General features: G+C 67.6%; 43 protein-coding genes (1 of these 43 running past the window's edge). 16 read left to right on the top strand and 27 right to left on the bottom strand.

The window, feature by feature from the left end:
- The 3 genes from AAEX57_RS14600 to AAEX57_RS14590 form a co-directional block, all read left to right on the top strand.
- Positions 1-1,372, top strand: partial view of an NAD-binding protein gene (locus tag AAEX57_RS14600; RefSeq protein WP_342093084.1) — the 3' portion only. The gene continues 356 nt to the left of window position 1, outside the view; 1,372 of the gene's 1,728 nt are visible here — the last part of the coding sequence; its start codon lies beyond the left edge, outside the window; its stop codon occupies positions 1,370-1,372.
- Between the two features lie 54 nt (positions 1,373-1,426).
- Positions 1,427-1,948: a hemerythrin domain-containing protein gene (locus AAEX57_RS14595; RefSeq protein ID WP_342093083.1), complete on the top strand. Its 522-nt coding sequence runs from the start codon at positions 1,427-1,429 to the stop codon at positions 1,946-1,948.
- Between the two features lie 120 nt (positions 1,949-2,068).
- Complete coding sequence (locus tag AAEX57_RS14590) at positions 2,069-3,553, top strand: DUF1846 domain-containing protein (protein WP_342093082.1); 1,485 nt, start codon at positions 2,069-2,071, stop codon at positions 3,551-3,553.
- A 184-nt stretch (positions 3,554-3,737) separates the two neighbouring features.
- Here the strand turns inward: AAEX57_RS14590 and AAEX57_RS14585 are convergent, their stop codons facing one another.
- The 9 genes from AAEX57_RS14585 to AAEX57_RS14545 form a co-directional block, all read right to left on the bottom strand.
- Entirely contained in the window at positions 3,738-5,615 is a 1,878-nt protein-coding gene (locus tag AAEX57_RS14585; RefSeq protein ID WP_342093081.1) for a hypothetical protein, read from the bottom strand.
- Between the two features lie 169 nt (positions 5,616-5,784).
- Positions 5,785-6,381: a DUF1349 domain-containing protein gene (locus AAEX57_RS14580; protein WP_342093080.1), complete on the bottom strand. Its 597-nt coding sequence runs from the start codon at positions 6,379-6,381 to the stop codon at positions 5,785-5,787.
- Positions 6,382-6,558: 177 nt separating this feature from the next.
- On the bottom strand, positions 6,559-7,248 hold the full coding sequence (locus AAEX57_RS14575) for an N-acetylmannosamine-6-phosphate 2-epimerase (RefSeq protein ID WP_342093079.1): 690 nt from the start codon (positions 7,246-7,248) through the stop codon (positions 6,559-6,561).
- Complete coding sequence (locus tag AAEX57_RS14570) at positions 7,245-8,177, bottom strand: ROK family protein (RefSeq protein ID WP_342093078.1); 933 nt, start codon at positions 8,175-8,177, stop codon at positions 7,245-7,247. Before AAEX57_RS14570 ends, AAEX57_RS14575 begins: the two co-directional genes overlap by 4 nt.
- Positions 8,174-9,085: a dihydrodipicolinate synthase family protein gene (locus AAEX57_RS14565; protein WP_342093077.1), complete on the bottom strand. Its 912-nt coding sequence runs from the start codon at positions 9,083-9,085 to the stop codon at positions 8,174-8,176. The genes AAEX57_RS14570 and AAEX57_RS14565 overlap by 4 nt, the downstream gene beginning before the upstream one ends.
- Positions 9,086-9,099: 14 nt before the next feature.
- Complete coding sequence (locus AAEX57_RS14560; RefSeq protein ID WP_342093076.1) at positions 9,100-9,909, bottom strand: ATP-binding cassette domain-containing protein; 810 nt, start codon at positions 9,907-9,909, stop codon at positions 9,100-9,102.
- Positions 9,906-11,924, bottom strand: a complete 2,019-nt coding sequence (locus AAEX57_RS14555) for a dipeptide/oligopeptide/nickel ABC transporter permease/ATP-binding protein (protein ID WP_342093075.1) — start codon at positions 11,922-11,924, stop codon at positions 9,906-9,908. The genes AAEX57_RS14560 and AAEX57_RS14555 overlap by 4 nt, the downstream gene beginning before the upstream one ends.
- Before the next feature lies 1 nt (position 11,925).
- Positions 11,926-12,891: an ABC transporter permease gene (locus AAEX57_RS14550; RefSeq protein WP_342093074.1), complete on the bottom strand. Its 966-nt coding sequence runs from the start codon at positions 12,889-12,891 to the stop codon at positions 11,926-11,928.
- A 60-nt stretch (positions 12,892-12,951) separates the two neighbouring features.
- Complete coding sequence (locus AAEX57_RS14545) at positions 12,952-14,568, bottom strand: ABC transporter substrate-binding protein (RefSeq protein WP_342093073.1); 1,617 nt, start codon at positions 14,566-14,568, stop codon at positions 12,952-12,954.
- An 82-nt stretch (positions 14,569-14,650) separates the two neighbouring features.
- Between AAEX57_RS14545 and AAEX57_RS14540 the strand changes: the two genes are divergently transcribed.
- Positions 14,651-15,352: a FadR/GntR family transcriptional regulator gene (locus tag AAEX57_RS14540; protein WP_342093072.1), complete on the top strand. Its 702-nt coding sequence runs from the start codon at positions 14,651-14,653 to the stop codon at positions 15,350-15,352.
- 3 nt (positions 15,353-15,355) lie between these two features.
- Here the strand turns inward: AAEX57_RS14540 and AAEX57_RS14535 are convergent, their stop codons facing one another.
- The gene (locus tag AAEX57_RS14535) at positions 15,356-17,224 is read right to left on the bottom strand and encodes an exo-alpha-sialidase (protein WP_342093071.1); all 1,869 of its coding nucleotides are present in this window, start codon (positions 17,222-17,224) and stop codon (positions 15,356-15,358) included.
- A gap of 199 nt (positions 17,225-17,423) precedes the next feature.
- Here AAEX57_RS14535 and AAEX57_RS14530 point away from each other — a divergent pair, with 199 nt between their 5' ends.
- Both AAEX57_RS14530 and AAEX57_RS14525 read left to right on the top strand, forming a co-directional pair.
- Positions 17,424-18,665 carry a sensor histidine kinase gene (locus AAEX57_RS14530; protein ID WP_342093070.1) on the top strand — a complete coding sequence of 414 codons (1,242 nt, stop codon included), beginning with the start codon at positions 17,424-17,426 and terminating at the stop codon, positions 18,663-18,665.
- The gene (locus AAEX57_RS14525; RefSeq protein WP_342093069.1) at positions 18,662-19,324 is read left to right on the top strand and encodes a response regulator transcription factor; all 663 of its coding nucleotides are present in this window, start codon (positions 18,662-18,664) and stop codon (positions 19,322-19,324) included. The genes AAEX57_RS14530 and AAEX57_RS14525 overlap by 4 nt, the downstream gene beginning before the upstream one ends.
- Positions 19,325-19,327: 3 nt before the next feature.
- Here AAEX57_RS14525 and AAEX57_RS14520 read toward each other — a convergent pair whose 3' ends face one another.
- The 8 genes from AAEX57_RS14520 to AAEX57_RS14485 all read right to left on the bottom strand — a co-directional run bounded on the left by AAEX57_RS14520 (position 19,328) and on the right by AAEX57_RS14485 (position 32,833).
- Positions 19,328-20,224 carry a carbohydrate ABC transporter permease gene (locus AAEX57_RS14520; protein ID WP_342093068.1) on the bottom strand — a complete coding sequence of 299 codons (897 nt, stop codon included), beginning with the start codon at positions 20,222-20,224 and terminating at the stop codon, positions 19,328-19,330.
- Positions 20,224-21,168 carry a carbohydrate ABC transporter permease gene (locus AAEX57_RS14515; protein ID WP_342093067.1) on the bottom strand — a complete coding sequence of 315 codons (945 nt, stop codon included), beginning with the start codon at positions 21,166-21,168 and terminating at the stop codon, positions 20,224-20,226. Before AAEX57_RS14515 ends, AAEX57_RS14520 begins: the two co-directional genes overlap by 1 nt.
- 37 nt (positions 21,169-21,205) lie before the next feature.
- On the bottom strand, positions 21,206-22,534 hold the full coding sequence (locus AAEX57_RS14510; RefSeq protein WP_342093066.1) for an ABC transporter substrate-binding protein: 1,329 nt from the start codon (positions 22,532-22,534) through the stop codon (positions 21,206-21,208).
- A gap of 58 nt (positions 22,535-22,592) precedes the next feature.
- The gene (gnpA, locus tag AAEX57_RS14505) at positions 22,593-24,794 is read right to left on the bottom strand and encodes a 1,3-beta-galactosyl-N-acetylhexosamine phosphorylase (protein ID WP_342093065.1); all 2,202 of its coding nucleotides are present in this window, start codon (positions 24,792-24,794) and stop codon (positions 22,593-22,595) included.
- A 458-nt stretch (positions 24,795-25,252) separates the two neighbouring features.
- Positions 25,253-29,131 carry an endo-alpha-N-acetylgalactosaminidase family protein gene (locus AAEX57_RS14500; protein ID WP_342093064.1) on the bottom strand — a complete coding sequence of 1,293 codons (3,879 nt, stop codon included), beginning with the start codon at positions 29,129-29,131 and terminating at the stop codon, positions 25,253-25,255.
- 249 nt (positions 29,132-29,380) lie between these two features.
- Positions 29,381-30,571, bottom strand: a complete 1,191-nt coding sequence (locus tag AAEX57_RS14495) for an ROK family transcriptional regulator (RefSeq protein WP_342093063.1) — start codon at positions 30,569-30,571, stop codon at positions 29,381-29,383.
- Between the two features lie 181 nt (positions 30,572-30,752).
- Entirely contained in the window at positions 30,753-31,991 is a 1,239-nt protein-coding gene (locus AAEX57_RS14490) for a GHMP family kinase ATP-binding protein (protein WP_342093062.1), read from the bottom strand.
- Positions 31,988-32,833, bottom strand: a complete 846-nt coding sequence (locus tag AAEX57_RS14485; protein ID WP_342093061.1) for a nucleotidyltransferase family protein — start codon at positions 32,831-32,833, stop codon at positions 31,988-31,990. Before AAEX57_RS14485 ends, AAEX57_RS14490 begins: the two co-directional genes overlap by 4 nt.
- Positions 32,834-32,955: 122 nt before the next feature.
- Here AAEX57_RS14485 and AAEX57_RS14480 point away from each other — a divergent pair, with 122 nt between their 5' ends.
- Complete coding sequence (locus tag AAEX57_RS14480) at positions 32,956-34,371, top strand: phosphoglucomutase/phosphomannomutase family protein (RefSeq protein ID WP_342093060.1); 1,416 nt, start codon at positions 32,956-32,958, stop codon at positions 34,369-34,371.
- Positions 34,372-34,478: 107 nt separating this feature from the next.
- Complete coding sequence (gene galE, locus AAEX57_RS14475; RefSeq protein WP_342093059.1) at positions 34,479-35,495, top strand: UDP-glucose 4-epimerase GalE; 1,017 nt, start codon at positions 34,479-34,481, stop codon at positions 35,493-35,495.
- Between the two features lie 155 nt (positions 35,496-35,650).
- On the opposite strand, the gene AAEX57_RS14470 is transcribed toward galE, so the two are convergent.
- The 4 genes from AAEX57_RS14470 to AAEX57_RS14455 form a co-directional block, all read right to left on the bottom strand.
- The gene (locus AAEX57_RS14470; RefSeq protein ID WP_342093058.1) at positions 35,651-36,514 is read right to left on the bottom strand and encodes a carbohydrate ABC transporter permease; all 864 of its coding nucleotides are present in this window, start codon (positions 36,512-36,514) and stop codon (positions 35,651-35,653) included.
- Entirely contained in the window at positions 36,511-37,671 is a 1,161-nt protein-coding gene (locus AAEX57_RS14465) for a carbohydrate ABC transporter permease (protein WP_342093057.1), read from the bottom strand. The genes AAEX57_RS14470 and AAEX57_RS14465 overlap by 4 nt, the downstream gene beginning before the upstream one ends.
- Positions 37,672-37,703: 32 nt before the next feature.
- Positions 37,704-38,972 carry a sugar ABC transporter substrate-binding protein gene (locus AAEX57_RS14460; RefSeq protein ID WP_342093056.1) on the bottom strand — a complete coding sequence of 423 codons (1,269 nt, stop codon included), beginning with the start codon at positions 38,970-38,972 and terminating at the stop codon, positions 37,704-37,706.
- A gap of 101 nt (positions 38,973-39,073) precedes the next feature.
- Positions 39,074-40,105, bottom strand: a complete 1,032-nt coding sequence (locus tag AAEX57_RS14455; protein ID WP_342093055.1) for a LacI family DNA-binding transcriptional regulator — start codon at positions 40,103-40,105, stop codon at positions 39,074-39,076.
- A gap of 178 nt (positions 40,106-40,283) precedes the next feature.
- Between AAEX57_RS14455 and AAEX57_RS14450 the strand changes: the two genes are divergently transcribed.
- From AAEX57_RS14450 to AAEX57_RS14435, 5 genes are all read left to right on the top strand, one after another.
- Positions 40,284-42,212: a glycogen debranching N-terminal domain-containing protein gene (locus tag AAEX57_RS14450; protein WP_342093054.1), complete on the top strand. Its 1,929-nt coding sequence runs from the start codon at positions 40,284-40,286 to the stop codon at positions 42,210-42,212.
- 524 nt (positions 42,213-42,736) lie between these two features.
- Positions 42,737-43,531, top strand: a complete 795-nt coding sequence (locus AAEX57_RS14445) for an ABC transporter ATP-binding protein (RefSeq protein ID WP_342093053.1) — start codon at positions 42,737-42,739, stop codon at positions 43,529-43,531.
- On the top strand, positions 43,531-46,053 hold the full coding sequence (locus AAEX57_RS14440) for an ABC transporter permease (protein ID WP_342093052.1): 2,523 nt from the start codon (positions 43,531-43,533) through the stop codon (positions 46,051-46,053). Before AAEX57_RS14445 ends, AAEX57_RS14440 begins: the two co-directional genes overlap by 1 nt.
- A gap of 239 nt (positions 46,054-46,292) precedes the next feature.
- The gene (locus AAEX57_RS16275) at positions 46,293-46,847 is read left to right on the top strand and encodes a sigma factor-like helix-turn-helix DNA-binding protein (protein ID WP_446721176.1); all 555 of its coding nucleotides are present in this window, start codon (positions 46,293-46,295) and stop codon (positions 46,845-46,847) included.
- A gap of 247 nt (positions 46,848-47,094) precedes the next feature.
- The gene (locus AAEX57_RS14435; protein WP_342093051.1) at positions 47,095-47,496 is read left to right on the top strand and encodes a hypothetical protein; all 402 of its coding nucleotides are present in this window, start codon (positions 47,095-47,097) and stop codon (positions 47,494-47,496) included.
- Between the two features lie 66 nt (positions 47,497-47,562).
- Here AAEX57_RS14435 and AAEX57_RS14430 read toward each other — a convergent pair whose 3' ends face one another.
- The gene (locus AAEX57_RS14430; protein WP_342093050.1) at positions 47,563-48,663 is read right to left on the bottom strand and encodes an NADH:flavin oxidoreductase/NADH oxidase; all 1,101 of its coding nucleotides are present in this window, start codon (positions 48,661-48,663) and stop codon (positions 47,563-47,565) included.
- A gap of 213 nt (positions 48,664-48,876) precedes the next feature.
- On the opposite strand from AAEX57_RS14430, the gene AAEX57_RS14425 reads away from it, so the two are divergent.
- Positions 48,877-50,196: an MFS transporter gene (locus tag AAEX57_RS14425; RefSeq protein ID WP_342093049.1), complete on the top strand. Its 1,320-nt coding sequence runs from the start codon at positions 48,877-48,879 to the stop codon at positions 50,194-50,196.
- Between the two features lie 105 nt (positions 50,197-50,301).
- On the opposite strand, the gene lipA is transcribed toward AAEX57_RS14425, so the two are convergent.
- Entirely contained in the window at positions 50,302-51,225 is a 924-nt protein-coding gene (gene lipA / locus AAEX57_RS14420; RefSeq protein WP_342093048.1) for a lipoyl synthase, read from the bottom strand.
- Positions 51,222-52,049 carry a lipoyl(octanoyl) transferase LipB gene (lipB, locus tag AAEX57_RS14415; protein ID WP_342093047.1) on the bottom strand — a complete coding sequence of 276 codons (828 nt, stop codon included), beginning with the start codon at positions 52,047-52,049 and terminating at the stop codon, positions 51,222-51,224. The genes lipA and lipB overlap by 4 nt, the downstream gene beginning before the upstream one ends.
- A gap of 254 nt (positions 52,050-52,303) precedes the next feature.
- On the opposite strand from lipB, the gene putP reads away from it, so the two are divergent.
- Together putP and AAEX57_RS14405 are read left to right on the top strand one after the other, a co-directional pair.
- On the top strand, positions 52,304-53,821 hold the full coding sequence (gene putP / locus AAEX57_RS14410) for a sodium/proline symporter PutP (protein ID WP_342093046.1): 1,518 nt from the start codon (positions 52,304-52,306) through the stop codon (positions 53,819-53,821).
- Between the two features lie 115 nt (positions 53,822-53,936).
- The gene (locus AAEX57_RS14405) at positions 53,937-54,287 is read left to right on the top strand and encodes a NifB/NifX family molybdenum-iron cluster-binding protein (RefSeq protein WP_342093045.1); all 351 of its coding nucleotides are present in this window, start codon (positions 53,937-53,939) and stop codon (positions 54,285-54,287) included.
- A gap of 330 nt (positions 54,288-54,617) precedes the next feature.
- On the opposite strand, the gene AAEX57_RS14400 is transcribed toward AAEX57_RS14405, so the two are convergent.
- Entirely contained in the window at positions 54,618-56,129 is a 1,512-nt protein-coding gene (locus tag AAEX57_RS14400) for an APC family permease (RefSeq protein WP_342093044.1), read from the bottom strand.
- Between the two features lie 91 nt (positions 56,130-56,220).
- Entirely contained in the window at positions 56,221-57,396 is a 1,176-nt protein-coding gene (gene argE, locus AAEX57_RS14395; RefSeq protein WP_342093043.1) for an acetylornithine deacetylase, read from the bottom strand.
- Positions 57,397-57,671 lie beyond the last annotated feature (275 nt).

Raw genomic sequence — 57,671 nt, 5'->3', positions numbered from 1 at the left:
CTATGTCTTCGGCTCGCTGTTCGCGCTGCTGCAGGAGCCCGCCTTCCGCAGTGCGGTGAACATGCAGCGCTTCCGCAGCAAGGTGAAGGGCATCCACGAGCCCTTCCTGCTCCTGGTGGGCTACGGCCAGGCGGGCCGCACACTGGCCAATGCGCTGGACCACTCCGGCCGTCGGTTGGTCGTGATCGACGAGGATCCGGAACGGATCGACATCCTCACCACCGACCAGCTGGCCAGCGACGTGCCCGCCATCCAGGGCGATCCACGCAATCCCTCACAGCTGGGGCTGGCGGGCCTGGGGCATCCGATGTGCGAGGGCGTCATCGCGATGACCGACAAGGACGAGATGAACCTGGCCGTGGTGATGGCCGCGGATCTGCTGCGCCCTGAGGTTCCGGTGATCACCCGCTGCTCCGAGCGCGCCAACCTGGCCCGGATGGAGGACTTCACGCCGCAGGCCGTCATCAACCCCTATGACCGTTACGGCACCTACCTGGTGATGCAGCTCAACCGTCCGGCCACCCACCAGATGAGCTCCTGGCTGATGAGTGAGCCCGGCACCGAGATGCCACCCCTGCACGACCAGCTGTCGCGGGGCCGGTGGATGGTCAGTGCCGACGGCCGCTTCGGCCGCGAGGTGGCCCTGGACCTGCGCAATGCCGGGCTGGAGGTGATCGAGGTCTCACCGGAGGACGGCATGCCGGACTTCACCGACATCGTGGGCTTCGTCGCCGGCGTCGAGAGCGACACCACCAACCTGTCGATGGCCGCCCATGCGCGGCTGGTGAACCCGGAGATCTACCTCTCGGTGCGGCAGAAGTCGATCCACACCACCAGCCTGCTGCGCGCCTTCGAGCCGGACAGCGTGTTCATCGCGACGGATCTGGTGGCCTTCGAAACCCTTGCCCGGCTGGAGTCCCCGCTCTACTGGGGGTTCGTGGAGCATGTCCAGCAGATGAGCAATGACGAGGCCATGGCGCTGCGGGAGCGGATCACCGATCGGCTGGAGGAGTGGTGCCCGATCCCCCGTCGGGTCGTCCTGATCCCCCACCAGGCACCGGCCGTCTGCCGCTGGCTGGAGCGCGGCCACAAGGTGACCCTCCATGACCTGCTGCGCGACCCCGACGACCGCAATGAGCACATCCAGGCGATCGCCTACATGCACAAGCGTGGCGAGTGGATCAACTACCTGCCCGACGACGACGTCGAGCTGGAGATCGGCGACGAGATCGGCCTGCTCTGCCGCAATCGGGGAATCACCCAGCTGAACGACACCCTGTTCAGCGATGCCTCGGTGGAATACCTGTGCACGGCCCACGAGGTGCCCAGCACCTGGGTCTGGCGGATGCTGAAGGGCCGCCACTCCCACTGATCCAGCCCAATCTTTCACACGGAGGACGCCGTGCAATAGGCGTATGCTGGCCCCATGTGTGAGTACTGCGGCTGCCGTTCCATCGATCTCATCGGGCGATTCTCCGAGGAGCACTACAGCGTCGTCGACCGGCTGGGTGACTTCGGCCGCGCCGTCGCGACGGGTGATCTGGACAAGATCGGCCACGCCGGCACCGATCTGGCCAACCTGCTGTGGCCGCACACCAAGGCCGAGGAGGCCGGGCTATTCCACGAGATGCGCAAGGACCCCGACTTCGCGCCCACCATCGACTCGCTGTGCGACGAACACGCCAGCCTGGACGAGCAACTCGAGCGGATCATCGACGGTGGCCTGGCCGAGTACCCCGCCTTCGAGAAGGCGCTGCGCAACCACATCGACCACGAGGAGAACGGCCTGTTCCCCGCCGCGGCGGTGAGCATCGACGGCCCCACCTGGGAGACGATCAACCAGCTCACCCACGACTTCGACCACGAGGCGGGAATCGACCACAGCCACGACGGCCAGCACGGCGAGGGCCTCGGGGAGCGGGCGCACCCCACACCCCACCACCACTGACGTCGCCCCTGCCCGCCCCACGACCAGGCTGCCCCGGGCCACAGCCCCCCGAAACACTCCCGACACATCCGGGGGCTAGGCTCTTCGCGTTCACCGCACAATCCCTGGCAGGAGATCCACATGCACAAGATCGGTTTTGACCGCGACCGCTACCTGGAACTCCAGTCCCAGCACATCGACGAGCGTCGCAAGCAGTTCGGCGGCAAGCTCTACCTGGAATTTGGCGGCAAGCTCTTCGACGACATGCACGCCTCCCGGGTGCTGCCCGGCTTCACGCCGGACAACAAGATCGAAATGCTCAAGACCATGGCCGACGACGCCGAGGTGGTGATGGTGGTCTCCGCCAAGGATCTGGCCAAGGTGCGGGCCGATCTGGGGATCACCTACGAGGACGACGTCCTGCGCCTGATCGATGCCTTCCGCAGTTATGACCTGCTGGTCTCCAGCGTCGTGATGAGCCATTGGAGCGACGACAACCGCGGCGCCAAGGCTTTCAAGCGCAAGCTGGAGCGGCTCGGCCTCAAGGTCTACCGCCACCACCTGATCAAGGGCTACCCCAATGACGTCGCGCACGTGGTGAGCGACCAGGGCTATGGCAAGAACGAATATGTCGAGACCGAGCGGGATCTGGTGGTGGTCACCGCGCCGGGCCCGGGCAGCGGCAAGATGGCCACCTGCCTCAGCCAGCTCTTCCACGACCACAAGCGCGGCATCCCGTCGGGCTATGCCAAGTACGAGACCTTCCCGATCTGGAACCTGCCGCTGGACCACCCGGTCAACGTCGCCTACGAGGCCGCGACGGTGGACCTGGACGACGTCAACATGATCGACCCCTTCCATCTGGCCGCCTACGGCGAGCAGACGGTCAACTACAACCGCGACGTCGAGGTCTTCCCCGTCCTCAACCGGCTGTTCGAGCAGCTGCTGGGGCAGTCGCCGTACAAGTCCCCCACGGACATGGGCGTCAACATGGCCGGCAAGGCGATCAGCGACGACGAGGCCTGCCGCGAGGCCTCCAAGCAGGAGGTGATCCGACGCTGGTACAAGGCCCTGGTGCAGGAACGCCGGGACGAGCTGGATTCCACCCTCAGCGACCGGGTGGCGCTGCTGATGAGCCAGCTGGGGATCGAGGGCACCGACCGGCCCGTCGTGAAGCCCGCGCTCGAGCTGGCCAGGAAGACCAAGGCCCCCGCGGCCGCCGTCGAGCTGCCCGACGGCCGGATCATCACCGGCAAGACCTCACCGCTGTTGGGCGCCTGCTCCGCCATGCTGCTCGATGCGCTCAAGGCCCTGGCCGGGATCGACCCCGAGGTGAAGCTGTTGGCCACCGAGACGATCGAGCCCATCCAGACCCTGAAGACCCAGCACCTGGGCAGCAAGAACCCCCGGCTGCACACCGACGAGGTGCTGATCGCGCTCAGCGTCAGTGCCAATTCCGACGAGAATGCCCGTCGCGCCCTGGCCGAGCTCAGCCAGCTGCGCGGTTGTGATGTGCACACCACCACCATCCTGGGCAGCGTCGACGAGGGAATCTTCCGCAATCTGGGCGTGCACGTGACCAGCGAGCCGGTCTTCCAGAGCAAAGGGTTGTACCGGAAGCGCTGATCGGGCCTGGGTCGGTCTTGGGGTGCTGTGGTGGGGGTTCCAGCGTCCCCTCACTCTTCTGCCCTTCGGTGCAGTCCCTGCCTGATTGGGTTTCAAGCATCCCAGCGCTTTCACCCCCACCACAGCACCCCAAGACCTCCGCAGCAGCACCGCTCTGCCTCGTCGCGCCGGGAGTCCCGCGTCCTTATGTGGTCGGGACGCCGGGGCCCTGGGTGCGGCTGCAGAGTTTCCAGTCGAGCACCAGGGTGCCGGTGCGGCCGGTGACCTCGATCACCGACGGCTTGCGGCCGATCGCCGTCCAGTCGCTCCGCAGCCGGGCGTAGTCGGTCTCCAGCGCGACCCCGTCGACCACGAAGGGGCCACCCCAGGTAAGCCGGTGGTCGTGGTTGGGAGTTGTCCAGACCAGGGTGTCACGGGTGTGCTCCAGGGTGCAGCGCTTGAGGTAGTCGACGAAGTGATGCAGGGATCCGAAGTCGGAGCGGTCGGCCACCATCACCGCCCAACCGGTGACCAGGCCGCGCTGCACCAACTCCGACTCAGTGGTCATCTCGATCCGGTTCAGCGCCATCGCCCCGAAGTAGGAATCCTCCCGGCGGCCGGCGACGATCTTCTCGCTCAGCTTGGTCTCGTCGAACCTGGCGGCGGGGAAGTACAGGTGGCTCAGCTCGTGCCGCTGACCCTCCAGATAACCGCGTCGGGCGCGCAGGTCGTACAGCGCCACCAGCACATTGCGCATTTGCGCCACGTCGGGGCGGATGCCATTGCCCACCCAGCCCGACGGGGTGGCCGGGCGCGCGTCGGTGCCCAGCATGGTGGAGCCGGGGTGGGTGGAGAAGACGTGGATCTGGCCGGGCAGCGCCGCCACCCAGACGTTCTCCTGGTCACCGAAGCTGCCGGGCTGGTAGTGCTGCGCGCTGCTGAGCAGGTAGTGCGGCGTGCGGTAGGTCTGCACGTCGGCCCGGTTCAGCGCCGTGCCCTGGGTGACCGGGTTGAGCGACCTGACCAGGGCAGAGAGCACCCGTCGCGACGGCACCTTGCGGAAGGGTGCCAGCGGCGCCAGGTAGCTGTTGCCGTCCAGGTGCAGCCGGTCCAACGCCTCCATCGTGATCCCGATCGACTCCGACGTGGTGAAGGCCTCCATCCCCCAGTACAGGTTCAGCAGGGCGTCGCGCCGGTAGCTGGCCCCCGACGGTGTGTGGTGCGCCACCTCGAAGCGCGCCTCGTGCACATTCAGGCCATGCGAGCTGGTGATCAGGTGATCGGCCTGGGCGAAGGCGATCTCCCGCACCACCTGCGGGATCCGGTAGCGCCGCCGGGCCAGGAAGATCGACGTGTACAGGCTGGGCTCGAAGCTGGGGCGGTTGCGAGAGAAGGCGCTGGCGGCGATCGGTTCGATCTCGGAGCGCTCCGGGAAGGCCTTCGACAGGGCCTCGACCCGGCCGGACGACGCGACGAAATTCCCCTCGAAGCGGTGCAGCGCCACGTCGAGCAGCAACAGGTCCAACAGCATCGACGCGCGGGTGGTGAGCTCCTGGTCCTGGCAGTGCTCCACCAGCAGGGTCAGCGCCGAGATCTTGATGGCGTGGAAGGTAGGCGAGAGCCATTCGCTGAAGCCGTGCCGGAAGCGGTTTGCCAGCCACTCCACCAGCCGGCGACGCGCACGTTCGGCCTTCTGCTGGCCGGTGCGGCCGTCATTGCGGAAGGTGCGCTCCGCGAAGTGCTGCCCGGCCAGGTATTCACAGACGGAGAAGACCACCTGGTGGCTCTCGCTCCAGTGACACATCGAGTCGTCGCCGCGCTCGTCCATCCAGTAACGGAAACCCAGTACCCGGTACTCGATCCCTTCGCGCAGCACGTCGGGCAGGGCGTCGCCGCCGTCCAGCAGCAGCGCCAGCACCACCATCAACCGGTGGTCGGCCAGGTCGACCCGTTCGTCAATCTGGTTGAGGTATTCCTCCAACCACTCCGCGTCGTGGATGCCGTCGGCAATGGCGTGCGCGACGGCGGCATATCCGGTGGCATGCTCGCCGCTGGATGGACCGACCACCGGTGGCAGGCTCATTGCACTCCTCGTCGACTCCATCGGCAACCGGTCCGCGACCCTTGGTCCGCAAGCGTTGCCAAGTTGAGATTTTCCACCAACAACGGGTCAGGCCACATCCCCCTGGAGTGGGATCTGGACGGCTCCTCGGCTGACGCCAGCCTAGTTGCTCGTGGTGACGCCGACACCCTCAAGGATGCAGGCTGGAATCCGCCGCGCCCTGCCACCAGCCGGTGAAGCGCACCACCAGCCCGGCCCGGGTCGGGGCGCAGACCATGGGCCCGGCGGCCAGATCGACGTCGCTGGGGATCGGCACCACCCGGACCAGGCGGAAGTCCTCCCCTTCCACCCGCGCCCGAATGGTCACGGCGTCGCCACTGCGCGAGGCACGGACGGTGACCTCACGGCCGATCCAGTCGGGCACCGCCGCCACCGACCAGTCGGAATGGGGATTGGTCACCACCGCGCCGAGCTGCGGGGTCCCGTCGGCGAACTCCACCCCGGCCTTCACCCACAGGTCATCGGCGCCGGTGAGGAAGATGCCGGCCTGGTCGAACTGTTCCTCGAACTCCGCGAGGAAGCGCACCTCCACCGCGCCCGGATTGGCCATCGGCACCACCAGGGCGTGCTCCGTATCGTGCACGAAGCCGTAGGAGGTGACCCGCCAGACGTCGGAGCCCTCGACCGCCTCGACGCACAGGTCCGTGCCCTCGGGGTGGACGTTGACGGGCGGGTGGGTCCACTGCCCCTGGTCCCAGCCGATGGTGTTCATGCTGCTGTCTGCCATGGCCCCACGTTATCGACCCAGCCCCCAACGCCCTGCCCCACCGGCGATTCCGAGAATCGACCAGCAGAATCACCCCGCTGACCGGCCTCCCGCGGGAGGCCGTCGGAATCCGGAAATCTGGTGGTCACTTTTCGGAAATGGACACGTGATTCAGATGCGGCGTGGTGACCAAGCGGGTCAGCCGGCGGCCACGGCCTGGGCGAACCACCCGGTGATGGTGGTCGGGTGGGTGATGGCGGTGCCCACCACCACGCAGTGCGCCCCGTGACGGATGGCCTGCGCGGCATCGGCCGGGCTGTGGATCCGCCCCTCCACCACCACGGGGCGCTCGGCCACGGCCAGGATCCGGTCGATCTCCTCCCAGTCCGGCCCCGGGGTCTTCTCCCGCTCACCGGAATAGCCCACCAAGGTGGTGCCGATCAGATCCGCCCCGGCCTGCTGCGCGATCAGGGCATCATCGGCGGAACCACAGTCGGCCATCACCAGCACGTCGGGATGGCTCTGGCGCAGCCCAGCCACCGTCTCGGCAAAGCTCAGGCCATCCGGCCGGGGGCGGCGGGTGCCGTCCAGCGCCACCACCTCACAGCCCTGGTCCGCCACCTGGCGGCAACTGGCCAGCGTGGGGGTGATGTAGACGCCGGTGGCTCCCTCCTTCACCAGCCCGATGATCGGCACCTGCAGCACGGCGCGCATGGCGCGCAGGTCCTCCAGCCCCTTGCCGCGAATGGCGGCCGCCCCGCCGGCGACGGCGGCCTGCGCCACCTGGGCCATGGTGCGGGGGTCCAACATCGGCTCACCGGGATAGGCCTGGCAGGACACCACCAGGCGCCCCTTGATCTGTTCCAGCACGTCCATCGTGGTCCTCATCTCGGCTTGTGGTTCATGGTCATGGCGGCCCGGGCCGAGCCCAGGATCGCAGCCTGGGCGCCGAGCCGGGCCGGGAGCAGCTCGACGTCGGCCAGGGCGTCGATCACCTCGGCACGCAGGGTGGCCTCCATCCGCTCCCACCAGGGGCTGGACGGGTCGGCGAAGCCGCCGCCGATCACCACCCGCTCGGGGTCGAGCAGGGTGACCAGGCCGGCGATGGCCCGGCCCAGGGCATCGGCACCGTCCTGCACGGCGCGCAGCGCCAGTGGGTCCGAGGAGATCCGTGCGGCCACCTCGCGCCCGGAGTGGACCGTCGGGTCGCCACCGAGCGCCAGGTATCGGCGCCAGATCCCGGGCCCGGCGGCCAGCGCCTCGAGGTGCCCGTCACGGCCGCACGGGCAACGAAGCCCCTCGGCTCCGGGGACCGGAACGTGAGCGACCTCTCCCGCAACGTGGTGCGCCCCCACCAGGAGCTGGCCGCCCAGGACGGCGGCGCCGCCCACGCCGGTGCCCACGGCCAGCATCAGGAAGGAGTCCACCCCCACCCCGGCGCCGCGCCAGTACTCGCCCAAGGCGTGCGCGTCGACGTCATTGTGCACGGCCAGCGGCACGCCGTCGGCCAGGCCCAGCCGGGAGCGCAGACCGGCCCGCACGTCGGTTCCCTTCCATTCCCGCAGGGTCTCGGTGGCGGAGACCACGATGCCCGCGGCGGCATCCACCGCCCCGGCTGTGCCCACTCCCAGACCGGCGATCGGTTGCCCGTCGGCGGCCCGCAGCGCCGTCTGGGCGATGGCGTCCAGCAGGGCCTCCCGGCCGGCGGACCCGGGCGTGGGGCTGGTGTGCACGGCGCCCAGCGTCCCACCGACCCCAACCTGCGCGGCGGCAATCTTGGTTCCGCCGACGTCGACGCCCAGGAAGACCCTGTTCATGCCGTCAGCCCGACCTCCGCCAGGATCGCCTCGATGGCGGCGACGTCATCGGTGGACAGCTCGTGCAGCGGCCGCGGCATGGTGGCCGACGAGATGATCCCCAGACTGGCCATGGCCTGCTTGAAGGCGCCGATACCACCGGCGTCACCGGAGCGGCCCTGCGGCACGAAGGCGATCTGGAAGAGCTTGAGCAGCCGGTCCTGTTCCGTGCGGCAGGCGGCCCAGTCGCCGGCCTGGGCGGCCCGGTGCAGCCGGACATAGCCGTCGGGGTCCACATTGGCCAGGCCGGGGACGATTCCATCGGCACCCAACAGGTACATCCCGTCGCACATCACCTCATGGCCGCTGAACAGGTCCAGCTCGACGCCGGCGGTGTCGCGGGCGGCCACCAGCATCCGGAAGGCGACGTCGTCGCCGGAGGAGTCCTTGACCCCGGCAACCACTCCCTCCTGGGCCAGCTGCACCAGCAGCGGCGCGGTCAGTTTCGTGTGTACCCGCACCGGCACGTCGTAGGCCATCACGGGCAGTTTGGTGGCGGCCGCCACCATCCGGAAGTGCTCGGCGATCTCGTTGGCGTCGTTCAGCGCGTACAGCGGCGCGGTCACCACGACGGCATCCGCACCGGCGGCCTCGGCGCTGCGGCACTGCTCGATCACCCGGGGTGCGGTCAGGTCGGCGGTGCCGGCCAGCACGGGAACCCGGCCGGCGGCCCGGCCCACCACCCGGTCAATCACCTGCCGACGCTGGTCGTCGGTGAGATAGGCCACCTGCCCGGACGAGCCCAGCACGAACAGGCCGTCGACGCCCGCCGCGATCTGGGCCTCGACCAGCCGGTCGAGGCTGTCCAGGTCCAGCGAGCCGTCGGGCCGCAGCGGGGTGACGAGTGGGGGGATGATGCCGGTGAACATGTTCTACCTTCCAATCAGAGCAGCGCGGGTACGGCACCCAGCAGGGTGCGGGTGTAGTCGTGCTGCGGGTTGTTGAAGAGTTGGTCTGCCGGCCCGGTCTCGACGATTTGGCCGGCATTCATCACCGCCATCCGGTCGGACACGTAGCGCACCGTGGCGATGTCATGGCTGATGAAGACGATCCCGAGCCCGAGCGCCTGCTTCAGGTCGGTGAGCAGGTTCAGCACCTGGGCGCGGACCGAGACGTCGAGGGCGGAGGTCGGTTCGTCGGCGACGATCACGTCGGGGTCCAGGGCCAGGGCCCGGGCGATGGCGACGCGTTGCCGCTGACCGCCGGAGATCTGCCGGGGCAGCACGTCCAGCGCGGAGGTGGGCAGCCCCACCAGGGCGATCAGCTCGCGCACCTTGCGGTCGCGTTCCGCGGCGGAGCCGATGCCGTGCACCACCAGCGGGTCGAGCAGCTGCTCCCGGATCACCATCCGCGGGTTCAGCGCAGTGGCCGGGTCCTGGAAGACGACGGAGACCGCCCGCCCGAGGGTGCGCCGGGCGGCGGCACCATGCCGCAGCGGTTGCCCCCGGAAGAGCACCTCGCCGCTGGTGGGCGGCTGCAGCCCCACCAGCACCCGAGCCAGTGTGGACTTGCCGCAGCCGGACTCGCCGACGATCCCGACGGTCTCGGCGCGCGAGATCCGGAAGTCGACGTTGTTCACGGCATGCACCTGTCCGGGCCGGAAGAGCCCACCGGTGCGGGTGCGGTGGATGACATTGACGCCGCGCAACTCCAGGACCGGCGAGCCGGTACCGGACATCTCCTCGGTGCTCATCGGGTGGCCTCCTCAGCCATTGCTGCGTCCTGTTCCTCGGCGCGCGGGGCGACGACGGACGGCGGACTGTCCGGGCTGGCGTGGCTGGCCCAGGCGTGGTCGGTGCCCGGCACCGTGACCAGCACCGGCCGGCGGTCCCGGCCGATCTCGGGGTGGCTGGAGCGGGGCGAGAAGCGGTCGCCGGGAACGAACTCCCGAGGCGAGGGCACCACGCCGGGCACCTGGTGCAGCCGTCCCTGACCGGACTCGATCGACAGCACGGCGCCCAGCAGGCCTCGGGTGTACTCATGCCGCGGGTCCAGCAGGATCTCCCGGGTGGGGCCGCTCTCCACCACCTGACCGGCGTACATCACGGTGATCTTGTGCGATACCGACGAGACCAGCGCCAGGTCATGGGAGACGAAGACCATGGCGAAGCCGAGCTTCTCCCGCAGGTCGTTCAGCAGGTCGATCACCTGCTTCTGCACGGTCACGTCGAGGGCCGTGGTGGGCTCGTCGGCGATCACCAGCTTGGGATTGCGAGTCAGCGCCATGGCGATCAGAACTCGCTGCCGCTGGCCACCGGAGAGCTCGTGGGGGTAGCTGGCCAGGGTGCGCTGCGGGTCCAGGCCCACCAGTTCCAGCAGCTCCTCGGCGCTGCGCTGCCCGCCGCGGGAGGTGAGCTGCTTGAGCTGGGTGCGGATCAGCATCGACGGGTTGAGCGAGCTGAGCGCGTCCTGGTAGATCATCGCGATCTCGTGTCCGCGCAGGTCATTGTGCTGCTTGGGATTCAGCCCCAGCAGGTCAACCCCGTTGAAGATGATCTGGCCGCTGAGTTCCGCGGAGGCCGGCAGCAGGCCCATGATCGCCATCGAGGTGATCGACTTGCCGCAGCCGGACTCGCCCACCAGGCCCATCGTCTCGCCGGGACGGACGCTGAAGGAGACGTCGTCGACGACGTTGACCTCGCCGTGCGCCTCGGGGAAGCGGATGGACAGGTTGCGCACCTCCAGCAGCGGCGCGGCATTGCCGGTGTAGACCAGACGGTTGTCGCGGGAGCTCTCCAGGGTGGCCAAGGCAGCCAACCGGTCCTCCAGCGGGACGGCCTCGGTGGCCACCTGCGCCAGGGCGGGGGCGACGGCGGCCGTCGAGCCCTCCACCGGATCGTCCAGCCTAACCTTGCGCCGCAGGGTCGGGGAGACCATGGCGTCGGTCATCCCCTCGGAGAGGATGTTCAGCGCCAGCACGGTCAGCAGGATCGCCAGGCCGGGGAACATGGTGGCCCACCAACCGCCCATCTGCAGCAGTTGCTTGCCGTCGGCCAGCACATTGCCCCACGACGGGTTCGGCGGCTTCACGCCGGCATTGATGAAGCTGAGCGAGGCCTCGAAGACGATCGCGTCGGCCACCAGCACGGTGGCGAAGACCAGGATCGGGGCGATGCAGTTTCGGGCGACGTGCTTGAGCAGGATCCGGCTGGTGCCCGAGCCCATCACGCGAGAGGCGCTGACATAGTCCTCACCGAACTGGGCCATCACATTGGCGCGCACCACCCGGGTGAGCTGCGGGGTGTAGAGGAAGGCGATGGCCAGGACCAGCACCGGCAGGGAGCTGCCCCAGACCGCCACGAAGACGGCCGCCAGGGCGATGCCCGGGAAGCTCATGATCACGTCGAGCACGCGCATCAGCAGCTCGGAGACCCACTTGTTGGCGGTAGCGGCAATCGATCCCAGCACCGCGGCGGCGGCCAGGGCCACCAGGGTGGCGGACAGTCCGATCACCAGCGACGCCCGGGCGCCGTAGGCCACCCGGCTGAAGATGTCGCGGCCGATCGCATCGGTGCCGAACCAGTGGGTGCCGTCGGGAGCGCTGGCGGGGGTGTCGGAGGCCAGCGGGTCGAACTGGGCGATCACCGGGGCCAGCACCGCCAGCAGTGCAACCAGGGTGAGCAGGCCCAGGGCGATTCGGGAGCCCAGCGGCAGGGCGCGCAGCCGCAGCCCCGGTTCGCTCAGTTTCTGGGTGAGTTCTCGTCGCATCTCAGACCGTCCTGATTCGCGGGTTGACGAGCACGTAGAGCATGTCCACGAGGATGTTGATGATGATGAAGGCGATCGCCACCGTGAGGGTGACCCCCTGCACCAGGAAGACGTCATTGCGGGTGACGCCGTCCAGGATCAGTTGGCCCATCGCCTGGATGTTGAAGATGATCTCGATGATCACGGCGCCGCCCATTAGGTAGCCGACCCGCAGCCCCAGCACGGTGATCGGGGTGATCAGCGCATTGCGCAGCACATTGCGGGCAATCACCACGTGCTTGGGGATGCCGGCGCCGATCGCGGTGCGGACATAGTCGCGGTCCAGCTCCTCCACCATCGAGGTGCGCACGACGCGGGTCAGCGAACCCGCCACCGGAACGCCCAGAGCGAAGGCCGGCAGGGAGATGTTGTTCAGCCAGATGGCGGGATTCTCGGCGAAGGGCACCCACTGGGAGACCACCGCCGGATAGAGCCCCGCGCCGCCGGGCACGGTGGACAGCCACTGGATCAGCAGGATCGCCAGCCAGAAGGAGGGCGTCGCCAGGCAGGCGATGGAGACCACCCGGATCAACTGGTCCGGCCAGCGGTCCCGGAAGAGGGCGGCCAGTACGCCGAAGAGCAGGGCCAGCACGACGGCGATCACCAGCCCGAGAAGGGTGAGTTGCAGGGTGATCGGGAAGGCCTTGGCGACGAACTGGGTCACCGGGACATTGCCGGCGCTGATCCCCAGGTCACCGTGCAGCAGGTTGCCCAGGAAGTGCAGGTATCGCACCAGGAGGGGGTCGTCAAGGCCGTGCTCGGCGCGGTAGGAGGCCAGCGCCTCGGCCGAGGCGGACTCCCCCAGCGCCAGCCGGGCCGGGTCTGCGGGTGAGAAGGACATCACGAAGAAGACGAGGAAGGTCACGCCCAGCACCATCGCGGGCAGCGCCAGCAGTCGTCGGCCGATCAGTCTCAGCAGTGTGCTCATCAGGTCTTTCCTGCGGGTGGGCCGGGGGCGCCCGTCAGTGACGCCCCCGGCTGGGATGGACTACTTGGACGACGCGACGTCGATGAAGGACAGGCCGGTCAAGGCGATCGGCTTGAAGCCGGGCAGGCTGTCCGCATCGAAGGCGGTGGTCGACTTGCGGTGCATCAGCGGGTAGAGCGGCACCGTCTCGCTGAGCAGGTTGAACACCTTGCCCCAGGTGGCCTTCTGCTCCTCACCGGTCTGCTTGACTGCCTCGTCCAACAGCGCCTGCACCTTGGTGAAGCTCTCCTGACCCTTCCAGTGCATCCGGGAATCGGCCCAGGTGGGGTTGGAGTACCACCAGCGCATCAGCAGGTCCGGGTCCGCCCCGAAGACCGAGGGATCACCGGGAGCGATCACGGCATCGTAGGCGGCGGGCTTGTCGTCGATGGTGTTGTAGACGTCGGGCGACTTCTTCTCCGCGAAGTCGACGGAGATGCCCGCAGCCTCCAGGGCCTCCTTGATCAGCGGCGTGGCCTTCTTCACCCAGCCGTGGTCCGTGCACAGCAGCCGGATCTTCTTCAGCCCGGTCTCCGCGAACAGCTTCTTGGCCTTGTCGGCGTCGAAGGAGTAGACGGTGCTGGCCTTCTGGTAGGCGGGGTGCGCCTCGTCGAGGAAGCTGGTGGCCGGGGTGGCATTGCCCAGGTAGGCGGTCTTGATCACCTTGTCCATGTCGATGGCGTAGAGGAAGGCCTGCCGGTTGCGGACATCCTTGAAGGGCTCGGAGCCGCAGTTGAACATGGCGAAGAGCACGGCGAAGCCCTGCACGGACTCGACGGTGGCCGATCCCTTCAGGGTCTCGATGTTCAGGTCGGGCACCAGGTCCATTGCCTGCACGGCCTTGGAGCTCATCGCATTGGCGCGGGTGGCGTCGTCCGGCATCACCTTCCACACCATCTTGCTGGCCTTGGCCGGTCGGGGGCCGGTGTAGTCGGCGAAGCGCTCGAAGGCCAGTTCCTTGCTGGTGGCCGAGTTGTCGGTCATCTTCCACGGGCCGGTGCCAATCGGCTTCGCGTCGAAGGCCTTGGCGTCCTGGGTGGCTGCCTCGGGGACGATCTTGACCACGGCGAGCCGCTCGTTGACCAGCGAGAAGGCGTGCTTCAGCTTGATCGTGACGGTCTTGTCGTCCTTCTTGGTGACGCCGTCCAGGAAGCCCAGGAATTGCACGTACATGGACTTGTTGGCCGGGTCGAGCACCCGCTGGAAGCTGTGCACCACGTCGTCGACGGTGACGGGGCTGCCGTCATGGAACTTGGCGCCGTCCCGCAGGGTGGCTTCGTAGGTGGTCTCGTCCACCTTCTTGGGCAGTTCCTTGGCCAGGGCGGCGTAGACCTCGCGGGTACCGGTGGGCAGGATCTCGGTGAGGCCCTCCATGGTGTGCCAGTTGGCCGCCAGGGTGAGCGCCGCGGTGGTGGTCATCGGGTCGAAGCCATTGCTGCCCAGCTCGTAGCTGATGGCGGCGGTGATGGTGCCGTCCGCCTTGGCGGAGGCGGCACCCGAGGTGGTGCTCTTGGCGCGGTCAGCGGGCGAGGTTCCGCAGGCAGACAGGCTGCCGGCGAAGGCGATCGCCGCCCCCATGGCACCGGTGAGGCGGAAGAAGTCCCGGCGGGTTCCCGACGGCGAGAAGTCGTTCGTCATTGAAGTCTCCTTAGATATCGGACGTCTGATGTCCGACCTTGTGCCAGTATAGACCCACAGTCATGCCCGAAGGGAAGCACCCATGCCACGGCACAATCGCGACGACCGTTCCACCACCCGCGCGATCAAGAACCTCATCCTGGAGCGGGGCCTGCGGCCCGGCGATCCGATCCCCACGGAGGCCGAGCTGGTGGAGGAGATCGGCGTCTCCCGCTCCAGCATCCGCGAGGCAGTCCGCACGCTGGTGGCCCTCGACATCCTTCAGGTGCGGCACGGAACCGGCACCTTCGTCGGGGGCCTGTCACTGAGCCCCCTGGTGGAGGGCATGGTCTTTCGCGGTGTGCTGATGCCAGGCAAGAACCACCAGGCCCTGCGCGACGTCGTGGAACTGCGGCGCTGCCTGGACCTCGCCCTGGAGGAGCAGATCGTCGACGCACTGCACGGCAAGGATCCCAGCGACCTACGCACGGAGGTGGACGCCATGCTGGCCTGTGCACACCGCGGCGAGCCGATCACCGCCCATGACCGGCAGTTCCACCTGATGCTCTCCGAACGCGTGGACAACCAGTTCTATGCCCAGTTGGTGGCTGCCTTCTGGGACATCCACCAACTGGTGGCGCCCCAGCTGGGCGTGGCCTCCACCAGTGATCTGGAGGCCTCGGCCAAGGCCCATGCCGGTCTGCTGGAGGCGGCCGCCGCAGGGGACTCGCAGCGCTACCGCGAAGCGATCACGGCGCACTACGAGCCCATCCTACGAAGCCTGCAGGCCCACTCGCGAGCCTGAGGATCACCCCAGGGGCACGGCCTGCGCGCGGTGCTCCACCACCGTGGTGTCCCCACCCGAGACCGACGTCCAGGTGGTGATCGGAGTGAAGGACCCGCGGTCCAGGTCCTCCTGGGTCACGACGTGGTAGGCACTGCTGCAGGTGTACTGCGCACCCGCGGCGAGCCCGCGCCAGCGGCAGTTCTTGGCATCCACGGCCGGGTCGAGCCCGCGCAGGTTCCCCGTCGGGGAGACCGTCGTCGTGGCATCGGAGACATTCTTGACGGTGTAGCTGAAGCTCAACCGGTCCCCCACCCGGTAGCTGGCCTGGGGATTGGCCACGGTGGAACCGGTGACCTCGATTCGACCAGGGATCTCGCTGGGCAGTCGCGGCACGTTGACCACGATGGTGCCGGTGGCTCGACGCCCCGACGCATCGGTCACCACGACGGGCAACCGATAGCTGCCTCCCTTGGTCTCAGCCGGCACCTGGATTGCGAAGCGCAGCTCGGCTGAGGCGCCCGGCTTCAGCGTCCCCACGGTCTCGACGGCGCTCTGCCAACCGGCCGGGGCGTCGATCCGGACAGAGTGGATCGTCTGCACCGGCCCCAGCTGGTTCGTCAGCCGCAGGGTGCTGCTCGCGGACTGTCCGCGCTCGATGGTCAGCTCCCCGGCCGGAGTGATCCCGGTGCACATCCCCCGCAGCCAGGCCAGGTTGAACTTGGCGAAGATGATCCCATTGTGACCCGGCTCATAGGCCATGCCGATCCGCCCGTCGGGCAGCGTGGCCAGGGTGGAGTAGGCCATCGCTCCGGCGCGGAATTCCCGCGCAATCGGCCAGCTGGCCCCGTCGTCGCAACTGGCGCGGACCGTGCCATGAGCTCGATCCTTCTGGCTCGCGGCATTCGAGAAGAGCAGGACCTTCGCCTCTCGACTCCCGGCCGGGGCATCGGGGAAGGCACGGATGATCGATCCATTGTTCGCCGGATCCGGCAATTCCTCGTCCAGGCTGACCGGGCCATAACTGGCACCACCGTCGGTGGAGATCGCCACCTTGCGATACCCGGAGCGACCCGAGTCCCGCGAGTTGAGCATCACCCGGCCATCCGAAAGCTCCACCACCTTGTTCTCGTCCATCCGACTGCCAACGGGCTTGCCCGACTGCCAGGTCTGCCCATGGTCGTCGGAGAAGATGGTGACAGCCTGGAAGTCCCCGGATGCGGTGACGATGGTGAACTGCTGGAGCAGGCGCCCGGCGTACTGACCGTGACGAAGCTGGATCCCCTGACCGGAGGCCGCGAAACGTGACCTGACAGTCAGGTCGGGGGTGATGTCGGCGGTGATGGTGCGGTGCTGCCAGGTTCGGCCTTCGTCCGAGGAGGCGCTCACCTCGGCATGCAACACGCCACGGTCATCGGGGTCGACGCCAGGATGGGAGCCCACCAGGCCGACGTCGGCGGAGCGGACATGGAAGTTGAAGATGGTCCCCGTGGTGCGATCCACCACATAGCTCGGGTCCGAGAAGCCGCTGATCGGGGCACTGGCCTGACCGGAATGGATGGCCGTCTGGGGCTGCCAGGTGCGGCCGCCGTCGGTGGAGCGCCGTTGCAGGATCGAGTTGGGTCCAGGGGCATCAATACCCGTGGGGCGGCCGTCATAGGAACTCAACAGGTCCCCTCCGGGCGCGACGGCCAGGGCAGGGATGCGGTAGTTGGGGAAGACCCCGTCGCCACCCATGGCCAGCGTCTGCTCCGTGTAGCTGGGCTGACCCGCCCAGAAGGGGTCAACGAATCGATCGGTCGACGCCTGGGCTGGGGCACCGGCCGAGGCCAGGGCCGCGCCTGCCATCAGGGCCAGACTGCCCAACAGGGCCGCGGGCTTCATTGCACGCATGGGGTTTCGTCCTCTCTGCAGATCATCGGATGTCTGATGTCTTGACGTGAACGCTAGGGAATCGATGGGTAGCGGTCAACGCACCACCGGCGGAATGCTCAACGACAGTGAGCAACCTGCAGGATCAACGACTACGGGCCCTGCCCGCTCGACCCTGGTCGGACGCCGCAGACCCCGCCGGATGCCTAGGCTGGCTGCGATGAACACCCTGCGCAGCAGCTTCGACGAGCTCGGCCACGCCACCTGGTCCCTGGACCTGGCCGTGGCCGGGCTGCTCTTCGTCGGAACCGTGCTGCCCCTGCTGCTGTTCGGCTACCAGGACAACATCATCTTCGCGTTCCTGCTGGGCACGGCCATGTGTGCCGCCGTCGTGTTGCGCCGCCGCAACCCGATGCTCACCCTCGCACTGGTGGGCACCTTCTGCCTGTTGCACGTCATCGTGCTGCCCTACCCGACTCCCGCCATCGTCACCGTCCTGCTGGTGGCCTATTCGGTGGCCCGCTGGGTTCCCGGCCACCGCTCCCGCTGGGTCCTGGCCCTGGGTGCCGTGGGCTCCGTGCTCGGACCCATTCGCTGGTCCACGGGCTACTACTGGAACCTCGGCTCGCTGGCCGTCGGGGCGACGGTGATGTTGCTGGAGGTGAGCGTCTGCGCCGGCCTGGTGGTCACCTGTTATGCCATCGGCCGACGGGTCCGCGAGTCCGCGGAGGCGACGCGGGCCCGCACGTTGGCGGAGGCGGAACGCCGCGCCCTGGAGGTCTCCGAGCGCGAGCAGTCCGCACGGATGACCGAGGCCAATGTCCGTGCCCAGATTGCGCGCGAGCTGCATGACATCGTCGCCCACTCCCTGTCCGTGATGATCGTGCAGGCCGAGGGCGGTCGGGCGCTGGCCGCGAAGAAGCCCGAACGCGCGGTCGAGGCGCTGGACACGATTGCGGAGACCGGCCGCGAGGCGCTCACGGAGATGCGACGCATCGTCGGGGTACTGCGCGGCGCCGCAGAGCAGGAGGGTGCCGCCTACGCGCCCACCCCCGGCCTGCCGGACATCCCGGAGATGGTGGCCCGCAGCGACGAACGTGTCCACCTCTATGTGGAGGGCGAGGCCCCCGAGGTCCCGTCGACGCTGGGACTGACCGTCTTCCGCGTGGTGCAGGAGGCCGTCACCAACTTCCTCAAGCACGCCGGACCGCAGGCCAACTGCACCGTGACCCTCACCTACTCCCCGGCGCTGATCGTGGCCGAGATCAGCGACGACGGGCTGGGTGCCGCGTCCACCACATCCGACGGCACCGGCCATGGCCTGGAGGGGATGCGGGAACGCGTCGCCTCCATGCACGGTCAGTTGCTGGCCCAACCCAAGACCACCGGGGGATTCCTGGTGCGGGCCATCCTGCCGATCCCCCTCAAGACCGATTCCGTAGCCGTACAGGAGATCCGATGACCGAAACCCCCATTCGCGTGCTGCTGGCCGATGACCAGGCGCTGGTGCGCAGCGGCTTCCGCATGCTGATCGAGGCCGAGGACGACATGGACGTCGTCGGTGAGGCCAATGACGGACAGGAGGCACTCGCCTTCCTGAAGACCCGGCCGGTGGACGTGGTGTTGATGGACATCCGGATGCCCGTGATGGACGGCGTGGAGGCCACCCGGCGACTGGTCGCCGCCGGCGCCCCCACCAAGGTGCTGGTGCTGACCACCTTCGACCTGGACGAGTACGTCTTCGCCGCACTGAAGGCGGGGGCCTCCGGCTTCCTGTTGAAGGATGCCCGGCCCGGTGAGCTGCTCAATGCCATTCGCACCGTCGCGGCCGGCGACGGGGTGCTGGCCCCGTCGGCCACCCGACGGCTGCTGGAGCACGTCGCCCCCACCCTGCCGTCCGCCCCCGGCGGCACCGACCCGCGGCTGGAGATGCTGACGGACCGGGAGCGCGAGGTGCTGGTGGAGATTGCGCATGGCGCCACCAATTCCGAGATCGCGGCGACCCTGTACATGGCGGAGGGCACCGTGAAGACCCACATCGGCCGCCTGTTGTCCAAGCTGCACGCACGGGATCGCGTCGGGTTGGTGCTCTTCGCCCACGAAGTGGGATTGACGCGCTGACGCCTAGCCCTTGACCGCTCCGGCGGCCAGTCCGGACTGCCAGCGCTTCTGCAGCCCCAGGAAGAGCACGATCAGCGGGATGACGCCCAGCAGCGCCCCCTGCAGCACTGCGCCGTACTGCGGATTGAAGTAGCTCATCATCCCGTACAGGCCCAGGGTGACGGGCTTGAGTTCGGCGGAGTTGAGCATCATCAGCGGCAGCAGGAAGTTGTTCCAGGTGGCGACGAAAATGAACAGGAAGATGGTGACCATCGCGGGGGCCAGCAGCCGCAGCACCATGGTGAAGAAGATCCTGGCCTCACCGGCGCCGTCGATCCGGGCGGATTCCAGGATCTCGTCGGGCACCGACGACTGTGCATAGACCCGCCCCAGGAAGACACCGAAGGGGCTGACGCAGGACGGGATGATGATCGCCCACATGGAGTTGGTCAGGCCGAGCTTGTGGAAGACCAGGTACAGCGGGATGGTCAGCAGGGCGATGGGCAGCAGCAGGCCGGCCATGATCAGCACCTGCACGACGCCTCGCCCGGCGAAGCGGAACTTGGCCAGGCCGTAGCCACAGGCGACGCTGAGCAGCGTGCCGAGCACCCCGGCCAGCGTCGAGTAGAGCACCGAATTGCCCACCCAGCGCCAGAACATGCCCTGGGTCCAGCCCATCAGCGCGTGGTAGTTCTCCGTGATGTTGTTGTGGGCGAACAACCAGCCGCTGGTGGAGACCAGGTCAGCATTGGACTTGGTGGCCGAGATCATCAGCCAGACGATCGGCGCCAGCGAGTAGACGAGCACCAGCAGGAGCACGGCGAGCGTGATCAGCCGGGCGGTGCGCGAGGGGCGCAGCGACGGGGGCAGCTCGTCCACGTCGGTACGAGCCTTCGGCAGGAATTTGGTGAGCGCGGACATCAGTCGGCCTTCTTCTGGGCATAGGCGTAGACGACGGCGAGCACCCCGGCGATCAGCGCCATCAGGATGGAAATGGCCGAGGCGGGCCCGTCACCCGACGGGGAGATGCCGCCCATCATGGTGTTGTAGGCCATCATCATCGGCGTGTAGTCATTGCCCATCCACGGGTTGACGGTCTGGAGCACGGCGGGTTCGTTGAACAGTTGCACCGTGCCGATGATGCTGAGCAGCACGGCCAGCAGGGTGGCATTGCGCACCAGCGGGATCTTGATCTGGCGCACGATGGTCCACGACGACGCCCCGTCGAGCCGGGCGGCCTCATACAGGTCGTGCGGGATGGCCTGCAGGGCGGCCAGGAAGATCAGCATGTTGTAACCGGTGAAGGTCCAGGTGGTCATGTTGGCCATGGACCACAGGATTGCCTTCGGGGAGAAGAAGGGGATGTGGATCCCCACAAGCCCCAGCACCTGGTTGATCGGGGAGAACTGCGGGTTGTACATGTAGGTCCACATCAGGGCGGCCACGACGCCGGGCACGGCGAAGGGCAGGAAGAAGCCCAGCCGGAAGATCCCGACCCGCTTGACCATCTGCGAATCCAGCAGCAGGGCCAGGGCGAGTGCGGCGCCGATCATCACCGGCACCTGCACCACGCCGAAGGCCAGCACTCGTCCCATCCCCCGCCAGAAGGCCGCACCCTGGGCGATCTCCACATAATTGCGCAGGCCGACGAACTGGTTGGCCAGTTCACCGCCGCCGTAGAGGCCACCGCCCGAGGGCACGGCCCGGAAGAAGGACGAGTAGACGGACACACCGATCGGAACCAGGAAGCAGAAGCTGAACAGCACCGCGAAGGGTGTGACGAATGCCCAGCCGGTCAGTGCCTCGCGTCGCCGCCCCGGGTGGGGCTTGCGCCCCACCCGGTGAACCGAAGTCGAAGTCGACATTGCTTGCCTTTCTCAGATCTGCGTGTCGTGGTGGCGGTCAGGCGACCGGAAGCCCGGCGTCCTTGAGGGACTGGATGGACGTGGTCTGCGCGGCCTCGAAGATCGCGGAGACCTTGCCCTTGCCCTGACCCGCGGCGGCTGCGGCCTTGTTCATCGGGTCGGCGACGGCCGGCCAGGTGGGGACATAGCCGAAGTTCGGGTTGATGGACTCGTTGGCCTTGCCCAGCTCCGCCATCACATCCTGCCCACCGAAGAACTTCTTCACCTCAGCCGGGGTGGCGACGGTGCCCTTGGCGGCCACCACCAGGCCCTGGGTGGCCAGCTCGGTGGTCTGGGTGTTGAACCAGTTGTTGAACTCCATCGCCTGGCTGGGCGCCTTGCAGCCCTTCATCACGGCCACGCCGGAGCCACCGTCGGGGCCGGTCATCTGCTTGTCGCCGAAGGCGGGCAGCTGGGCCACCTGCCACTGGCCGACATTCTTGGAACCGGCCATGTCGCCGGCCAGCAGGGAGGCCTCCCAAGCGGCACCGATGGTGCCGATCAGCTTCTGGTCCACCAGGGCCTTCTTGAAGCCGTCGCCCCAGCGGTTCTCCACCAGCGCGGCCTTGCCGTCGATGGCGCCCTGCCAGAAGTCGGTGACCTTGGCGGTCTCCGGGCTGGTCACGTTGACCTTCCACTTGTCGCCCTCGGCGGTGTACCAGGACGCACCCGCGGCGGCGGCCTGGGCGGCCAGACCATACTGGGCCTCATCGGGCTGGAAGGCGACGGCGTACTTGCCCTTGGCGGCGGCCTTCTTGGCGACGTCGGTCAGCTCGGCGACGGTGGTCGGGGCCTTGAGGCCCAGCTTGTCGAACTCGGCCTTGTTGTAGAAGTAGACCAGCGGGCCGGAGTCCTGCGGCAGGCCGACGGTGGCGGGGCCAACCTTCATCAGGCCCATCGCGCCCTCGCTGAAGCCGCCGGAGTACTTGTCGGCGTCGGCCGTGACGTCGGCCAGCAGACCCTTGGTGAACAGCGAGGGGATCTCGGCGTAGCCGACCTGCGCCAGGCAGGGCGCGGTGCCGGCCTTGGCGTCGTTCTCCAGCTTCTTGATCATCTCGGGGGCCTTGCCGTCGAACTTGGTGGCCTTGACCTGGATGTTGGGGTGTTCCTTGTTCCACTTGGCGACGATGTCCGCCACCTTGGTCATGCCCTCACCGTCGGGCAGACGGTGCAGGTAGTCGATGGTGACCTTCTCGGTGCTGGCGGCGGTGGAACCACCGGCCGAGGTTGCCTGGGTGGCGGGCTTGTCGCCACCACAGCCGGTCAGTCCGAGTGCCACGACGGCCAGTCCGGCGACGATGCCGCGGCCCGCGAAGCGAGTGTTCATGATGTTTCCTCCGATTGGGTACTGCTGTGAGTGGTGTGCGCTGCGTCCTGCAGCCTGTTCAGTTGTCGTTGGTCTTGATCCACTGCAGACCGCCGGGCGGCAACTGCACCGCCCATTCCCGGCCGTCGCCACAACGCACCGTGGTCTGCACGCTCTCAGTGGCATTGTTCAACGCGACAAGGTCGGATGTCTGCGGGTACACCGCCGTTTCGACGCGCGGATCGTCGGCGATGCACTGCCCGAACTCAGCCTGTCGGCCCGCCGCCCAGTACAGGGCCCGGTGCAGCAGACGGGAATTGTCGTGGCTGTAGGGAAGGCCGGCCAAGTACACGGCGCGTCCCTGTCCGAACTCGTTCACTGCCGCTTGCACGGTGCCGGAGGACTCAACCAGCACCTGGGCGCCCTCGGTGACGGGCAGCACGTCGCGGGTGCCTTCGCCGACATCCAGCGGTCCGGTCAGGTCGGCAGTGATGAAGTGGTCGCCCTGGGCGCTGCAGCGACGGTTGGTGCTCAGGCCCCAGCCGGATTCATGGTCGACACCCAGGACATCGCTCAGCTGGAAGATGGCGCCCCCCACTGGCCAGGCCGTCGGGTCACCGACGCCGATCAGGCCGCCCCCGTTGGCCACGAAGGCCCGCACCGCGGCGCACAGCTCCGGGCTCTCCCAGGCGGGCCCACCGGAGAAGGCCGTACCCATCCCGCCGACATTGACCAGCACACCGATCCCCTCGGGAACGCCTTGCGCCACGTCCTCGAAGCTGAGGAAGTCGACGTCGAAGGGGAGGCCAGCCAGGGATTCCAGCACACCCAGGTAACTGTAGGCCTGCCGGTACCACAGGGCGTGCGCCACCATGTGGGTCTGCCAGCTGCGCAGCTTGCCCCAGGCGTTGAGGATGCCCACCCGGAAGCCGGCGGTCTGCGGCCGGTTGCCGGCAGCACGGTCATGGAACTGGCGGAATTCGTCGACGATGGCTTCCATGCGGTCGATGAAGTCGGGGTGTTCCAGCGCCAGGCTGAGGTAGCCGCCGTAGCCGATCCGGTCCAGCGGGGAGCGGACGATGGCGCGTCGGGCCGCCAACCAGGATTCATTGGCCTCGGCTACCGGATTTCCACCGGGGTGGAAGACGTCGGGGAAGAAGTAGGGCAGCAGCCGGCCCTCGGTGTACTTCACCCCGGGGATGTCGCTGATCATCCGGCAGGTGGCGCCGGAGCCAACGCTGCCGACCACCGCGTCCAGCCCCGTGCGCTCGAACAGCGGGCCGTACGGTTCGGTGCCGATCCAGTTGTCGCCGAGGAACATGATCGCTTCCTTGCCGCAGGCGTGCACCTGCTCCACCAGATCCGCCACCTTGCCGGTGACGAACTCATGCTGGAAGGCGATCCAGTCCTTGAAGGCCTGGCTCGGCGGGCGGAAGGGCGAGTTGTAGTATCCCTCGTCAACGAAGTGCTCCGGCTCCAGCTGATAGCCATAGGCCTGCTGGAAGGCCTCCAGGGCGGCGACGCTGACGCTGGCAGAGTAACCGAACCAGTCGACGAAGCGCTCCTTGGCGTCCGGGCCGTAGACCAAGGTGAAGTGGTAGAAGAAGGTGGTGAAACGCACCACGTCCACCTCGGGGTGGTCGGCCAACCACTCATCCAACGCCCCCTTGACATGGTGCCAGGTCTCATCGTGGCGCACGTCGTAGGGGGATTCCTTGATCCGAGTGGGGTCGTCGGCCCAGTTGTTGGTCAGGTAGTTGTACATCTGGGTGGGATCCCAGGTCTGCTCTGCCAGGAAGTCGACGGTGTACAGGTGTCCGGCTTTGGCAGTGGTGATCACCACGGTGCGACCGTCAGGCTCCAGTCGCCACTCGTCGGTGGGGACGGTGTGTGAGTCGGTCCGGTCGATCACCTGCCAGTAGCGAGCCAGGTCGCAGTCGGTGTCGGGACGCACCTGCTGGTCGAACCAACCGGCCAGGACGTCGATCGTCAGCTCGCCGTCCTTCAGCGCCGGGGTGCGCTCGCTCATCAGGAAGATCCGGGTCCGCTGCTCCGGGTGAGCATCGGCCCAGGCCTGGTCGCCGCGGCCGACGAAGTAGGTTCGGTAGACCTTCACGGCCAGATCCTTGACCAGCTCCGGCAGGTCCGTGCCATCGCTGTTGCGCACCGCGTCGGCACCCAGTCGCCCCAGCAGCTCCCGTACCTGATCATCGATGCCGGTCTGGATGGGCAGCGTCAGCCGCCCGGTTCCCCCGGCTGGCGACGACGATTGGCTGTGCATCTTGGACTCCCTTGACCAACTGTGAACTGGGCGACGACCTAATATGTTCGCCCGATAAACGAATCGTACGCCTTCTGCAGCCCACGTCAACCAGCGCGCAGCAGGATTGCGCGAACTCTCAGGAATGGGTCGAGCGACGTCGACACCGCCACACTCACGCCGCGTCCCAAGATTCGACCCGCAGACCCCGGTGACCATCCATTCGGAATGAGCTGACCGGCCCCGGCCCCGGCCCGACCGCCCGCACCCGCGAGCACGGCAATGGGCCGCCAACCGGGTGGTTGACGGCCCATCGATCCACTCACTCCCTCCGGAGCCCGACGACAGCCGGGCGTCGTTGGCGTGCACTGGTGCAGCCTTGCCATCATCAGGATCCGACGACGTGATGGGGTGCCCTGACCCCTGGGGGAGGGGGCCAGGGCACCCGGCTTTGTGATGCCCCCGGGCGGGGCGCCCGCTCAGACCTGCTTGCCCCACAGGTTGATCTCATTGGCGCCACCAAAGGCGGCACCATTGATCGCATTCAACCCCACGAGCTTCACATGCTGGCCGGCGGTGTTCGGCGGCAGCTGGATGTGCTGCACGTCGGTCGTGCTGGCAAAGCTGCCCTTGGCCACCGGGGAGCCCCAGTCCTTGCCGTCGGCACTGACGTAGATCTCGTAATCCTTGATGGCGCCATTGCCCTTGCGCACCTGGTAGTCAAAGCCGGTCAGCTGGTGGGAACTGCCCAGATCGAAACTGATCCAGTGCGGGTACGGCGTGGTCGGGTTCACCCGAGACCAGGCAGAGTGCCACATGGTGCTCGGGTTCCCGTCGACGGCAGCCCGGGCCGAGCCGTCACCGGCGCCGGGTTCAGCATCGCTGACGCCACTGACCTTCAGCCGGGACTGCGGGATGGCACCCTCGGGCAGGGTCTCGGTGGTCAGCTCGGTCTGGACATTGCGCGGACTGTCACCCACTCGGTAGGCCACCGTGCTGGCGAGCGGGAAGCGGCCCTTGGCATCGGCGGGAACGGCCACCTGCCACGTGGTCTTCACCGTCGCACCGGGCGCGACGCTGGCAAAGGTGTCCTGGTCTGCGGTGGCAGTCCATCCGTCGGGCAGGGTGAGTGCCGTCTTCACGTCGCTGACCGCGACACCCTCATGGTTGGTGAAGGTGGTGGTGAAGACATTGGCCTCACCGGGCACGACCGCACGGGGGCCACTCAGCTCGGCCGTGGCACAGGCTCCGGGGGCCTCGGTGACACCCAGGTCCGTGATCTTGAGGTTGTCCATGATGAAGTCCGCCTGAACGGCCCCGGCGGCATTGCGACGGATACCGATCCATGCGTCGCCGCAGCCAGCAGGGGTGAACTCCTGGCTGAAGCGGGCCGTGGTGCGCTGCTGACCGAAGGGCGTGGCCTTCAGTTCGACCTGCTTGCCCTGCTCGCCGGGCTGGTCGATGCCGGTGACGAAGCTGTAGGCCCCGGCGGTGGCGTTCTGGTGGTCAAACTCCACCCGGTACTTGTGACCGGGCTTGAAGTCGACGCTGCCCTGCCAGGTGCGGTAGACGAGCCCACGACCTTCTTCGTGGGACTTCAGGGACCACTGGCCGTCCAGCACGTCGTCGACGAGCTTGCCGTTCCAGCCGGCCTGCGTGTACGGGGCGTGCTTCGACGCCAGGTGGGTGCGGGCGTCGCCACCGGGCTGGCCGGTGACGAAGGGCCCCCAGCCCTGGTCCAGACTCTCGAAGGACTGGTTCACCAGCACATTCCCGCTGGTCGGCTCTTCCTCGGTCGGCACCACGCGCACATCGTCGACGCGCACGGGGGCGCTGCCGTCACCGGCGGTGATGGCCAGCCGCACCTTGCCATTGCGGGGAGCGGTGAAGATCACCTTGACGCGCTGGAAGTTGGTGCCTCGCAGCTCGTCGGAGGAGACGTGGTTGGGCATGGTCGACCGCTCGATGCCAGTGCTGGCGTCGACACCCTGGCCGGTGACGGTCAGCGAAACCGGGCGGCTCTCACCGGGCTTCACCTCAACCCAGGCGGAGGCGGCATAGCGTTTGCCACCGGCCAGCTTGAGTTCCTGGCCAATCCCGGAGGGACCCTCTCCCAGGGCCGCCACGTGCAGACCGTTCTCGGTGGTCTCCAGGCCGGTCTTGCCCGTCGGGTTCCACGGGCCCAGATCGGCGCCGTTGAATCCGGGGTCCGCAACCGTGGTGCCCTGACCCCACTGGGGATCGGTCTGCACGCGGGCCTTGCCGGGGTAGATCACATAGGCGGTATTGGCCTTCGCCTCGAGGGTGATCTTCCCGGACTCGTTGCCGACGGTGGCCACCTCGGTGCGGCCCTTGTCGGAGAGTTCGTAGACGGTGAAGGACTTGGCCCGGGCCAGGGCGCCGGTCAGCGTCCAGGTGGTGGTCCCGCCGTCGGGATTGAAGTGGTAGGCCTTGGTGGCCTGCTGGGGGGTCCTGCCGCCCCAGGGCAGCAGGTAGGAGCCGCCATCGAGCGCCAGCTGGCCGTCGACGAAGAACTGGCGGTGGCCGCTCTCGTCGGTGCTGCGCACACCATTGGTGAACTGCACCTCATGGTCGGTCCACCGGGTGATCTGGTTGTGCTGCAGGAACTTGGTGGGCAGTTGGTTGGCCCAGACGTTGTTCTTCAGGGCATTCCAGTCATTGTGACCGGTCCAGCCCTCCGCCTCGACGATGGTGGAGCCAGCGAGCAGCGGGTGCGGGTTCCAGACGTCCTTCTCACCGTTGCGGATGAAGCGGACGATCTTGCTGTTGATGCCCTTGTTGGTGGCGCCGCCGTAGTTGCGATCCGTGGCCCAGTGGGACCACAGGCTGTTGCGCTCGTGCGAGTAGGCCCATTCGGACGCGACGCTCCAGCCCTGACCGCGCAGCTTGGCGTCCATCTCGTCGGGCAGCCAGCCGAAGCCGTAGTAGACGTCCCAGTAGAGGGTGTCCAGATTGCCCTGGGTGTCCTTGCGCAACTGGGCCGTGCGCTTCAACAGGTTGCCGGAGTTCAGGTCATCGCGCTGGTTGATGTAGTAGCTCTGGTTGAGCCAGTTCCAGCCGAGGGCGGCCTTGTCGACCAGCTTCTCGTCGAAGGCCTTGGCCTCCGGGTAGGCCTCGGTGGCGTTGACGTGCACGCCGAAGTCGCTGCCCCACCGCTTGCCCTGCTGGAGCAGGGTGTTCATGTCCTTCAAGCCACCGGCACGCTCGTTGTAGTTGCCGGCGTAGTCCGGGTGGGCCGAGTCATGCCCCTCGGAGGCATAACCCTTCAGCAGGGTGAACTGCCCCAGGCCGTCGGTGGCCAGGCTCAGGCGCTTCACGTCGTCGAGCGTGCGCAGGAAGGGGTGGGTCGCGAGGCTGGAGAAGTTGAAGGGGATGTGCTGGATCACGCGGTCCGGCACCTTGTCCGCGTCCTTGGCGACGTGGGCGATGTCCCGGAAGGCGATGGCGCCGTCCTGCCAGTCGACGCTCTTGTCCTGGTTGCGATCGGTGGTGATGACCACCTTCGCCCACGGCAGTTCGCTCTGCTTCGAGGCACCCTCGCCGCGCACGGTCCACTGGCCGGGGGTGATGCCGACGCGCTTCGTCCCCTCCTCACCGGCCTGGACTTGGCTCCACAGTCGACCGCCATCCTTGGTGGTGGCGCCGCTGGGCTTGTCATAGGTGCCATTGGTCTCGACGGAGGCGGCCAGCTGGGCGGTGTTCAGGATGCCGTAGGTGGCGCCGACCGCCTTGTCCTGCACCGCGGCCTGGTCCGTCAGCGGGGTGATCTGGTCCGCATTGCGGGTGGAATTGGTGTCGATCCGGGTCAGGGCGCTGGTGGCACCGGGCTGGCTGGAGTCGATGCTCACCAGACTGAGGCCGGGAATCTCCAGGGTGTTGACGGTGAGCTTCCTGGAGTCGCTCACCTTGGTGACCTGCCAGGTGAGCACATTGCCCTGCACCGTGGCACGGACATGGATGCCGACACCCAGCTCCCGCACGGTCAGCACATAGTTCACGCCGCCGCGCCACTTCTCCCAGCCGACGTCCACGGGGTGCTTCTCCCCGTTGAGCACAATGCTGTCCAGCACCCGGGGCTGGCCACCCATGGTGGCGCCAGTCTTCAGGTCACGGTAACCCAGCACTTGCGGGAAGCGCCTGGAGAGTTGGACCTCCAACGTTCCGGAGCGGAGGCTGACCGCATCCTTGGGCACCGGCGCTGGCGCCATCGGTGTCGCCGGAGCGACCGACGTGCCGGGGTCGGCGTGGGCGGGCGTCGTGCTTCCGACGCCGGTGATGGTGAGAACGGCGGCCGCTGCACCGGCCACAGCACCACCAAGTGGGGACTTGCTGCGCATGATGGACTCCCTTGACCAATATGTTCGAGCAGTAAACGAAACTTAGGCCGAGGATCCCCTGACTGTCAACCACCGCTCAGACCTTTTGCACGCCTGCCCGAGCAAGCGACAGGGATCAGTGGGGCGTGCGCAACCGATGACGCGCCCGAAGGAGTCGGTGGAGCCCAAGGGGGCCCGAGATCCGGCGGTCACATCTCGGAGGCTCGCAGGACCACCTCGACGTCAATCACCGAGGCAGCAGCGGTGGCCTCAGCCCCGGATCGGGGCCAGCGTCGGATCGTTGAATACATCGTCCAGCGCCATCAGGGCACCGCCGTGTGCCGCAGAGTTCATCCCCAAACGGGTGAGGGCCAGCTGCACCCGCCCTCCGTTCTTCATCCGTCGGCGCTCCAGTTCCTCAGCCAGGGGCTCCAGGATGAAGCCACCGAAGAATGTGAACCAGCCGCCCAGCACGATCACCCGGGGATTGAGCACGTCGTTCAGGATCGACAGACCCCGGGCAAGGTCCTGCGTGATCCTCGCCAGCGCATCCAGGGTGATCGGGTCACCGCTGGCGGCACGTTGGGCAATGAGGGTCAGCCGCTCCTCCAAGGGACGATTGGCGTCGAACAGATCACCGCCACCGGGCGCACACAGCCGCAACAGGGCCCCCAGCCCGACGATCTGCTCCCAGCAGCCGTTGCGACCACACTTGCACGGCCGCCCCTGGGGATCGAGGGGCAGATGGCCGACCTCACCGGAGAATCCCTTCCAGCCGCGCACCAGTTCACCGCCCGAGATGATGCCGGCGCCGACGCCGATGTCACCGGTCAGGTAGAGCAGATCCTCGACCCCGTCGGATGCGTAGCCCGCATACTCGGCCAGGGCGGCCAGCTTGGCGTCATTTTCCAGGTGGATCGTGGGTGCTCCCTCGCCCAGCCGATCCCGGAGACCTGGGACCAGGGGGACGTCGCGCCAACCGAGGTTCGGGGAGAACCGAACGGCCCCGGTGTCGTACTCGATCACGCCGGGCGGTGAAACCGTGATGGCCACCGGCAGCATGCCCAGGCCGCGCATCCGCGCCAGGGCCTCACCGAGTTGGCTGGCCACCAGATCGAGCACTTCGTCGGGATCGAGTTCGTCGGCTGCGACGGGCAACAGGTTCTCCGCGATCACCTCGCCCGCCAGGTTCACCGTCGTCAGCGCCAGGTAGTCGACGCTGATCTCGACGCCTATGGCGCCGACGTGGCTGCCGTCGAGCGCCACCGTCGTTCCCGGTCGACCGACCGTGCCCTCGCGCTTCAGCTCGCCCTCACGGACCAACCCGCGGTCGACCAGTTCGCCGATCACGCTGGACATGGTGGCGCGGGACAGCCCGGTCTCGGCAGCCAGCCGCGCGCGAGAACGTCCGCCATGGGTGCGCAAATGCCGCAGGATCAACCCCAGATTGGCGGCCCGCATCTGTGCCTGGTCCAGCGGACCCCGTCGCCCAGATGTTCTCCCCGCCGCCCTGCCACTGGCGTTCACCGCTCACTCCCCCTTGCCATCGGCACATCCCGTGACCACGCTAGCCGTGATCGGGCCACCCGGGAAGCACCCAGCCGGGCGCTTCCCGATGCAGGACCCCTGGTGAGCCATCGTCCTACCCGCCCTCCCCCTCCATCTCTTCAGACAGGTCACACGCCGGACCCGACGGACGAGTGACCAGCGTCGTTGCCCGCGCGGCTTCGTCCGGGAACTCCTCGGCATAGACCTCCAGCCAGCGTCGCGCGAACTCGTCCGCCTCGGTGACCGGTGCAAGTGCCCACACGCTGCCACCGAATCCGGCACCAAAACTGGAGGCGGCCACCGCACCTTGCGCGAGCGCCAGCCGGACCAGCGCCTCGGTCTGCGGCACCTGGTTGTGCAGACCATCGGCGGCCAACGACTGGGAGCGCGCCACCTGGGCACCGAAGCAGCGCAGGTCCCCCCGACAGAGCGCATCCACGGCGGCTGGAATGATCTGAGTGGATTCCATCACGAACTGGTGCAGCCGCGCGGTCAGCCGAGCATCATCTGCCACCAGGGCTGCCAACTGATCGGCTGCAGTGGGCTCGCTGGCCAGGGCGGCGGCCAGATTGGGGTGTTCGTGCCCAGCGGCATTCCACCGCCGCAGGCATTCAGAGGCATCCAGCGAGGCCTGGTTGTAGCCACCCAGCGCGGCGCCGGTCTTCTCCGCGGCGACGCCGCTGACAAGCACGACCAAGCAGTGGTCGGCGGGTAGCGCGACCCGCCGAACCAGACTGGGAGGGTTGAAGCTGAACTGTCCCAGCTGTCCCGGCCGACTGCACAGCATGGCGGTGTGGTCCTCCGAGCCGCCCAGCGTGCCGACGCCACCGTGCCCGGTCAGACCGCCGAAGGTCTTGCCATTCTCAATGCAGGCCAGATAGCTGGCCAGCTGGACGTCGGTGGTGATGTTGCTGGTCCACAGTTCGGTCCGGTCGAAGCCGTTGTGGTGCGCCAAGGCCATCGCCGTGGCCACCACCAGCGCCGACGAGGAACTCATCCCGCTCGCCAGCGGCAGGTTGGAGTCCACCTCGATCCGGCAGGGGCTGAGCTCACCGAAGTTGGCGGCCAGTCGGTTGACGACGGTCTGCAGGTAGCGTCCCCAGTGCCCCGCGGGCAGTTCCGGGCTGCTGCCGGGCGTCAGATCGACGTCGCCGGGCAGCGCGGTGGTGCTGGCGACAATACCGGCTTGAGCAGGGGCGATGGTGGCGGTGACGCCGCGGTCCACGGCGCACACCAGCACATTGCCGCCCGCATAGTCAGTGTGCTTGCCCAGCACCTCGATCCGCCCGGGCGAGAAGTGGCGGGTGACACCCGAGCCGGCCGAGGGGGTCACAGCGCCACCTGCTTGTCCGCCAGCGCTTCAGCGACAGCGGCAACGTCACCCCGGCCGGACATGTCCAGCACCCCGTCGACGACCGGGACGACGGTGACCGGCTCGCCGGAGCGGACCAGGAATCGCACCGCGTCCACGATCTCGAACTCTCCGCGCGGCGAACGCTCGATCCCGGCGCAGGCGGTGAAGATGCTGGGACCGAACAGGAAGCAGTTCATGCTGACCAGCGCATGCGGACCATGTTGCGCCACCACCTGCGGATCGGGCTTCTCGATCATCTCGATCAGGTGACGGGCGTCGTCGGTGTCCAGGATCGCGAAGGCAGCCACTCGCTCGGCCGGAATATTGGAGCGGGCAACCAACTCTGCTGCGTCGAAGCCGAGGGTGGCGGTACCCGAGGCGGCCACCAATGCCCGCAGGGAGTCAGCAGGGTAGTAGTTGTCCGAGTTGACCACCACGAAGCGGTCGTCACCTGCGAAGTCCTTGGCCGCTGCAACGGCATCAGCGGTCCCCAGAGGCTCGGCCTGCACGGCGAAGCTGATGCGCACCCGGCTCGTCTCCAGCGCGGCGAAGTGTTCCCGCACCAGGTCATGTTCCGGGCCGATCACCAGACAGATGTCGGTCAGGCCGGCATCGGCCAGCGCGCTGATCAGGTGCTCGACGAAAGGCCGCCCCTGCGCACCGAGCGGCATCATCGCCTTCAGTCCCAGTGCGGCGATCCGTTGCTGGTCCTCACTCAGGGTGGCATCGGCGGCCCGGCGCAGCCGGGTGCCGAGCCCGCGGGCCATGATCACCGCCTTGCGGGGTGGTTGGCTGGTGGTTGACTGTGGCGACTCTGACATGGTGGTCATCCTAGGGACGGGTGTGGAACATCGACGGACAGCTGCGCAGTCTGGTTGAGCGGTTGCGCAGTCGAACTGCGCGCGCCCTTCCCAAGCAAGCACTCCAAGGATATGTTCGGTGCATGATCGAATTCGGCACCGGCGGCTGGCGCGCCATCATCGCGGACGGTTTCACCAAGGCCAACGTGCGCCTGCTGGCGCAGGGGCTGGCCAACAGGATGCACGCCGAGGGCGTGGCGGAGCGAGGCACGGTGATCGGCTATGACCGTCGCTTCCTTTCCGACGCCGCTGCTTGGTGGGCAACGGAAGTCCTTGTGGGCAACGAGATACCGGTGACGGTGATCGACCGGCCCGCGCCAACCCCGATGATCATGTGGACGGTGCGCAACAAGGGCTGCGGCTACGGCCTGGCGGTCACCGCATCCCACAATCCGGCCAGCTACAACGGGATCAAGGTCTTCACCGAGGGCGGCCGCGACGCCGCCGCGGAGATCACCGACGAGCTGCAGGAGTCGATCAATGCGCTCACCGAGGCCGGCATTCGCTCAGTGGCGCCGCATGAGGTGCGCGACCATCCGCTGGTCACCGTGCAGACGTCGATGAACTGGTACATCGACGCGATCCTGGAGCAGCTGGACACACAGACCATTCGGCATCGGCACCTGGCCGTCGTGCTCGACCCCATGTTCGGGGTATCCCAGACCTGCCTGCAGACCATCCTGATGACGGCCCGGTGCGACGTCGAGGTGATCCACTCGCGGCACGACGCCCTGTTCGGCGGGCGGATGCCGTCACCCCAGCTGGAGACCCTGCATGAACTGCGCCGCACGGTGCTGGAACGTCACGCCGATCTGGGGATGGCCACCGATGGTGATGCCGACCGGCTCGGGATCTTCGATGACCTGGGCAATTACCTCTCCGCCAATCAGGTGATGGTGCTGTTGTACGAATACCTGCTCACCGGCAAGGGCTGGAAGGGTGACGTGGTGCGCAACCTGGCCACCACCCACCTGCTGGATCGGGTGGCCGCGGCACACGGCCAGACCTGCCACGAGGTGCCCGTCGGCTTCAAGCACATCAGCTCCAAGATGGCCGAGACCGACGCGGTGATCGGCGGCGAGAGCTCCGGCGGCCTGACGGTGCGCGGCCACATCGCCGGCAAGGACGGCGTCTACGCCGGATCGCTGCTGGTGGAGATGCTGGCGCACAGCGGCCGCAAACTGTCCGAGCTGTGGGGCGAGGTGGTACAGCGCTACGGCAGTCTGGAGATGGTGGAAACCGCCTGGAACTTCACCCCGCAGCGCCGCGCCGAGCTGATGGCCACCCTCTTCGAGCGGCGAGAACTGCCCGATTTCGACGTCGCGGTGGATCACACGTCGTATCTGGACGGAGTGAAGGTCTTCCTGGCCGACGGTGGCTGGCTCGTTGCCCGCTTCTCCGGCACCGAGCCGGTGCTGCGAATCTTCGCCGAGCGGGAGACGGCCGAGCAGGCCCATGCCACGGTGCAGAACATGGTGGACTTCCTCGGATTGAACTGATCTGCCGCGCCCCCAAAGACCCCCGATTCCCAGCCCGTTCCCCGGTGCCACACAGCCGACGCACACTTCGCGCCGTAGGCTTGTCCGTAGTCCACGAAAGGTAACCCATGCGCGTCCTCGTCACCGGCGGAGCCGGCTACATCGGCTCCCACACCACCCTTGCCCTGCTGGAGCAGGGGCACGACGTCATGGTGGTCGACGACCTGTCGAACAGCTCGGAGGAGTCGCTGCGTCGGGTGGCCGAGCTGGCCGGCAAGGAGCCCCGCTTCGTCGAGGCCAATGTGCGCGACGAGCAGGCGCTGGACGCCGCCTTCGCGGACTTCCGGCCGGAATCGGTGATCCACTTCGCCGGCTGGAAGGCCGTCGGTGAGTCCACCCAGATCCCGCTGACCTACTACCGGGAGAACCTGGGCTCCACCATCACCCTGCTGGAGACCATGGCCAAGCACGGCTGTCACACCATCGTCTTCAGCTCCTCGGCGACGGTCTACGGCGAGCTGTCCGAGCCGCCCTTCGTCGAGGACGGCCCCACCGGCGCCACCAATCCCTATGGCCGCACCAAGCACATGATCGAGCAGATCCTGGCCGACGCGTCCGCCGCCGACCCCGAGCTGCGGGTGGGGGTGCTGCGCTACTTCAACCCGATCGGCGCGCACGAATCCGGGCGGATCGGCGAGGATCCCAAGGGCATCCCGAACAACCTGCTGCCCTTCGTCGCGCAGGTGGCGGCCGGGCGCCGGGACAGGTTGATGGTCTTCGGCGACGACTACCCCACCCCCGACGGCACCGGCACCCGCGACTACATCCACGTCGTGGACCTGGCCGCCGGGCACCTGGCCGCGTTGGACTACCTGGGTGGGCACGACGGCTACCACGTGTGGAACCTCGGCACCGGCCAGCCCAATTCGGTGCTGGAGATCGTGCACGCCTTCGAGGCGGCTTCCGGCGTGGAGATCCCCTACGAGATCGTGGCCCGCCGCCCCGGTGACGTCGCCTCCTCCTATGCCGACGTCAACCTGGCCCAGCAGGAACTGGGCTGGCAGGCCAACAAGTCCGTCGCCGATGCCTGCGCCGACACCTACCGCTGGCAGTCGGCCAACCCGAACGGGTTCGCCCAGGCCTGATCCTCGGCCTCCAGAGGAACCCTCGACAGGCTCGGGGACCGTGGTCACCTTGGGCGCACCTTGCCCCCCGACGCAGAACATACGCAGTTCGACCCCCAACGCACTGGCTGCGCTGGGGGTCGAACTGCTCAGTCGTGGGCGAACGCCCATCGGGCCTACTCCTTGACGGCGCCCGACGAGGTGTTCATGATCCGCTTCTGGAAGGCGAAGAACAGGATCGCGACCGGGATGGTCATGATCGCCGCCGCCGCCAGCTTCAGCGGGTACTGGTTGGCCTTGCCGCCCAGACCGCCCGAGGCCAGCGTGCCGACGCCCTTGGTCAGGGTGAACAGCGACGGGTCCTGCGAGGCGATGATGAAGTGGCTGTACTCATTCCAGGAACCCTGGAAGCTGAGGATGGTGATGGTGATCAGCGCGGGGACCGCCATCGGCAGCACCACTGACCAGAAGGTGCGGAAGGTGCTCGCGCCGTCAATCCGCGCCGCCTCCTCCACCGAGACCGGAATGGACTCGAAGAAGTTCTTCATGATGAAGACGCCCGCGGCATCCACCAGCAGAGGCAGCACCAGCGCCGGGTAGGTGTCGTAGATGTTGAGGTAGTTGATCACCAGGAACTTGGGGATCAACAGCACCACACCCGGCACGCTCATCACGCCGATCAGCAACACGAAGATCAGCTTGCGGCCGGGGAACTTCAACCGGGCCAGCGCATAGCCGGCCAGGGAGTTGAAGAAGACCCGACCGGCGGTGACCAGCACGGTGACCAGCGCGGAGTTCACGAACCAAAGCGGGTAGTCGGAGTTCTTGAAGAGCCGGTCATAGGCGGCAGTGGTCCACACCGACGGGGTGAGACTCATCGGGCTGTTGGTGGCATCCTGGTCGGTCTTGAAGGAGCTGACCACCTGCAGGATGAAGGGGAAGATGTAGAACAGCGCCATCAGCAGCAGCACCCCGAGGGTGATCCACGTCCCGACGCGTGAGGGCTTCTTGCCCATCACGAAGGATGTCTCGGCGCTCATGCCTGTCCTCCTGCGTTGGTGCGGGCGGCAACCAGGGCAGCCTCCCGGACGGCGGCCCCGTCTCGGGCAGACCTGTCCGCCTTGAGCTGCTTCTTGCTCATCTTGGAAAAGTCGGAATCGCCCAGGATCAGGCGCTGCAGAATCGTCATCAGGATGATGATGGCAAACAGGACGAAGGCGATCGCCGCGCCCTTGCCCCACTCGTTGTCGTTGAAGGCCTTGGTGAAGCTCAGGTAGGCCGGGGTCATCGTCGTCTTGGCCGGGCCGCCCTGCGATCCGATCGCGATCTGGTCGAAGACCTGCCAGGTGCCGATCAGGCCCAGGGTGATCACGGTGTACAGCGTCGGCTTGAGCATCGGCAGGGTGATGTGCCGGAAGCGTTGCCAGGCGCTGGCGCCGTCCATCATGCCCGCCTCGTCGGTCTCGTCGCCGATGTTCTGCAGCGCGGCGATGAAGAGCAGCATGAAGGTACCCGACGTGGTGAAGATCGCCATCAGGATGAAGGCACACATCGCCACCGATGGCCCCTGCAGCCACTGGTAGGCGCTGATCCCCAGGAAGCCGGGCTTGGCCAACGCCCCGGATTCGTGCACACCCAAGGGTTCCAGCACCAGCCCGAGAATGCCGCGCGGATCCTGGAACCAGTTGGGGCCATGGATACCCAACCAGCTCAGCGCCTTGTTCACCGCTCCAGAGGCGTTGAACAGGAAGAGCCACAGCACGGTGATCGCCACCGAGCTGGTGACGCTGGGAAAGTAGAAGGCAGTCCGGAAGAAGCCCTTGCCTTTCAACCCCTTGCGGGTGACCATCACCGCCAGGAAGAGCGCGACGATGGTCTGCAGTGGCACCACGAAGAGCACGTAGTACAGGTTGTTGCGAATGGCCATGCCGAAGTCACGGCCCGTAAGCCCCTTGCCGCCCAGGATCGCCTGGTAGTTCTTGCCCCCGACGAAGTTCACCGAGGGGTCGAAGGGGCTGCCATTGCCGGACCAGTCGGAGACGCTCACCCACAGCGCCATCAGGATCGGGATGAACAGGAAGATGCCCAGGATCAGGATCACGGGCGACACGAAGAGCCAGCCGGAGAAGGCCTGCGAGTTGGCCTTCCCCCTCCGGCGGCGCGTCTTGCTCGCGTCGGGGCTCACGGGATGTGACATCGGTCAGTGTCCTAGTGGGTTGGTGGTGAGGGTCACTTGGCGGCGTCGGCGACGACGGGTTCCAGGTTGGTCTGGACGCCGTCCAGCAGGGCCTTCGGATCCTTGGACTTCAGCTGGGAGAGCTGGGCATTCATGTCCTTGATCACGTCGGCGGCGCCCACCTCGGCGGGCAGGTTCTGCGCGTATTCGGCGCCACTGATGAAGGGCACCATGGTCGGGTTGGCCGCGCTCCAGCCATCCTTGGCGGACTTCAGCGACGGCATCACGCCGAAAGCCTTGGCGAAAGCCAGCTGCTGCTCGGTGGTGTTCAGGCTCTTGACCAGGTCAACCGCACCGCCGATGTTGTCGCCCTTGGCGGTGACGCCCCAGCAGTTGGTGTACTGCAGGGTGCCCTTGGCCTTGCCCTGCGGCAGCTCGACGACGGCGTACTTCACGCTCTTGAAGTCGTTCTGCAGGGCGCCGGTGATCCAGTTGCCCTCGATCACCATGGCCGCCTGCTGCTTGCCGAAGGCCTCGCCGCCCCAGCCGGAGCCCAGATCGCTGGAGTAGGCCATCCAGCCGTCGGCCATCGCCTTCTTGACGAAGGTCAGGCCCTCCACATTCTCGGGGGAGTTCGCGGTGGCCTTGCCGTCCTTCTCCAGACCGCCGCCGGCCTGGGCCAGGAAGACCCCGACGCGCTGCACCTCGGGCCCGAAGGCCAGGCCCTTCACCTTGCCCTGGGTGAGCTTCTTGCCCACCTTCTCCAGATCCTCCCAGGTCTTGGGGTAGTCGGCCTCGGTCAGCCCGGCCTTCTTCCACAGGTCGGTGTTGATGACCAGCTGCAGGGTGGAGAAGTCCTTGGGCGCGCAATAGAACTTGCCGTCTGTGGTGAAGGCGTCCTTCAAACCCTCGTAGTAGTCGTCCTTGTTCTCCAACGCATCGCCGTAGGCCTGCAGGTTGCCGGCCTTGACCCAGGAGTGGAAGACGTCGGTGGCGGTGTAGACGACGTCGGCGGGCTTGCCCGACGCGAAGCCCTGCGCGGCCTGCTGCGGCAGGTCGGCGGCCACCTGGACCTTGGCGGGGATGCCACTCTTGGTGCTCCAGGCCTTGACGGCCTCGGTCACGGCCTTGGTCTCCGCGTCGCCCGAGGAGCCGATCAGAACGCTCACCTCGTTCTTGTTCGGCGCCGGAACCGCCGCCGCGGAGCTGTCGCCGGAGGCCTTGTCGCCTGAATCGAAGCCGGAGCCGCCACCGCAGGCCGTCAGCGCGAGCGGCAGGGTGAGGGCTGCGACGAGCGCACTGGAACGGAGGGTCTTGGTCATGGATTTTCCTTTCGAGGGGTGGAGCCGGCCGGGTCGTCTTCGCCCCGCCGGGTGCTGCCTGTTCAGTTGTGGGATCTGACCGCTGAGGTCGGAAGGAATGGTCAGTGGGTGACGAAGATGGAGCTCAGTTCGCGGGTGACCAGCCGCGGCGCCAGCAGCTGGTTGAGCGGCGGGAGGTCGTCGGAGCCGTCGCCGACCCGCAGCATCAGCCGGTCGGTGAGTGCTTGTACGGCCCGCTCCACGTCCTGGTCGATGCTGGAGATGCCCATCGCGCGGGCGACGGGCGTGTTGTCGAAGCCGATCACGGGGGCGGTGGGCCGAGTCATCAAACCGCTACGACGAAGGTGTTCCACCGCGCCCACGGCCAGGGAGTCGGCCGCGCAGACCACGGCCTCGGCGCCCAGCCCCAGCAGCGTTTCCATTCCCGACAGCCCGGTGGCCATGGTGTCCATGCCCGTGGCCTGCCAGGCCTCGAAACCGTCGACTCCGGCGGCTCCCAGGGTCTCTGCCCAGCCGCGACGCCGGTCGTCGCCGACACCACTACCTTCGGGCCAGCCAAGGAAGCCGATCCGGCGGTAGCCCGCGTCCAGCAGGTGCTGGGTTGCCATCCGGGTACCGGCCGCGCCGTCGATGTCCACCCAGTCATGGGTGCTGGTCTCCTCCTGACCCCAGGGTCGGCCGAAGGCGACCAGTTTGGCCCCCTCCGCGGCCAGTTGGGCGGGGCGCGGATCACCGGCGTAGGTGCCGGTCAACAGGCAGCCGTCGATCCGGCCCCGAATGGACATCTCGTGCAGGGTGTCGACCTCATCCTCATCGGAATCCGCGGTGACCAGCAGCAACGCATAGCCGCGGTCGCGCAGCGCCTGGGCGAAGCGATGGACGAAGCGGTCCATCACCGCGCCGTTGATTCCCTCGTCAAGGGTGGGATAGACGCGCATCGCGACGGTGCGCGATCGCTGGTTGCGCAGCGCCTGTGCGGCCTGGTTTGGGCGGTAGCCGCTACGTTCGATCGCCTCCTGCACCCGCTCGCGAGTCTCCGACTTCACCAGGTGGGGGGCATTGATCACATTCGAGACCGTCTGGCGAGAGACACCAAGCTCCTTGGCCAGACTCACCAGCGTGGGACGTCCCATGATCTGGTTACCTCTTTTCGTGGAATCTCTCTCGCCAGAGGGCCCCATTGCCCTCTTTTGAACGATCAAGATTGCTGATAGCGTCTCCCCTGAGAGGTACCCGCGTCAAGGGGTGGACCGAATTTCACCGGCGCTGGGGCCAGCACGAGCAACGACGCCCAGACCCCAGGAAAGCACCATGCAGCAGCCCTACCTCACCAATCGCTCCGCGGTGCTCGCCGCCCCCGTCCAGGCGTGGTCGGCGCTCGATGGGCAGGCCGACGGACTGCCCCCGATGCGCGATGTCGAAGGCATCTACTGCGGCGACACCCGGGTGGTCTCGCAACTGCTCCTGACCTGTGACAGCCAGGGACTGGAGCACGTCACCACCGCGGAGCGCGGCGGCCGGAGCACCCAGTTCCAGTACGTGCTGCGCACCCCCGATCTGGGCGTGGACCCGGCGCTGGTGCTGGAGCGGGTCCGCGAGGTCAGCGGCACCGGAATCCGGGAGCGCCTGCTGTTGAGCACCGCATCCCTGCAGGAGCTGACCGTCGAGCTGAGCATGCGACTGCGCCCCGACGCCACCGCGATGCAGTCGATCAAGTCCGGGCTGCCCGCCTCGCCCATCACCCCTGAACTGCCCGGCGACGGCCCGGTGCGCTTCCACTGGCGCGACGAACGCACCACCGCCACGCTGAGCACCGACGCCGACATCACCATCGACGACGAGGCCTATCTGCTGACCTGGACGCTGCAGCTGGCACCCCGCGGGCGGGCCGAGGCCGTCGTCGAGCTGGAACTCACCGATGCCGGCGCCCCCTTCCTGGCCTGCACCGCGCCGGCCCTGGTGCCGCCGGTCACCGACGGCCGTCATCCTGCCCTGGACCAGTTGCTGGCCAGCAGTTTCGCTGACATCAACGGGTTGCGGATGAGCCACCCGTCGGCCCCAGAGCACGGCTTCCTGGCCGCCGGCGCCCCCTGGTACTTCACCCTCTTCGGCCGCGACTCGCTGATCGCCGCCCGCAACCTGCTGCCGCACGACGTCAGTATCGCGCACGGCACGCTGCGCGCCCTGGCCCTGCTGCAGGGCACCAAGCACGACGTCGACTCCGCGGAGCAGCCGGGCAAGATCCTGCACGAGGTGCGCCAGGAGCCGTTGGAGCTGGCGCTGGCCCACCAGGGCCAGGCGGCGCACGAGATGCACCTGCCGCCGCTCTACTACGGCACGGTTGATGCCACCTGCCTGTGGGTGATGCTGCTGGACGAGGCCGAACGCGCCGGGCTGGCCCCCGACGAGGTGCGCGCACTGCTGCCCAACCTGCGCGCCGCGCTGGGCTGGATCCGCGACCACGGCGACGCCGATGGCGACGGCTTCCTGGAATACCGCGACGAGTCGGGCCACGGCCTGGCCAACCAGGGTTGGAAGGATTCCGGCGACTCCATTCGCTTTGCCGACGGCTCGCTGGCCGCCGGATCGGTGGCGCTGGCCGAGGTGCAGGGTTATGCCCACGCCGCCGCCCTGGGCGGGGCCCGGCTGCTGTCGAAGTACGAGGGGGACACCGCCGCCGAGGCCGAGTGGACCGCGTGGGCAGCCGCCCTGGCCACCCGCTTCCGGGAGAAGTTCTGGGCCAGCGACGAGTTGGGCGCCTACCCGGTGCTGGCGCTGGACGGCGCCACCGATGCCGACGGCAACAAGCCGCAGGTGACCGGCGTCGCCTCCAACATGGGGCACGTGCTGGGCACCGGCCTGCTCACCGCCGACGAGGAGCGCACCGTGGTGGAGCGGCTGATGCACCCGTCAATGAACTCCGGCTACGGCATTCGCACCATGAGCACCACCAATGGCGGCTACTGGCCGCTGAGCTACCACGTCGGTTCGGTGTGGACCCACGACACGGCCTTCATCATCGACCAGATGCTGCGCGCCGGTTTCGCCGATGAGGCCCGCCAGCTGGCCCTGGGCCTGCTGCGCGCCGCCGAGGGTTTCTGCTACCGGATGCCCGAGCTCTTCGGCGGCCTGGGCCCCGACGAGATCTTCCCGCCCCAGCCCTACCCCGCTTCCTGCCGCCCACAGGCCTGGGCGGCGACGAGCTCCGTGGTGATCGCCCGCGCCCTGGGCGCCTGCTGAGGTCGCCCCGGACACCCGCTGGAGCGGGGGGTGAGCACGGCCCCCGAGCCCGTCGAGGCCCCTTGGCACAGCCCCAACCCCGATGGCCGAGCCCGTCAAGGCCCGGAGCCCACTCTGACCCCCCGGAGCTCACTGCGATCCCGCCCGGGGCACCCGGACCCCCGCCAGCCGGGGTCCGGGATTCCCGGACGGGGTCGAGGTGACCTGCGGGGGTCGCGGTCGAGGATGGCTTGCCCCCGAACAGTGACCCTGCTCCCGAACCGGCTCGCTGCTCCTTGAACGGCGACCCTGCCATGGTTATTGCCGACGCAGGGCGACCGTTGGTGGAACAGAGCGAGATTTGCTGAAGCAGCCTGTCGAGGCCCCGATCTCAACCCTCGTGGTAGCGGCCTCTCATCCCGTGGTCGGAGATGACCGCGCAACCTGACTACCCCAGAGGGAGGTGGGTTGACTAGGCCTTTTCCTAGGGTGGTGCTGTCGGGTCGAAAGACCCCTTCCCAGTACGCCAACCGAAAGGCCTCGTCATGGCGCAGCCCGCCGTCCCGCCCACCCCGCAAGCCCAGCAGCCCCGGCCGGGCGGCTCCGCCCCCACCGCCGATCTCGTGGCCCAGACCATTGACCTGGTGAAGGTCTACGGCTCGGGCAAGACCCAGGTGACCGCGCTGAAGCAGGTCAACGTGAATTTCGCCCGCGGCTCCTTCACCGCGATCATGGGCCCGTCGGGCTCCGGCAAGTCCACCCTGATGCACTGTCTGGCCGGGCTGGACAAGATCACCGACGGCCGGGTGATCATGGGCGCCCAGGAACTCAACGCGCTGAGCGACAAACAGCTCACCCTGGTCCGTCGCGACCGAGTGGGCTTTGTCTTCCAGAGCTTCAACCTGCTGCCCACCCTGACGGCCAAGCAGAACATCCTGCTGCCGCTGGAACTGGCCGGCAAGAAGCCCGATCAGGCCTTCTTCACCCAGCTGACCGACTCGCTGGGCCTGACCGAGCGACTGAACCACCGCCCGTCGGAACTCTCCGGAGGCCAGCAGCAGCGCGTCGCCGTGGCCCGCGCCATGATCACCCGTCCCGACGTGATCTTCGCCGACGAGCCCACCGGCGCGCTGGATTCCAAGACCGGCACCGCGCTGCTCGACTACCTGCGGCGCTGCGTCGACGAGCTGGGCCAGACCATCATCATGGTCACCCACGACGCCAAGGCCGCGGCCTACGCCGATCGCGCGCTGATCCTGCTCGACGGGCAGATCGTCGACGACATCGAGCGCCCTTCGGTGGAGACCGTCAACGCCGCCCTGACCCGTGTGGGGGCCTGATGTTCCGCGACGCAGCAAAGGAAGTGCGCCTCCACCCGGGGCGCGTGGTCGCGACGCTGGTTGCGATCATGATCAGCGTCGGCTTCATGGCGGCGGTGAGCATCTTCGTCGAGACCCAGTCCGATGCGCTGGGCAAGATGATGTCGCTGGCCACCTCCAAGGCCGACGTGGTGGCCACCGTCCAGAACCCCAAGGAGAAGGTCACCGCAGCCCAGATCGACGCCGCCATCAAGAAGGTGCCCGGCGTGGTCAAGACCGAACAGAGCCAGGCCGGCCAGGTCGCCCTGAGCAGCGACAAGACCAATGTCTACGCGGCGCTGTACCCCACCCCGTCGGAGGAATTCCGCTGGGCAACCATCAAGGACGGCGCCTGGCCTGCCAAGCCCACCGAGATCGCCCTGTCGGACCAGCTGGCGGACAAGCTGGCGGTGTCCGTCGGTCAGACCGTCGAGGTCCAGGGCACCAAGCTGACCGTCGTCGGCATCACCGATGACGCACCCAGCATCTTCTTCCAGACGGCCTACAGCGATCCATCGCTGGCCAACGAGGCCAACAGCATGCCCGGCGGCACCTGGCTGATCAAGACTGACGATCCGCAGGCCACCATGACCGCGGTGCACGACGCCCTGGTGCCGCTGACCGACCGCCCCGACGAGGAGATGTACCCCGACGCCGGCAAGAACCTGCAGGTGGACACGGCGGAGAACCACCAGTCCAGCGCGATCAAGAGCATCGCCGGCGGCTTCGACGTCATGAAGTACCTGTTGTGGGTCTTCAGCGCCATCGCCGCACTGGTCGGCATGATCATCATTGCCAACACCTTCACCATCCTGCTCACCCAGCGTCGCCGGCAGATCGGCCTGCTGCGGGCCGTCGGCGCCACCGGCGGTCAGGTGCGGCGACGTTTCCTGGCCGAGGCCGTGATCCTGGGCCTGCTCGGTTCGCTGCTGGGCATCGCCTTCGGCGCACTGGTGGCCTGGATCGGCGCCACCATCACCAAGGCCAGCTATTTCGGTCTGAGCTTCCCCTGGCTTGATCTGGGCGTGCAGGTGTTGATCGGCATCCTGTTGACCGTGCTGGCGGCCGTGCTGCCGGCGCTGCGCGCCACCCGCGTCGCCCCGCTGGAGGCGCTGCGGCCGGTGGCCACCAGCGAGGAACAGCGCCGCGGTTCCATCGTCCGCGCCATCATCTGCGGTCTGTTCGTGCTGGCCGGCGCCGCCCTGGCCTGGCTGTCGGTGGTGGCGAAGGTGACCGAGAACACCCCCAGCTGGCAGGGCCCGGTGGTGTTGGCCGTGCTGGGTGCGATCCTGATCAGCATCGGCGTCCTCTTCGGTGCTCCGCTGTTCATTCCGACCGTGCTCAAGGCGCTGGGCAAGCTCTTCACCTGGGCCGGCCCGACGCCCGCCCTGGCTGCCGCCAATGCCGTGCGCAATCCGCGTCGGGCCTCGGCGACCGCGACGGCGCTGATGCTGGCCTGCGGGCTGATCGTCACCCTGCAGGTGGGCACGGCGACCGCGCAACGCACCGCCCTGACCGAGATCGAGCAGAAGTATCCGGTGGACGTCCAGGTGAGTAGGTCCAGCTACAGCGACGGCAAGGACGAACCCAACCGGGGACTGTCCGCCGCCACCCAGAGTGCCCTGAACAAGCTGCCCAACATCAAGAACTCGGCCGTGCTACAGGGCGGCCCGGTGAACAGCCAGGGCAGCAGCTACATCAGCACCGTCGCCACCCCGAGTGCCGACGTGCGCACGGTGACCGACCAGATTCCGGCCACCATTGCCGACGGTGAAGTCCTGGTGAACAGCGGCATCAAGCGTGGCACCAGGATCATCCTGCAGGCCGAGGTCGACGGGAAGCCGACCGGCGCCCCGGTGACCTTGACGGCCGTCCCCAATCGCGCCGTGGAAAACGGTCAGGCACTGGTTTCCGCGGCGACGCTGACCAAGCTGGTCCCCAAGCCGACGGCCCAGCTCTACTGGGCACAGCTGGTGGACAAGGATGATCTGGGCTCCACCATGACCCAACTGGAACGGATCGGGACGCAGGACCAGACGATCATGCTCAGTGGATCGGCCGCGCAGTCCAGCATGATCACCAAGATCCTCGACATCCTGTTGATGGTGATCACCGGCCTGCTGGGCGCAGCCGTGGTGATCGCGCTGATCGGCGTGAGCAACACCCTGGGCCTGAGCGTGATCGAGCGCACCCGGGAATCGGCGCTGCTGCGAGCGCTGGGCATGCAGAAGACCTCGCTGCGGCTGATGCTGCTGGTGGAGGCGCTGCTGCTTGCCCTGGCCGGTGTGCTGGTGGGTGTGCTGGCCGGTGGCTTCTTCGGCTGGTTGGGCATCCGGGCGGTGCTGCGACAGGCGGACATGGGTTCCGCCATCCAGTTCGCGGTGAACTGGCCGATGACCCTGGGCCTGATCGGGATCGCGGTGCTGGCCGCCGCGCTGGCCTCGATCCTGCCCGGCCGCAAGGCCGCCAACGCCACCCCGACGGAGGCCCTGGCGGAGGAGTGAGCGGCGGCAGGTGGTGAGCGTCCCAGCGGGGGCCCGGGTTCTTCCCGGGTCCCCGCTGGCGTGTCCCACGGAGTGCACTGACAACACCTCGCCCTGCCCGGACAACACCACGGACAACACCCGGCTGCTGGGATGGGATCGTGACCCCGGAATCCGACCTCCCCTGCCTTTGCCCACCGCCAAAGACTCCGCACCTGCGGCCCGAGGGGGCGGAGGATCTCCGCATCCTCGTCGACGCCATGCACGAGGGCTGCCCCCGAGCCTGCTGGTTCCTCTGCCTGGAGTTGGCCCGACGAGTCGAAGAACTCATGACTGGTGTCAGCACCCCGAGAGCTATGACGTCCGACTCTGAACGGGCAAGCCCACTTGACCTACTCGGCACCTGCTGGCTGGTGCTGCACGACTGGCCCCGCACCAAGGGGGACGTCCTGACCCGCATGGCAGCCAGCATCGCCTCCCGAATGCAGCCCACACCCACCCCGGAGAGCGCCTTCGACCCCCGTCGACTGGATCGCCTGCCGGCCCCGGGCACCCAATCCCCCGAGACCTTGCTCCGGCTCGCCGAATGCCGCGGGCTACTCGGGCCTGACCAGCGAAAACTCCTCACCGCGCGCTATCTGGTCGGGCTCTCCAGCCACGAGCTAGCCAGTGCCTTGCACACCTCACCCGAGCGGGTGCGCCGCCGCTGCCAGCAGGCGCGTCAGCAACTACCCGTCTCACGGGCTGACCTGTTCAGTCTCACGATGACACCAGCTCATCCACTCCAGCCAATGGATGATGAACAAGTGAAATAGTTCACGAAGAAATTCTCAGCAATTGGCCAGTTTGGATTAGCGCTGGTACGTCAGTCGTGAGATAGTTGAGCATCGCTTCGGAATGCAGCCAAGATGGCTCCCCGGGTCGATCCACATTCGCCCTGGGGGTTGCTGGGGGTGACCAGCAGCCCCCAGGTGCCTTTTTTTGAACGATACACATCGCGTCGAGGCCCCGCCTCCGCACCTTCCACACGGCATGCTTCGAGCCCATGTCTAGAGTGGGGTCATGCCCAGTCAGCGCCAGGAAGACGCCCGTCGCCGGATCGAACTGAATGAGCAGTCCGTCCGCGTCGAGGCGCAGGCCGCCCAGAAGCTGATCGACGAGTTCATTTCTGAGGCCACCCGACGCGGCATCACCCCGGAGCCGCTCAAGGCCACGCTGATGTCCGGCCCCACCGTGAAGACCGACAAGCAGGGTTGGTACCTGCGCAAGAACCACTCGATCGCGATCGGCACCGACGGCGGCTACTACGTGCTGACGGTGCCGGGTGGGGCGATGGCCCGCTTCACCGGGGTGAAACTGCAGGCCAGCCCGCCGCCAATGGTCGTGGGCCGCGGCGGCCGCGACGGGGAGACCGGCGACCTGAAGGAATTCCTGGGCTGGCGCCTCGACGCCGGTAACGCCTGATCGTCCGGTCCGAAGATCGGCCCTCGGCCGGCTCGAGCACCATGATCGCGCTCGTTCCAGGTCGGGTCAGTGCCACATTCCACGCCAGCGGGCCGCCGGCCACGGTGCGTCCTGGTTCGGCAGCCCCAGCTCATGCGCCCCGCGCAAGGGCCAGTTCGGGTCCCGCAAGGCCTGTCGGGCCAGCATGACGGCGTCTGCTCGGCCCTCGGCCAGGATCTGCTCGGCCTGGGCCGGTTCGGTGATCATCCCCACCGCACTCGTCGCGATGTCGGCCTGGCGTCGGATCTGCTCGGCAAAGGTGACCTGATAACCCGCACCCACCGGAATCGGGGCATTCACCAGGCCCCCGGTGGAGACGTCCACCAGATTCACGGCGTGCTCCTTGAGCTGCTGCGCCACCCGCACCGAGTCCTCGATGCCCCAACCACCGTCGGTCCAGTCCGTGGCCGAGATGCGCACCACCAACGGCCCCGTCCAGACCTCGCGCACCGCATCCACCACCGCCAGCAGCAGCCGGGTGCGGTTCTCGAAGCTGCCACCCCACTGGTCCTGCCGGTCATTGGACAACGGCGAGTAGAACTGGTGCAGCAGGTAGCCATGGGCCGCATGAACCTCCACCACGTCGAAGCCAGCCCGCTCGGCACGTTGGGCGGCGGCCCGGAAGTCGTCGATCACCCGAGCGATCCCGGCCTCGTCGAGCGCCTGTACCTCTGAGGTGAAGTCCGGGCCGTCGCCCTTGGCCATGGTCGGGCCGACGGGGGTCCAGCCGCCCTGATCCAGCGCAACATTGCCCCCGGCCTCACCGGGCCACCAGCGATGGGTGGAGGCCTTGCGCCCGGCGTGTGCCAACTGGACGCCCGAGCTGGCCCCCTGCGCCCGCACGAAATCGGTGACCCGGCGCCACGCGGTCACCTGGTCGTCATTCCACAACCCGGCATCCCACGGGCTGATCCGTGCCTCCGGGCTGACTCCGGTGGCCTCGGCCATCACCAGACCGAAGCCACCTGCGGCGAAACTCCCGTAGTGCACCAGGTGCCAGTCATTGACCACCCCGTCGCGGGACTCCACGCTGTACTGGCACATCGGCGAAACCCAGGCCCGGTTGCGAATCCGCAGACCTCCCAGCTCCAGCGGACGGAACAGCTGCGGCGTGTCTTCACTCTCCATGGCGCCATTCAAGCACCCCGAACCAACCAGTTGGTCAGCGACCATTTCCGAGAATCGACCTCCAGAAATCGACCTCCGGACGCGCCGGACGCTCAGCAAACCCCACTGCGTGGAGCCCGGCCGAGATCTGGCGGTCGTTTTTCGGAATCTGCGGGCGGGTAGCATCGCGGTGGCCCCCATTCGGCCGGGCCAACCGCAGGGACAGGAGCCGGCGTGACCTTCGTGCGCAATCTGCGACGGCTACTGCGCCACACCCGCTTCCGCAAGCTGGTCGGCATCCGGGCCCTCACCCAGTGCGCCGACGGCACCCTGCAGATCGGGATGGCCAGCCACATCCTGTTCAACCCGGCGCAGCAACCCAATGCCTGGGCGATCGCAGCCATGTTCGCGATCACCCTGCTGCCCTTCAGCATCATCGGGCCCTTCGTCAGCGGCCTGCTGGATCACTGGTCGCGCCGGACGGTCACCGTCGTCGTGGACAGCATCCGGTGTGCGTTGGCCCTGGTGATCGCGGGGATCGTGGCCTCCGCCTCCACCACCCCGGGCGTCTCGACGGTGCTCTTCGGCTGCCTGATGGTGGCGCTGGCCCTGAACCGCTTCGTGCTGGCTGGGCTGGCCGCGGGCATGCAGCACACCATCGACGACGACGAATTCCTCACCGCCTCGGCCGTGATGCCCATGATCGGCCCGCTCGGTCTGTTGGTCGGCGGCGGACTGGCCGCGCTGCTCCGGCTGGCCTCACCCTGGTCGGCCCCGCTGGCCGATGCGGCCATCTTCGGCTGCGCCGCCGCGATGTGGGCCGGCTCCGCCCTGATCGCGTCGCGACTGGGTCGCAAGGATCTGGGGCCGCAGGAGCCCGCACCGCACACCCGGTTCAGCCAGACGCTGGCCGCCCTGCACGATGCCGCGCTGCACCTGCGGGAACGCCGGCCCGCACTGCTCGGGTTGGCCACCATCACCGGCCAGCGGGTGCTCTACGGCCTTACCCTGGTCAGCGTGCTGGTGCTCTTCCGCAACCACCTGCACCCCGCGACCGACGTCTCCGGCGCGATGGCCGACATCGGGCTGTGGATGGGGGCCAGCGGCGTCGGCTTCGCCCTGTCCGTGGTGCTGGTGCCGCCGGTGGCGCACCGGTTGGGGATGCGGGCCACCGTCGTCGCCCTGCTGCTGGCCAGCGCCGCCATCCAGCTCGGGCCGGGCCAGGTGCTCTCCCGCTGGCCGTTGGTGGGGGCGAGCTTCCTCATCGGTTGGTTCGCCCAGTCGATCAAGATCTGCATCGACACCGTCGTCCAGGCGCACGTCGACGACGAGGTGAAGGGCCGGGTCTTCGTGCTCTACGACGGCATCTTCAACGCCGCCATCGTGCTGGCGGCGGTGATCGCCGCCGCCGCGATCCCCGGCAGCGGCATCTCCCGCACTCTGATGGTGCTGATCGGGTTGGGCTACCTGGTTCTGGCCGCGGCCTTCTGGCTGGTGAGCCGCCCAATGGGCAGCGACGAGTTCAACCAGGGCACAGAACTGGCCATGCACTGAACCCTGGACCCCGGGCAGGGACCTGGACCAACTCGGTCACCGTGGTCACCTACCCAGCCACGATCCCCGAGCTTTCGAGGGGGCAATCCCTCAGCAGCAGGCGGGTCAGCCGCGGGCGGCGATCGCCTGGCGGTAGAGCCGACCGGCGCGGTAGGAGGAGCGCACCATCGGGCCGCTCATCACACCGCTGAAGCCCAACTCGGTGGCCTCCTCCGCCAGCTCGTCGAATTCCTGCGGGGTGACCCAGCGATCGATCGGCAGCAGCGTGACATTGGGGCGCAGGTACTGGGTGATGGTGAGCAGCTCGGTGCCGGCGTCGTGCAGGTCGTGCATCGCCTGGCTGATCTCCTCCCGGGTCTCACCCATGCCCAGGATCAGGTTGCTCTTGGTGACCAGCCCGGCCTCGCGCGCCATGGTGAGCACCTCCAGCGAACGCTCGTAGCGGAAGCCGGGGCGGATCCGCTTGAAGATCCGCGGCACGGTCTCCACATTGTGGCCGAAGACCTCCGGCTTGGCGTCGAAGAGCTGGTCCAGGAATTCCTTCTTGCCGCTGAAGTCCGGCGCCAGCATCTCGACGCCGACGCCGGGGTTCATCTGGTGGATCTGGCGGATGGTCTCCGCGTACAGCCAGGCGCCCTCGTCCTCGAGGTCGTCGCGGCAGACACCGGTGACGGTGGCGTACTTCAGGCCCATCTTCTTGACGCTCTCCGCGACGCGCACCGGCTCGGCCGTGTCATAACCCTCCGGCTTGGCGGATTCGATCTGGCAGAAGTCACAGCGACGGGTGCACTGGTCCCCGCCGATCAGGAAGGTGGCCTCGCGGTCTTCCCAGCACTCGAAGATGTTGGGACAGCCGGCCTCCTGGCAGACGGTGTGCAGGTCCTCGCCCTTGACCAGGCTCTGCAGCTCGCGGTACTCCGGCCCCATCTTCGCGGTGGTCTTGATCCACTCGGGTTTGCGTTCGATCGGGGTCTGCGAGTTCTTGACCTCGACGCGGAGGAGCTTGCGGCCTTCAGGAGCAATAGTCACTTGGTCAGGTTACCTTCCCGGGAAAGATGGGTTGTCAGCAACGGTTCCAGTCGTTGAGCCACTTCCAGCAGCGTAGGCGGCGGGCCGGACATCTCGTCGGCCATGCTGGTGACGCCGGCATCGGGAATGCCACACGGGACGATGTTGTCGAAGCCGGCGGTGCTGTTGGTGATGTTCAGGGCGAAGCCGTGCATGGTGGTGCGCTTGGTCACCCGGATGCCGATCGCGCAGATCTTGCGCTCGGGGCGCAGGATCCGGGGGCTCCGGTCGGCAGCTTCGGCCCCCCGATGCCCCACCGCGCCCGGCTGGCCGTCGATGCTGGCCAGCTGGAGGCCGGGGGTGAAGTACCCGGTGCGGCCCACACTCTTGGCGTGGTGCGGGCCGGTCTCGATCGGGGGGACGAAATCCGGGTCGTCGGCCGGCAACCAGACGCCCGTGCGGCCCGGGACCCGCCCGGCTCGGATGCCGTACTGCGCCAGCAGATCGATCACGGCCTGCTCCAGGCGTCGGACATGGTCGACCACGCCCACCCGATCCGGCAGCTGCACGATCGGGTAACCCACCAGTTGGCCCGGGCCGTGCCAGGTGATCTTGCCGCCGCGATCGACGTCGACCACCGGGGTGCCATCGAAGGGTCGTTCCTCCGGGTTGGTCTGCCGGCCGGCGGTGTAGACGGCGTCGTGCTCCACGAAGAGCACCCGACCGCGCACCTCGCCAGCAGCGACGGCCGCATGCACCTCCCGCTGCCGATCCCACGCCTGGTGGTATTCCATGCGGCGGGCCGGATCATCCTTCAGGCCCAAGTACTCGAAGTCGACACTCACTCGGGTGAGCCTACCCCCGGCCGATTCCGAGAATTGACCTCCAGATTGGCGCCCCGGGACGCCCCTGAGCGGGAGCCTCCCACCCGGGTCCGGTTCTGGCGGTCGATTTTCGGAACGGGACAGATGACCAGCACCGCGATCCCGCCGGGACACTCGTTTCGCCCCGTGGTTCAACCCCGCTGGAGCACTCCCCTGCGCAATACTGTGCGGCAATTCACCCGTGTGCGACGTCGCACCGCTCGAAAGGCCTCCTCGTGACTGACACGACCTTCCAGACCATCGCCATGGTGGTCTACATGGCCGCGATGCTGTTCATCGGTTGGTACTCCTACCGGCGGACCAGCAGCCTGAACGACTACATGCTCGGCGGGCGAGATCTGCACCCGGCCGTCGCGGCGCTCTCCGCCGGTGCCGCCGACATGTCCGGCTGGCTGTTGATGGGCCTGCCGGGCGCCATCTACGCCACCGGACTGGTGGAGGCCTGGATCGCCGTCGGCCTGACCGTCGGCGCCTGGCTGAACTGGAAATTCGTCGCGCCCCGGCTGCGCGCCTACACCCAGGAAGCCAATGACTCCATCACGGTGCCCAGCTTCCTGGAGAACCGGCTGCGGGACCGTTCCCGGCTGCTGCGGATCGCGTCCGGCCTGATCATCCTGGTCTTCTTCACCTTCTACGTCAGCTCCGGCATGGTGGCCGGCGGTGTCTTCATGCAGTCCAGCTTCGGGATGGACTACCGGATGGGGATGATGGTCGTCGCCGCGGTGACCATTGCCTACACCCTGTTCGGCGGCTTCCTGGCGGTCAGCTACACCGACTTTGTGCAGGGCGCCATGATGTTCGCCGCGCTGATCGCGGTGCCAGTGGTGGGCCTGGTCAAGCTGGGCGGCTTCGGTGAACTGGCTCACCAGGTGAATGCGTCGGATGCTGCCGCCGGAATCAACCGGATGGCCCTGCTGCCGCACCCACTGACCCAGGTGGCGGTCATCGGGATCATCTCGGCCCTGGCGTGGGGTCTGGGCTACTTCGGTCAGCCGCACATCATCGTGCGCTTCATGGCGCTGCGTTCCTCGGCGGAGGCCCGTGCCGGGCGCCGGATCGGGATCGGCTGGATGCTGTTTGCGGTGGTCGGCGCCATCGCCACCGCCCTGGTGGGCGCTGCCTGGCACCAGAAGCAGGGGCTCAAGCTGGAGGATCCGGAGACCGTCTACATCAAGATGGGCCAGATCCTCTTCCACCCGCTGATCGCCGGTTTCATGCTGGCGGCGGTGCTGGCGGCCATCATGTCGACGGTCTCCAGCCAGCTGCTGGTCACCTCGTCGGCGCTGGTGGAGGACATCTACAAGGCACTGAACAAGCACGACCGGCCGGACAACCACCACGTTTTCCTGGGCCGGTTGGCGGTGCTGGTGGTGGCGCTGGTGGCCGGCGCGATGGCCTGGACCCAGAACGACACGATCCTGGCCCTGGTGGCCTTCGCCTGGGCCGGTTTCGGTGCCTCCTTCGGGCCGGTGGTGCTGCTCAGCCTGTTCTGGCGCAAGCTCTCCGCGATGGGCGCCCTGGCCTCCATGGTCACCGGCGCCGTGATCGTTGGCTGGTTCGGCAATGCCTCCGGCGGCCCGGGTCACATCTTCGACTACTACGAGATCCTGCCCGGCTTCCTGGCCGCACTGCTGGTGGCCTGGCTGGTCAGCCTTGCGACATACAAGCACCACGACGACGTGCAGGACGAGTTCAGCCGAACCGTGCACACCGTCGCCCACGCCCACGACTGACATGTAGGTGGTTCCTGTCACGTGGCAGGGTCAAACACCCCGTTCTGGAGCGCCCCATCCGTAAAGGGGGGCGGCATCCCGGGGGGAGACAATGGGCCAAACACTTGGAGGAAGCATGATCGTCGCAACACCCACCACCGCAGACGGACAGTCCGCCACCAGCTGGGGCAAGGCCCACTGGGTCGGCGTCGCCGAGTTTGCCCCCGGCGCCGAGGGCCCCGAGGTCAGGGCCTGGCAGATCCACGAGGTTGCCTGGGACGAGTCACACGATGCCGGCACCCACGGCTCGCACCACGCCCGGATCGTCCGTTTCCTGAAGGACCAGGGTGTCCAGGCCGTCGTCGTGGACCACATGGGCGACGGGATGCGACGGGTGATGAACACCATGGGCATCCCACTGCTACCCGCCAGCCCCGGCGACGCCCAGGCCTCGGTGCTCGCGGCCGTCGCTGCCGCCACCAACTGAGGCCACTGCGCCCGAGCTTCCCGATCAGGGGACGGCCCGGTTTGCGCCACAAACTGCATCCTCATTCCGGGCCAGTGCCAGATGTGCACCGGACCCCGATCAGGATGTGGTTTGTGGCGCAAACCTGCTGGGCCAGTCGCCGAGGGCGCTGGTCAGCCGGGCCCAGTGCACGTCGCGCCACCACCCCTCGACAGGCTCGGGGACCGTGGTTGAGAGCCACGCTCTGGGACCCCCGTTGAGACCCACGCTCGGGGACCTGGTTGATCCGGCTGCTTGGAACAGGGACGGCCACCCACGAGATCCGTGGGTGGCCGTCGTGGGGTCGGCGGGTCAGCGCTTCTTCTTCGGGGCCTCTCCACCCGGGTGGTCGTCGTGCTTGCGCAGCACCTCGATCAGCGGCGGCACCTCTGCCACGGGGTGCTCCACCTCCCATTCCACGTCACCCAGGTGCTCGATGTCGCGGATCTTGGTCTCCTGGTGGTAGACGAACTTGTTGATCGCGAAGGTCACCAGGCCCAGCACCATGCCCACAAGCAGCAGCCAGCCGGCCACCTTGTAGTCGCCCGACGCGCGGCCCGAGAGCGGGCTGGCCAGGAAGGCCGCGGTCAGGGCACCGAGGATCGCCATGATGGTGGGCGTCTTGAAGTGCTTGACGTCCTTGCGATCCTTGCGCAGCACCAGCACCGCGACGTTGACCACGGTGAAGACCACCAGCAGCAGCAGAGCCGTCGTGCCGCCAAGCGCGGTCAGGTTGCTGAACCAGACCAGCCCCAGCGCGATCACGGTGGTGAACAGGATGGCCACCCACGGGGTGCGGGTCTTGGCGCTGACCTTGCCCAGCGAGCGCGGCAGCACACCCTCGTGCGCCAGTCCGTACAGCAGTCGCGACGCCATCAGCATGTTCAGCAGCGCGGTGTTGGAGACGGCGAACATGGTGATGCCGGCGAAGACGCCCGTCGGGAAGTTGGGAGCGCCCACCTGGACCACCTGCAGCAAGGGGGTGGAACCCTCACCCAGCTTGGTGGGATTGACCAGCGAGACGGCGGTGATGGCCACCAACACGTAGACCACACCGGTCAGACCCAGGCCGAGTAGCAGCATCTTGGGGAAGATCTTGACCGGATCCTTGGTCTCCTCGGCCATGTTGACCGAATCCTCGAAGCCCACCATCGCGAAGAAGGCCAAGGCGGTGGCGGCCGTGATCGCACCGAAGGGCGTCTTGCCCTCCGCGACGTGCACCTCGGTCAACCGGCTGAAGTCGGCGGAGCCCTGGCTCATCGCCCAGAAGCCCACCACCAGTACGATCAGCAGACCGGAGAGCTCGATGCAGGTCAGCACCACGTTGACCTTCACCGACTCGGAGACGCCGCGCAGGGTGATCAGCATCAGCAGCAGCAGGAAGCCGCCGGCGATGATCTTCATCCCGGAGCCGTTCTCGGCCAGCTTCCAGTTGAACATGGCGGCCAGGTTGCCGGCGAAGGCCTTCGACGCCGACGCCGAGGAGGTCAAGCCGGAACACATCACGGTGAAGGCGATGATGAAGGTGAAGAAGTGACTCTTGAAGGCACGCTGGGTGTAGAGGGCAGCGCCGGCGGCCTGGGGGTACTTGGTGACCAGCTCCAGGTAGCTGAAGGCGGTCAGCAGCGCGACGAGGAAGGCGGCCAGGAAGGGCAGCCAGACGATGCCACCCACCTGGGCGGCAACCTTGCCGGTCAGGGCATAGACGCCCGTGCCCAGAATGTCGCCCATGATGAAAAGCAGCAACAGTCCCGGACCGATCACCCGGACCAGTGAGGGTTCGCCCCCACGGCCGGTTTCCTGAGGTTCGGTGGCAGTAGTCATGCTGAAACTTTGGGTGAACCGGCCCCACTTGTCCAGTGCCTTGCCCTGATTGGGCGATAAATTCTCTCGCCACCCGGCCAGACCAGCTGCCTCAGCTGGTGGAAAACTCGGCCAACAGCGCCTGGAAGTACTCCTGGCAGGCCTCGATCTGGCTCATATCGATGAACTCGTCAGCCGCGTGGGCCTGGGCGATGTCACCGGGCCCACACACGACGGTGGGAATCCCCGCCCGCTGGAAGAAGCCGGCCTCGGTGCCATAGGTCACCTTGTCGTCGCAGGGGATGCCACCCAGACGCGCGGCCAGGGCCACCACCTCCTCGTCCGGTGCCGTGTCCAATCCCGCGACGCCGGAGACCAGCTCGATTCTGGCGCTGGCGGCCGGGTTCTGCTGCTTCATCCGGGCGTCGATCTCGGCCACCAGATCCTGCAGGCCCGCCACCACGGCGTCGTCATCCACCGCGGCGATCGAGCGAAACTCCAGCACCAGTTCCGCCTGGGAGGGAACGATGTTCCAGGCGGTGCCGGCGTGAAACTCGTTCACTCCGCCGGTGCTCCAGGTGACCGGATAGGCCTGGTCGAAGGGGCCATTGGCCTGCCAGTCGCCGGTCACCCGCTTCCAGTGGGCCAGCAGTTCCCCGGCGTACTCGATGGCGTTGACCCCCAGCGGCTTCAGCGACGAGTGGGCGTTCACCCCGGTGAAGAGCGCGCGGAGCGCAAAGCTGGATTTGTGCGCGCGGATCACCCGCATGCTGGTCGGTTCCCCAACGAAACAGCACCGTGGCCGGATCCCCAGCCGCTCGATGGCCGCCACCATGTCCGCCGCGCCCAGGCACCCCGGCTCCTCGTCATAGCTGAAGGCAAGGTGGATGGGTTCGGCCAGCTTGGCGGCCACGATCTCGGGCAGCAGGTGCATCACCACACCCAGATAGCCCTTCATGTCGGCTGTGCCACGGCCGTAGAGCCGGCCGTCGCGGATCTCGGGCTCGAAGGGTTCGCTGGCCCAACTCTGCCCATCGACGGGGACTACGTCGGTGTGCCCACTGATCAGCACCCCGCCGGTGGTGCCGCCGTCGGCCGCGGGGACGGTGGCCACCAGGCCCTGCTTCAACCCGTCGGGCGAGTCGAACAGATGGGGCTCGATCCCCAGCCGACGGCATTCCTCGGCCACCAGGCCGATCACTGGCTTGTTGGAGTCGCGGCTGGTGGAGTCGATCCGGCACAGTCGGGTGATCCAGTCCAGGCTTTCGGGGGTACTGGCGGGGGTCATGGCTCCTTTCTAGCCGATCCAGCCAAGCGCGCAAGAGTGGATCGGCTGTCCCATTCCGAGAATCGACCGCCGGATTTCGACCCTGTGGGAATTCCCCCGCGGGGGCCCTCCCGCAGTCCGATTCTGGAGGTCGCTTTTCGGAAGCTATCCTCGATCTTTCATGAGGGCTGGTTGGTCAACGGTCCAGCGTCGTTGCCGGTCTCGTAGTCATGATTCTGGCATGGGGGTGTGACAAGGTCCCGCATGCGCTGCGGGTAGGCGTCGGTTCCACTGCC

The organism is Luteococcus sp. H91 (genome assembly GCF_038433135.1).
Taxonomy (GTDB): domain Bacteria; phylum Actinomycetota; class Actinomycetes; order Propionibacteriales; family Propionibacteriaceae; genus Luteococcus.
Note: the sequence above shows the minus strand (reverse complement) of the source record. Positions and strands in the feature narration are given on the sequence as shown.

What these genes read in the sequence shown, in the direction of transcription:
- AAEX57_RS14450 (WP_342093054.1), top strand. Translation starts at nt 40,284, where the DNA reads ATGCAGCAGCCCTACCTCACCAATCGCTCCGCGGTGCTCGCCGCCCCC.
- AAEX57_RS14405 (WP_342093045.1), top strand. Translation starts at nt 53,937, where the DNA reads ATGATCGTCGCAACACCCACCACCGCAGACGGACAGTCCGCCACCAGC.
- AAEX57_RS14535 (WP_342093071.1), bottom strand. Translation starts at nt 17,224, where the DNA reads ATGCGTGCAATGAAGCCCGCGGCCCTGTTGGGCAGTCTGGCCCTGATG.
- AAEX57_RS14400 (WP_342093044.1), bottom strand. Translation starts at nt 56,129, where the DNA reads ATGACTACTGCCACCGAACCTCAGGAAACCGGCCGTGGGGGCGAACCC.
- AAEX57_RS14530 (WP_342093070.1), top strand. Translation starts at nt 17,424, where the DNA reads ATGAACACCCTGCGCAGCAGCTTCGACGAGCTCGGCCACGCCACCTGG.
- AAEX57_RS14435 (WP_342093051.1), top strand. Translation starts at nt 47,095, where the DNA reads ATGCCCAGTCAGCGCCAGGAAGACGCCCGTCGCCGGATCGAACTGAAT.
- AAEX57_RS14455 (WP_342093055.1), bottom strand. Translation starts at nt 40,105, where the DNA reads ATGGGACGTCCCACGCTGGTGAGTCTGGCCAAGGAGCTTGGTGTCTCT.
- AAEX57_RS14465 (WP_342093057.1), bottom strand. Translation starts at nt 37,671, where the DNA reads ATGTCACATCCCGTGAGCCCCGACGCGAGCAAGACGCGCCGCCGGAGG.
- AAEX57_RS14495 (WP_342093063.1), bottom strand. Translation starts at nt 30,571, where the DNA reads ATGCGGGCCGCCAATCTGGGGTTGATCCTGCGGCATTTGCGCACCCAT.
- AAEX57_RS14440 (WP_342093052.1), top strand. Translation starts at nt 43,531, where the DNA reads ATGTTCCGCGACGCAGCAAAGGAAGTGCGCCTCCACCCGGGGCGCGTG.
- AAEX57_RS14585 (WP_342093081.1), bottom strand. Translation starts at nt 5,615, where the DNA reads ATGAGCCTGCCACCGGTGGTCGGTCCATCCAGCGGCGAGCATGCCACC.
- AAEX57_RS14575 (WP_342093079.1), bottom strand. Translation starts at nt 7,248, where the DNA reads ATGAGGACCACGATGGACGTGCTGGAACAGATCAAGGGGCGCCTGGTG.
- gnpA (WP_342093065.1), bottom strand. Translation starts at nt 24,794, where the DNA reads ATGCACAGCCAATCGTCGTCGCCAGCCGGGGGAACCGGGCGGCTGACG.
- AAEX57_RS14540 (WP_342093072.1), top strand. Translation starts at nt 14,651, where the DNA reads ATGCCACGGCACAATCGCGACGACCGTTCCACCACCCGCGCGATCAAG.
- AAEX57_RS14550 (WP_342093074.1), bottom strand. Translation starts at nt 12,891, where the DNA reads ATGAGCACACTGCTGAGACTGATCGGCCGACGACTGCTGGCGCTGCCC.
- AAEX57_RS14555 (WP_342093075.1), bottom strand. Translation starts at nt 11,924, where the DNA reads ATGCGACGAGAACTCACCCAGAAACTGAGCGAACCGGGGCTGCGGCTG.
- AAEX57_RS14560 (WP_342093076.1), bottom strand. Translation starts at nt 9,909, where the DNA reads ATGAGCACCGAGGAGATGTCCGGTACCGGCTCGCCGGTCCTGGAGTTG.
- AAEX57_RS14515 (WP_342093067.1), bottom strand. Translation starts at nt 21,168, where the DNA reads ATGTCGACTTCGACTTCGGTTCACCGGGTGGGGCGCAAGCCCCACCCG.
- AAEX57_RS14510 (WP_342093066.1), bottom strand. Translation starts at nt 22,534, where the DNA reads ATGAACACTCGCTTCGCGGGCCGCGGCATCGTCGCCGGACTGGCCGTC.
- argE (WP_342093043.1), bottom strand. Translation starts at nt 57,396, where the DNA reads ATGACCCCCGCCAGTACCCCCGAAAGCCTGGACTGGATCACCCGACTG.
- AAEX57_RS14590 (WP_342093082.1), top strand. Translation starts at nt 2,069, where the DNA reads ATGCACAAGATCGGTTTTGACCGCGACCGCTACCTGGAACTCCAGTCC.
- AAEX57_RS14520 (WP_342093068.1), bottom strand. Translation starts at nt 20,224, where the DNA reads ATGTCCGCGCTCACCAAATTCCTGCCGAAGGCTCGTACCGACGTGGAC.
- AAEX57_RS14460 (WP_342093056.1), bottom strand. Translation starts at nt 38,972, where the DNA reads ATGACCAAGACCCTCCGTTCCAGTGCGCTCGTCGCAGCCCTCACCCTG.
- AAEX57_RS14545 (WP_342093073.1), bottom strand. Translation starts at nt 14,568, where the DNA reads ATGACGAACGACTTCTCGCCGTCGGGAACCCGCCGGGACTTCTTCCGC.
- galE (WP_342093059.1), top strand. Translation starts at nt 34,479, where the DNA reads ATGCGCGTCCTCGTCACCGGCGGAGCCGGCTACATCGGCTCCCACACC.
- AAEX57_RS14480 (WP_342093060.1), top strand. Translation starts at nt 32,956, where the DNA reads ATGATCGAATTCGGCACCGGCGGCTGGCGCGCCATCATCGCGGACGGT.
- AAEX57_RS14500 (WP_342093064.1), bottom strand. Translation starts at nt 29,131, where the DNA reads ATGCGCAGCAAGTCCCCACTTGGTGGTGCTGTGGCCGGTGCAGCGGCC.
- AAEX57_RS14565 (WP_342093077.1), bottom strand. Translation starts at nt 9,085, where the DNA reads ATGTTCACCGGCATCATCCCCCCACTCGTCACCCCGCTGCGGCCCGAC.
- AAEX57_RS16275 (WP_446721176.1), top strand. Translation starts at nt 46,293, where the DNA reads ATGCACGAGGGCTGCCCCCGAGCCTGCTGGTTCCTCTGCCTGGAGTTG.
- AAEX57_RS14430 (WP_342093050.1), bottom strand. Translation starts at nt 48,663, where the DNA reads ATGGAGAGTGAAGACACGCCGCAGCTGTTCCGTCCGCTGGAGCTGGGA.
- AAEX57_RS14525 (WP_342093069.1), top strand. Translation starts at nt 18,662, where the DNA reads ATGACCGAAACCCCCATTCGCGTGCTGCTGGCCGATGACCAGGCGCTG.
- AAEX57_RS14580 (WP_342093080.1), bottom strand. Translation starts at nt 6,381, where the DNA reads ATGGCAGACAGCAGCATGAACACCATCGGCTGGGACCAGGGGCAGTGG.
- AAEX57_RS14570 (WP_342093078.1), bottom strand. Translation starts at nt 8,177, where the DNA reads ATGAACAGGGTCTTCCTGGGCGTCGACGTCGGCGGAACCAAGATTGCC.
- AAEX57_RS14595 (WP_342093083.1), top strand. Translation starts at nt 1,427, where the DNA reads ATGTGTGAGTACTGCGGCTGCCGTTCCATCGATCTCATCGGGCGATTC.
- AAEX57_RS14470 (WP_342093058.1), bottom strand. Translation starts at nt 36,514, where the DNA reads ATGAGCGCCGAGACATCCTTCGTGATGGGCAAGAAGCCCTCACGCGTC.
- AAEX57_RS14485 (WP_342093061.1), bottom strand. Translation starts at nt 32,833, where the DNA reads ATGTCAGAGTCGCCACAGTCAACCACCAGCCAACCACCCCGCAAGGCG.
- AAEX57_RS14445 (WP_342093053.1), top strand. Translation starts at nt 42,737, where the DNA reads ATGGCGCAGCCCGCCGTCCCGCCCACCCCGCAAGCCCAGCAGCCCCGG.